Below are 57,671 nucleotides of genomic sequence, written 5' to 3' on the forward strand. Positions count from 1 at the left end.
GACCTAACGCATTTCCTGCGGCGCGTCGGTTCCCGTGAGAGCCAGTCCGGAACGCAATACGGCAGCGACAGAAGATACGAGTCCGAGCTTCGCAATCGTTGATTGTCTGTCACTCTCATTAATAAAGCGTAACTCCTGCTTTTCCTTCCCTTTATTCCAGTGGGAATGGAATTGCGACGCCAGATCATAGAGATAAAACGCCAGCCGATGCGGCTCTCGCATTGTCGCCGCCGATTCGACTACCCGCGGATATTCCGCAAGCTTGGCCACAACTCTAAGTTCTTCCGGTTCATAAGTCGCCTGCTTTACCGCATCTTCCAGTGTTTTTTGTGAAATTTCCAGTCCCGGGAAGTTCTCCTGGGCCTGCCGCAGGACAGACATGCAGCGCGCATGCGCATACTGGACATAGAATACCGGATTGTCTTTCGATTGCTCGGTAACCTTGGCGAAGTCGAAATCGAGCGGCTCGCTGCTCTTGCGGTAAAGCATCATGAAACGCACGGAATCGCGGCCGACCTCGTCGACGACCTCGCGCAGCGTCACGAAATTGCCCGACCGCTTGGACATCTTGAGCTCCTGCCCGCCGCGCATCAGCTTGACCATCTGGCACAACAGCACCGTCAGCTTGGTCTCGCCGCCGGAAACCGCCTTGGCAACCGCCTCCAGCCGTTTCACGTAGCCGCCATGGTCGGCGCCGAGAATATAGACCATCTCGTCGAAGCCGCGCTCGTACTTGTCGCGGAAATAGGCGACGTCGGCGGCGAAATAGGTGTAGCTGCCATCCGACTTGATCAGCGGCCTGTCGATATCGTCGCCCACCTCGGTGGAGCGGAACAGCGTCTGCTCGCGGTCCTCCCAGTCTTCCGGCGTCTGCCCCTTCGGCGGCGGCAGCGTGCCCTTGTAGACATGGCCCTTGAAGGTGAGATCGTTGATCGCGGACCGGATCGCAGCGGCATCGTCGGCATGAAGCTGACGCTCGGAGAAGAACACCTCATGGGTAACGTTGAGGGCGGCGAGATCGGCGCGGATCATCTCCATCATGGCATCAATCGCCCGGTCCTTGACGATCGGCATCCACTGGTCTTCCGGCAGATTGTGCAGCGACGGACCGAATTCCGCCTTCAGCGCCTCGCCGACCGGCACGAGATAGTCGCCCGGATAAAGGCCCTCGGGGATGTCGCCGACCGTCTCGCCGAGCGCCTCGCGATAGCGCAGGAATGCGGAGCGGGCGAGCACGTCGACCTGCGCGCCGGCATCGTTGATGTAATATTCCTTGGTCACCGCAAAGCCGGCGTAATCCAGGATATTGGCGAGCGTATCGCCCACCACCGCGCCGCGGCAATGGCCGACATGCATCGGCCCCGTCGGGTTGGCGGAGACATATTCGACGTTGATCTTGCGGCCCTTGCCGATTTCGCTGCGGCCAAAATCCTCGCCTTCGCGGACCAGCGCGAGCAGCACGCGCTGCCAGTAGCGCGGCGAAAACCGGATATTGATGAAGCCCGGACCGGCGATCGAAAGCTCGGCGATATCCTCATCGGCCTCAAGCGCGGCGACGATCTTTTCGGCAAGGTCGCGCGGCTTGGTCTCAAGCGGTTTGGACAGCACCAGCGCGGCGTTGACGGCAATATCGCCATGGCTCGGGTCGCGCGGCGGCTCCACCACGATGCGGGTGAAATCCAGCGTGTCGCGCTTTTCCGCGATTTCGGCAATCGTCAGCAGTTGTTCGTTCAGTCTGTGTTCGAAATCGGTAAAAAGGTTCATGTCAATTTCCATCCGCCGCCGCGCGGCCGGCGCAAAAGGGCGCAGTTTGCCGGGCTCCTACCGTAAATCGGGGGTATGGTCAAACAACTGGCGGTGCGTGTTGTAGGCATAGGTATCGGTCATGCCGGCGAGATAGTCGGCCACATGCCTGGCAAGCTGCGCCGGCTCCAGCCGCTCGATGCCCTCGCTCCACGAATGCGCGCCCATCAGCTTCGGGTCGGCGATATAGGCGTCGAAGAGGTCAGTCACGATCTGGGCCGCGCCCTTGCGGATCACCATGATATCCGGATTGCGGTAGATGTGGTGGAACAGCAGCTTCTTGATCTGGCGATCGATCTCCGCCATCGCCGGCGAGAAGGTGGCCAGCGTCATGCCGGCGCGGCGAACCTCATCGGCCGATTGCGGCGCGACCGTGCGCAGGTTCTCCTGGGCAACGCCGATCACGTCCTCGACCATGGCGGTGATCTGGCGGCGCATGATCTCGTTGGTGAACCGGCTCGATTCCAGCCCGGGATAGCGATCGCGCACCTCATACATCAGGCCGGCCAAAAACGGCACCTCCTCCAGCATGTCGTAGCTCAGATAGCCGGAGCGCAGCCCGTCATCAATATCGTGCGTGTTGTAAGCGATATCGTCGGCGATCGCGGCCACCTGCGCCTCCATGCTGGCATGGGTCGAAAGCCAGAGATCATGACGGGCGCAATAATCGAGGATCGGCTGCGGAACCGTCCCGCCAATGCCCTTCCTCTCTTCATCCTGCAAGGGACCGTTATGCTTGACGAGCCCCTCCAAAGCCTCCCAGGTCAGGTTGATCCCGTCGAATTCGGCATAGCGGCGCTCCAGCTTGGTCACGATCCTGAGCGATTGCGCATTATGGTCGAAGCCACCATAGGCGGCCATCTTCTCGTGCAGCGCATCCTCGCCGGTATGGCCGAACGGCGTATGGCCGAAATCATGCACCAGCGCCACACCCTCGGCGAGATCCTCGTCAAGCCGCAACGCGCGGGCGAGCGAGCGGGCAACCTGCGCCACCTCGATCGTATGGGTCAGGCGTGTGCGATAATGATCGCCGTCATTGGCGATGAACACCTGGGTCTTGTGCTTCAGACGGCGAAAGGCGGTGGTGTGGATGATGCGGTCGCGGTCGCGCTGAAACGGCGAGCGCGTCAGGCTGTCGGGCTCGGGGTAGAGCCGGCCGCGGCTTTCCCACGGATTGCAGGCATAGGGCGCGAGCGCCACATCGCCGAAACCCAATGCCGATTTGTCGATTGTCATGCTTATTCCTGTCGCGGGAAGTGTTCCTGCTTGCGTCCTGCCGGCCCCCCGGTTGCAGATAGACCGTTGACGGCTGTCACCGCCGTTCTTAACTAAGATCAAAGGCCATTGGAAGGCGTGGATCATTCCGTGCGCCAAAACACCGATTTCAGCCCGTCTGCCGGGCTCAGGAGACTGACAATGGACACCAAGACTGTCACGCTTTCAGAGGCGGCGGCCAAGAGGATCGCCGCAATCATCGCAGCCGAGGACGGCAAGAAGGCCCTGCGCGTTGCCGTGGAAGGCGGCGGTTGCTCCGGTTTCTCCTACAAGTTCGATCTCGCCGAAGACGCGGAAGCCGATGACGTGGTGATTACCCGCGGCGATGCAAAGGTGCTGATCGACGAGATTTCGCTGGTCTACATGGCCGGCTCCGAAATCGACTTCGTCGACAACCTGCTCGGCCAGTCTTTCCAGATCCAGAACCCGAACGCGGTCGCAAGCTGCGGCTGCGGCACCAGTTTCTCGATCTGAACAATGTTGCAAACGGGCGGTGCTGACTGCCGCTCGGGAGCGTTCGGCACTTTCTCCGAACGACGTTCGAAGGCCGGGCCAAGGGGCGTCTGCAGCAATCCTTGTTTTGAGGCTTTGTGGCTTCATAGCCCCTTTCGCCGCACGGCAAGTTATTTTTTAATCATCTGATTGACTAAAGAACAACAAGTGATTACGTTAATTTTATAGCGCTTGGCGTTATGACCAAATTCATCGTGGGTTGGTTAGGTCGGCCGTCTACCGACTTTGGCCTTTCAGGCAGCCGCGTTCGCGATGACCTCCAGGAACACCCCGGCATATCCCTGCGCCGGGGTGTTCTTTTTTGTTCAGGCCGATCCCGTGATCGCGCCATGCGCGAGCAATGCCCGGACAGCCAGCGCTTACAACCGTGCCGATATCCGACACACCAGCAAAACAAAACGCCCCGGACGCGGTGTCCGGGACGCTGCAAAAGCCAGGGACTCCAAGGCAGCCCCCCGCTCAGCTTCAGGCATCGATCGTCTTGCCCGCCCGCTCCGGAATGACGAGCGAGAGCAGGATGGCCGAAATGCCCGACAGGGTGATCGGCGTCGCAAACACCTTCTGGATGATATCCGGCATCTGCTGCATCGACTGGGGCACCAGCGTAACGCCAAGCCCGAGGCCGAACGAGACCGCCATGATATAGACCTTGCGATGGTCGATCGGCTCGGAGGCCAGGATCCGGATTCCGGCGACCGCGATCGATCCGAACAGCACGACGGTGGCCCCGCCAAGAACGGGCTTCGGCACCAGCAGGAACGCCCCGCCGATGATCGGGAAGAAGCCGAGCACCACGAGGATGCCCGCAATATAGAAACCGACATGGCGGCTGGCCACGCCGGTCATCTGGATAACGCCGTTGTTCTGGCTGAAGGTCGTGTTCGGGAAGGTGCAGAACAAGGCCGCAATCCCCGAATTGATACCGTCTGCCAACACGCCGCCCTTGATGCGGTTCAGATAGACATCGCCCTGAACCGGCTCGCCGGATATGACCGAATTGGCCGTCAGGTCCCCGGTCGTCTCGATCGCGGTGATCAGGTAGACGAAAGCGATCGGGATGAACAGGCCGAGGTCGAAATCCAGGCCAAACTTCAGCGGCACGGGAACGGCAAAGACGGGCTGTGTGCCGAGCTGCGAAAAATTCACCATGCCGAAGAAGATCGAGACGATGAAGCCGACCAGCAGGCCGAGCATGATCGCGGCGATCCTGACCATGGGCCGCTTCGAAAACGAGAAGAAGATGATGACCGCAACCACGAGCAGGCCGAGGAAGATATTGACCGGGGCGCCAAGCGCCTCACCGGCGCCGGCGCCGCCGGCAAAATCCGTGAAGCCCGATTTCACCAGGCTGAGGCCGATCACGGTAATGACGATGCCGGTCACCGTCGGCGTGACCACGCGGCCCATCCGGGTGATGAACTGGCTGAGCACGATCTCGACCACGCAACCGACGAGGCAGAGCCCGAAGATCATCGCCAGAATATCCTCCGGCGTGCCGCCCCTGCCCTTGACCGCGAAACCGGCTGCCAGAATGACGCCGAGAAAGGCGAAGCTGGTGCCCTGAACGCTGAGAAGGCCGGAACCGACCGGCCCTATGCGCCGGCACTGAATAAAGGTCGCGACGCCCGAAACGAACATCGACATGGCCAGAAGATACGGCATGTGAACGCCGAGGCCCAGAGCGCCGCCGATGATGAGCGTCGGCGTGACGATGCCGATGATGCTGGCCAGAATGTGCTGTATGGCGGCCAGAAACGAGGCGCCCGGCGAAGGCACGTCGTTGAGTTTGTATATGATGTGATGTTGATCGGACATTAGTTCATCCCCCGCGGCCCTTGCCGCTTGTTATCGCTCGCACTTACACGAATGTCCCAAGCAACATCCGTGCCACAAATGTGTCACACAATGTTTCATGCGCGCAAGAAGTGAAAATGCGACCCACTACACGTTTCGCATACGGCGACGGCGAGAGACAGCTGAAGCGGAACGGCGCGCGGCCCCGGGCATGAGGCGCGAATTCATGCAACGAGAACGCGAACTGCTCATTTCTGTGGCAAATCGCAAGGCAGGCGCGGCCGGCGACGACAACCCCCTGCCGACCTGCCGACCTGCCGCTGGCCCATCAGGTTATCGCCCGGGCAAAGACATGTTGATTATCGCCGGTCGGGGGCTTCCTTGCCCGTGCTTGATCCGGCATGATCGCGCGACCCGGCTGCCGCGACGCACGCGTCGCGAACAATGGCTTTTCCAAAACGCCTGGCACGGGCGAAACGGTTTTCCCAACGCGGTCGCGGATACGGATTTTGACATGAAGATAGCCACTTGGAACATCAACGGCATCAAGGCGCGGCAGGAAAACCTGCTCCGATGGCTGGAAATGGCATCGCCCGACATTGTCTGCCTGCAGGAGATCAAGTCCGTCGACGAGAATTTCCCGGCCGCCCCCTTTCAGGACCTCGGCTATCACGTGGAGACTCACGGCCAGAAAGGCTTCAACGGCGTCGCACTTCTTTCAAGGAAAGCGCCGGAAGACGTCCAGCGCGGCTTTTCGGATGGTCATGATGATGATCAGTCGCGCTATATCGAGGGGGTCTTCAGCGTGAAGGGCGGGGTGATCCGCGTCGCCTCCATTTATCTGCCGAACGGCAACCCCGTCGACACGCCGAAATACCCCTACAAGCTTGCGTGGATGGAGCGTTTGAAGGGTCTTGCCAAAAAGCGGCTCGACCTTGAGGAACCGCTGGTGCTGGCGGGCGATTACAATGTCATTCCGCGCCCCTGTGACTGCCACGATCCCGCCGTGTGGGCGGGCGACGCCCTGTTCCTGCCGCAGACCAGAGAAGCCTTTTCAGAATTGCTTGGACTGGGGCTCCACGATGCCGTCGCCGGCGCCGACGAGGCCGGCGGTCAGTACACCTTCTGGGATTACCAGGCCGGAGCCTGGCAGAAGAACAATGGCATTCGCATCGACCATATGCTGCTTTCCGCCGAGGCCGCCGACAGGCTGGTGGCTACCTCGATAGACAAGTCTGTACGAAGCTGGGAAAAACCATCCGACCATGTGCCGGTGATCTGCCAGCTTGATTTCGACTGGGCCTAGAGCCCGTAAGGTTTAAATGCAATGGATGCAGGCGTGCGCCACACATCCAGACTTGGTCGCGTCAGGGAGAACCGGTGCTCATATTATGCGCGAGCGCGATCGCGCCGCGGCGGTCATTCTCGTCCACCACGGAAAAGCACTTTTCCTGCAGATCACGAATCCAGCTGCAATCACCGATCTCGCAACGATCGGCCGCCATGGTGAGATAGGCGAGACCGAGCACCGGCTGGCCTTCGTTGAAAATCAGGTCGCCGAAAACGGCCATCGCACTGATATTGCCGTTCTTTCTGGCAAGGTTCAGCCATTTCTTGGCGAGGCGCACATTCTTCGCGCCGCCCTCGCCATTCAGGATCATCTGGGCGAGTTGGAACTGCGCCTCGGGATTGCCGAAAACGGAAGCGGCCTGAAAATAAAGCTGGCGGGCCTGTGCGAGGTCCTTCTCTACCGGCGTATCCGGAATGCCGGCCTTGTAATAGCCAGCGAGCGCGAGAAGCGCGTTGACATAAAATCCGGTATCGGGCGAACCAGGCTCGACATCGTGGTTGACGATCTCGGCATAGGCCTTGAAGGCCTCATAGTCGTTTTCCGGCACGCCATCACCGAACGCATACATATTCGCGAGCGCCCAGCGCGAGCCGGTATGGCCCTTCTCGGCAGCGTAGCGATAGGCTTCGACCGCCTTTTGCTTGTCGCCGTTCTTGTAGGCCTTGAAGCCAAAGCGGAACAGATCGAAACGCCCGGAATCCTTGGGTATGTCGTTGGAGATATCAAAGGCCGATACCGGCGCGCCGGCCATGACGAACAAGCCCGCCGCCACCACATACACGCCTGTCTGTCTCAGAATTGCCTTCATCATCAAACGATTTCACCACGTTGTCGAGGGCGCAAAGATCTTGTCGGAAAAACCGCGATCACACGTCCAGCGGACTGCTGCGCGCTCTGTCCCCTTTCACATGCCGCGTGTTTGTGGCGGGAAATAGACGCTAACGCCGAGATCGTTTGTACGAGAGAACTGAAACAATTGCTGTGACACAACAGCCACAGTCACCGGATTCATTGGAAAGCGTTAACATGCTGATATACAGGCAGGCTTCAGCTTTCGCCTCAAACGTCTCGTCCTGCGCCCGCGCGAGCTCTCGACCAAACGCCGCGACCGCGCGTTCAACAGAGGTTGCTCTTTCATCACCCGAACCCGTGTGGAACCATCGGCACAATCGCCTTGCTCTATTGCGGAAGTCTCATTGCCATACTACACATCGCTCACCGCTTCGCCGATTTTGGGGAAGCGGACACAGGTTGCGGCTCAACTTCGCCAAGACGCTCCCGGAAAGGTCGATACCGCCTTTCCGACGCGACCAGGCGGTCGTCGAGCCATTCCCTTGTTCGGGAAAACCTGCTGCGGGCGTGGCGAAACTGGTAGACGCAAGGGACTTAAAATCCCTCGACCGGATGGTCATGCGGGTTCGACCCCCGCCGTCCGCACCAACCGTATTCGAAATCAAGCGCTCCGTTGCCTATTCGAGAGACGTATGACCGGTCTGAAAAACCGGCGCGCCATGGCCGGATGAGATTCGCGTACTTCAGCAGCGCCGTTCCACTCCGGCAACACGTGTTTCGCACTCATCACACGCGTCTGATTGCCTGAAATACCGCAAACTGAATGGCGCTGCAAAAAACGAAAAAGCCCGACCAAACGGCCGGGCCTTTCCTGATCTGTTCAAGCGTCTTCTTAGAAGTCGCGCTGCAGACGGAACCAACCGGCCCAGTACTGATCGTCGTCATAGTACTGCGCAGGCAGGTCGGTGTAACGAACGTTCAGCTTTGCGCTCAGGCCTTCGACAATGGTGTAGTCGAAGAGTACGCCAGCGGACCAGAAGTCCTCATTGTCAGCACCCGGAATGTTAGCCGAGGTCCACTGAGCAGCAGGCGTGATCGCGAAGTTGTCGGATACGTTCAGCTTGTAACCGGCAGCCAGAGCCCATTCGGCATAAACGCCAGGAACAGCCGTCGGAGTCGCGAGCGAGAAGTCCTGAAAGTCATTGCCGCCGTAGGTGACGGCATAAGCGCCCCAGCCGGTGGCATAGATAGCGCCGAGATCAAGAGCGCCCGGGCCAAGCGCCAGCGAGGTCATAGCGCGGAAAGCGGCTTCTTCGTTGTAGGTGTCGTAACCGACATCGAGCTTGGCGCCAACGCCGCCAGCCTGGAAGCCGATACGACCGGAAACGCCGAGATGCGGAACATTGTTGCCCGAATTCATAAGGCCGATCATGTCGGGCTCGAGGAAGTCGAGCGAGATGCCGCCCACGAAGCCTTCACCGGTGTAAACGTAACGGACCGAGTTAAACTTGGTCTGACCGTTCAGATCGTCGATTTCGCCGAGCAGACCCTGATCCCAATAGCTGTTGAAGTAACCAGCCTGGAAACCACCGAGCGAGAGGTAGGTCTCGTCGAGATAAACGTCGGTGGAGGCGTTATCGGAATAATAGTCGGCGTTCAGCGAGATGAAGCCGGTCAGAACGCCGAGCTCGGTTTCGGTCTTCGAGGAAATGTCGATGTGACCGCGGGTATATACGTCCCACGCATCAGCAACATTGCCGCCACGCGAAGCGTCGACCTGGAAACGGACATAACCGCCGATATCGAGGCAGGTGTCGGTGCCCGGGATGTAGAAGTAGCCGGCACCAAAGGCGTCGCAGATTTCTACATAGTTGGCAGCTACAGGCTCGATGACCACAACCGGGTCGGCCGCCTGGGCGCCGGAAGCTGCTGCGACTGCTGCAGCGGAGCCGAGAAGAAGGCTCTTCACGTTCATAATGACCTCCAAAAGGTTTTAAAGCGGAATGGGTTTTTCGCCTGAGCGTTCCCTGCCCCATTCCGGGTTTCAAGAAGATCGGGCTGTCTAGACCCTCGCTTCTGAGTGTGAACATACAAGACCGCCGCCCGATCGCAATCATCAATCGCCCGCATAGCCGCCGCCGAGGCTTCCTTACCGGCTTGCTGTTGCCGATACGCAACAAGTTGGGGCTGCGGGGCGGTCAAATCTTTACAAAAGGTAAAGAAAACAAGCGTCAATGGGGCGCTTCCTTCCAGCCACGGCGGTTCGAACGATATAAAGACAGTCCATATTCCGCGACTTCAACGTGAAAACGCGCACAATATCCGCAAAAGCGAATCGGACCAGCTCTTTGCTCCTCGGACCAGCTCTCTGCTCCGAAGAGAGCTAAACGAGCTCGACGTCGACCACGCCCGATACCGCGCGCATGGCTGACGCCACTTCCGGGGAGAGCCTGTACTTGCCCGGAAGCTCCACCTCCACCTCACGCAGCCCCTCGTTCTGGATGACCACGAAGGACACGATCCCGTCTCCACTGCTGTTCAGGTGCCTGGACAGCGAAGCCAACGGCGAATCATCGCGCAGGTAGACGCGCATCGCGCTTTGCTGGCGCACTGCCTCCTCCTCCAGCGACTGGACCGTCTGTATGCGCATGCCGATTCCCTCGGGACGGACATCGGCCGCCACGGTGATGACAACGGAGGTTCCCGGCTCCAGAAGGTCGCGGTATTGATAAAGCATCTCGGAAAACAGCACCGCCTCGAACTGGCCGGTCGCATCCGAAAGCGTGATGATCCCCATACGGTTGCCCGTGCGGGTCTTACGCTCCTGCTTGGCCACCACCGTGCCGGCCAGGCGTCCGCGACCGGCGCCATTCTTCACCGAGAGCGAGAAATCGGCAAAGCTCTGGACCCGCATGCGCGACAATATATCGGCATAGGCGTCAAGCGGATGCGCGGTCTGATAAAAGCCCAGCATCTGAAATTCCCGCATCAGCCGCTCCGAATCCGGCATCGGGGTATAATCCGGTAGCGTAATCTGAGGCAGGTCGCCGGCGCTGCCAAAAATATCTGTCTGTCCGCTCGTCTTGTCATCCTGGCTGCGCTGCGCCAGACCGATGATGCGATCGAGCCCGGCCAGAAGCGCCGCGCGATCCTTGCCAAAGCAATCGAAGGCGCCGGCGCAGATCAGGCTTTCGAGCACCCTGCGGTTGACGAGTTTCGGATCGATCCGCCGCGCGAAATCCTCCAGGCTATCGAACGCCCGGTCCCCTCTGACCGCAACAATATGGTCGACCGCTGCCTCGCCCACGCCCTTGATCGCCGCGAGCGCATAGAAGATCCGCCCTTCGCCCGGCTCGAAATGCCGGTAACTGGTCTGCACCGAAGGCGCGACAACCTCAATGCCGAGGCGCTTTGCATCATGACGAAAATCGTTCAGCTTTTCGGTATTGGCCATATCGAGCGTCATCGACGCCGCCAGAAACTCGACCGGATAATGCGCTTTCAGGAAGGCCGTGTGATAGGACACGATCGCATAGGCGGCGGCGTGGGACTTGTTGAAGCCGTAGTTCGCGAATTTCGCAAGCAGATCGAAAATCTCGTTGGCCCGCTGCTTCTTGACGCCCTTTTCCACCGCACCATCGACAAAGCGAACCCGCTGCTTGTCCATCTGCTCCTTGATCTTCTTGCCCATGGCGCGGCGCAGAAGGTCCGCTTCGCCCAGCGAATAGCCCGCCAGAACCTGGGCCACCTGCATGACCTGCTCCTGGTAGATGATCACGCCCTGGGTTTCGGCCAGCAGCGGATCGATCAGCGGGTGGATTGATTCGATCTCCTCCTCATTGTGCTTGCGGGCATTATAGACCGGGATGTTTTCCATTGGGCCGGGACGATAGAGCGCCACCAGCGCGATCAAATCCTCGATGCGGTCGGGCCGCATGCCGATCAGCGCCTTGCGCATGCCGGCGCTTTCCACCTGGAACACCCCGACCGTCTCGCCGCGCGCCAACATTTCATAGGATTCAGGATCATCCAGCGGGACGAGCGAGAGATCGACCGCGATACCGCGGCGGGCGATGAAATCGACCGCTGTCTTCAGCACCGTCAACGTCTTCAGTCCCAGGAAGTCGAACTTCACGAGGCCGGCCTGCTCCACCCATTTCATGTTGAACTGGGTGACCGGCATGTCGGAGCGCGGATCGCGATACATCGGCACAAGCTGGGACAATGAACGGTCGCCGATAACGATGCCCGCCGCATGGGTCGAGGCATGGCGATAGAGCCCCTCGATCTTCTGTGCGATCGCCAGCAACCGCCCGACGATCGGCTCCTCTTCCGCGGCCTCCTGGAATTTGGGCTCGTCCTCGATCGCCTTGGCGAGCGTCACGGGATTGGCGGGATTGTTGGGCACCAGCTTACAGATGCGGTCGACCTGGCCATAGGGCATCTCAAGCACGCGGCCGACATCGCGCAGCGCCGCGCGGGCCTGCAGCGATCCGAAAGTGATGATCTGGGCAACCTGCGCGCGGCCGTATTTCTCCTGCACGTAACGGATGACCTCCTCGCGCCGGTCCTGGCAGAAGTCGATATCGAAGTCCGGCATCGACACGCGTTCGGGATTGAGGAAGCGCTCGAACAGCAGCGAGAAACGCAGGGGATCCACATCCGTGATCGTCAAGGCGTAAGCGACCAGCGAGCCCGCGCCGGAGCCGCGGCCGGGCCCGACCGGAATATCGCGTTCCTTCGACCATTTGATGAAGTCGGCAACGATCAGGAAGTAGCCCGGAAACTTCATGCCTTCGATCACGCCGAGCTCATAGTCGAGCCGCTCGAAATAGTCCTCGCGCGTGTGGCCCGGGCTCAGGCCCACATGGGCAAGCCTCGCCTCCAGCCCCTCGCGCGCCTGCCGGCGCAGCTCCGCGGCTTCCGCCCGCTCCGCCTCTTCGGGATCATCTGAGGCGCCGGTGAAGCGCGGCAGAATGGGCATGCGGGTATCGAGCACGAAGCTGCACCGGCGCGCGATCTCCACGGTGTTTTCGATCGCCTCGGGCAGATCGGCAAACAATGCCGCCATTTCATCCTGCGACTTCAAATAGTGATCCGGCGTCAGCTTGAAACGGCGATCGTCGGAAACGATGGCACCATGCGCCACCGCCATCAGCGCATCATGCGCCTCGAAATCGTCGCGGGTCGGGAAGAATGCCTCATTGGTGGCAACCAGCGGAAGATCAAGCTCATAGGCAAGCGCGATGACCCGACGCTCGTGCTGGACATCGAAATTGCCGTGCCGCTGCACTTCCACATATAGCCGATCGCCAAAGGCGGACTTCAGAAATGCGAGCCGCTCGGACGCCTTGGCCTCGAAGCCGGAGATAACGGCCTCATCGATCGGCCCGCCCCGCCCGCCGGTGAGCGCGATCAGCCCGTCCGAATGCGCACCGAGCCATGACTTCGTTGTATAGATGCTGTCATGCCCCTCTCCCCCGAGATAGGCCTCGCTGACAAGATGCATGAGATTGGCATAGCCGGTCGAATCGGCAGCGAGCAGCACGATCGAAGGTTTCTTCGGCGGCAGATGTCCGCCGCTGCGGCGCTCGCCGTCGCCGCCATCCTCCATATCGATCGACAACTGGCAGCCGATGATCGGCTGGAGCCCTTCGCCCACGGCCTTCTGGGAAAACTCCAGCGCGCAGAAGAGATTATTGGTATCCGTCACCGCAATCGCTGGCTGCCTGTCGGCCACGGCAAGCTTCATCACCGTCTTCAGCGGCAGCGCGCCCTCAAGCAGCGAATAGGCCGAGTGAACGCGCAAATGCACGAAACGAACCGCCTGATCTTTGCCTTCAGCCTGCATCTCGAGATCACTCCTTCATCGCCGCCAAATCAGATACGTCACCCGATTTTGGCAGGCGAGCAACGCCGGTGCAATCGCTCGTCTCGCAATGCACAGAAACCTATAGCGAGCTCACGATCAACGCCATGCTGGCCAGAAACAGGCTGACTGAGAAGAAAGCCGCGATGTCGCGCAGAATATCGGTCATGATTGCCTCCGTTTTGCTTATAGTCCTTTTATGTTCTATTTTTGTTCTAATTGCAAGCCGGTTTATTGCCGACGAAGACGAACCACTGCGCACGAAGAGACTCGAAATCCGGGCAAGCATCTGAAAATATGTACTATATTGATAAAAGTCCGTTCCTGAAAAAACCTCGACAGAGGCCGCTCTCCGGCACCTTTATTCAGGTTTCATGCGCAATTCGATCCGCCATGCGAAGGCTCCCGGCGCCGTATTTCGGGTTCGACAAGAGCGAAGACTTCGCCCAAAGCCGTCGGCCGCGAAAGCGCGACAGACGAACCCGATTTTGCCTTTTCGGATAGCCCCGGTCGAAAGCAATCCCAAACTCCATTCGCGACTTGCATCGGGTATAAATTATACTCAAAATACCCATATGCAGACCAAAACCAAACAGGTCCTCGCCGCTATCGGGCGGTGGCTGGAAGACAGGATTGACAGGGCAGCGCCCGGCGAAAGGCTTCCGACCGTTCGCCATCTGATGCGCGAATTCGGAACGGCGCAGCGCACCGTGGAGGCGGCGCTGAAGCCGTTTCTCGAGGACGGCCGTCTGATCGCCCGTCCGGGCGCTGGCATCGTTGTCGCTGGCAAGGCCGAGGAGAAGGAGCCCGACAGCTATGCTGCGGACCTTCTTATACTCTATCGCAATTCCGACAGCAGGCTTGCGCGGGTGACGTTGCAGGAGGTCGCGACGCGGATAAAATCCGCCGGCTTTTCGGTGCTGCAGCTCGGCTTTTCGAGCGACGCCCAGGCGATCGACGTGCTGGAACGGATCGGGCGGTTCCGGACCTGCCTCATCCAGGTGAATTTCGAGATCCTGACGGTCGCGTTCCTGGCCGCGCTCCACAGGCAGGCCGACCATATCGTCATCGACGGGGTTTCGGCGACCGGCATCGATGTCGACGCCATCGGCACCAATTGGCGCGAGGCGCTGTCGATCGCCTTCCGCACCTTCAGGGAAAGCGGCCACGAGAGGATCGCCTTTCTGACATCGGCCCATCATGCCCGCCAGATCGCCATGGCGCGCCGCGAGTTCCACCTGCTCGGCAGCTTCCTTCCCGATCCGGATCAGCGCTTTCTGATCGAACTGAACGCGCTGCCCGGCAGCTATCAGATCGATGATATCGCCGCCGCAGTCGGACGGTATGCTGACGCCGAGGGGCGGCTTCCGTTCACGGCGTTGATCGCCTGGGGCGTTGTCGAAGGTTTCATTCTGGAACGCGCGCTTGCCAAGCTCGGCCTCGAAGCGGGCAGAGACCTCAGCGTCATCATGCTTGGCAGCACGGATTTTCAGTCGGAGCATCTCGGCCGGTTCGATGTGGTGGGCAACAGCCACGACGAAAAGCTTGCGGTGTTCGAACGGATCATCCGCGCGCGGATCGCCGACAGACCGGAGGAGCCGCAGACCCATTATCTCCCCATTTCCTACGTCCGCCATGGTTCGGTGATCGATCTCCACACCAATTGAGTACATCAATTATTGTACACATATATATACTCAAATAGCATCCGATGCCGATAACGAATACAAGTTCAGAGGCGTTGAATGCTCCAGGAGCCGGTCCAGCAGAAAACCACGGGCGTCGCCATTATCGGCGCAGGCGAACGCGGCATTTATTATGTCGGCTCGCGCATGGCCGAAATCGCGGCGGAGACCGGCTTTCGCATCATCGGCGTGTTCGACCGGCTGGAAGACCGCGCCGGCTATGCCGCCGACCATCTGAACGGGCTCTACGGCAGAGCGGGCATCCGCCACGCCGTGCGGATATTTGAAAGCCTGGAAGCCGCCGTCGCGGATCCGGCCGTCGATCTGGTGATCGTCACCACCCATACCAACGCCCATCGCGCGCCGGTCGAGGCGGCGATCGCGGCCGGCAAGCGTGTCTATCTCGACAAGCCGATCTCGGTGACGCTCGACGACGCGGAAGCCATTCAGGCGGCAGAGGCAAAGGCCGGTCAACCGGTGCTGATGGCGTTTACCCGGCGTTACGAAAAGCCTTGGGTCGAGACGGTGAAGCTTGCCCATTCCGGCCGCATTGGCGATCCGCAGATGATCCTGCTGCGCTCGGTCATCCCCTACACCCGCTATCTCCAGCTCTGGCACCGCAAGCAGGCGCTGTCGGGCGGCGCGCTCAACGACAAGTGCTCGCATCATTTCGACGTCTTGAACTGGGTGGCGCGGTCGCGTCCGCTTTCCGTCACCGCTGTCGGCGGCCGCAGCAATGTGTTCCCGCCCGATCCGAACGCGCCGGAACGCTGTTCGCTCTGCGACCGCGACTGTCCCTATCGCCGCCATGAAACGCTGGTCGACCGCTTCGAGGGCGCAGGGGCCATCGCCAACCCGAGCTGGGGCGAGGCGGCGCTGCCGGAGGACCGCAACGATACCTGCGTCTATCGGCCGGGCGCCGACATCGACGACCACGCGATCGTCACCATCCGCTATGACAACGGCGTGTCGGCCTGTCTGTTCTTCGCCATTTTCGGCCCCTGGGCCGAGGATCAGGAAACGCTGGAGATCGTCGGCTCGTCCGGCCGCATAAGGATGGAGCGCCATTCCGGCGAAATCGACATCGTCGAGGATTACGGCCGCACGCACGGCACGCTCGGTTTCACCAGCCCAGACCGTAGCTCCACCCATTTCGGGGCCGATCTCGAGCTCGTGCGCACGCTCCGCCGCTTCATGGACGGGGAAAACCCGCCCGTCGGCATCGATGACGGCGTCGCCTCGCTCAGGATCGTTCTGGCGGCGCAGAAATCCATGAAAAACGGCGGCATGCCCGTCGATCCCGAAACCCAGGAGTTCGCGCAATGACCCGCCGTTTCCCCGAACGCCTGACCCCGCTCGCCAACCGGCTCGGCCTGCAGCCGCTATATGGCGACATTCACAATCACTGCGCCCTCTCCTACGGCCACGGCCGGCTGGAAGATGCGTTGTCCCGCGCCGCACTACAGCTCGACTTCGTCTCCATCACCGGACATGCCGCCTGGCCCGATATGCCGGTCGACGTGCCGGAGGTCGCCCATATCGTCGATTTCCACGTCAAGGGTTTCGCGAAGCTGAAGGCCAACTGGAAGGATCATTTCGCGGTGCTGAAGGCCTTCGAAAGTCCCGGCCGCTTCGCCGTGTTTCCCGGCTACGAGATCCATTCGTCGGAACATGGCGACTACACGATCGTCTATGGCGACCTCGATGTCGCCGAACCGGAACTTGCTGACAGCCCGGCCGAACTGAAGCAGGCGCTTCAGACCACCAAGGGCGAAAATGCCCTCGCCTTCCCGCACCATATCGGCTACCGCCAGGGCGCGCGCGGCATCAACTGGGACACGTTCGATCCGGAACTCTCGCCCTTCGTCGAAATGTTCTCGATGCATGGTTGCGCGGAAGAGTCCGAATCCGAACGCTCCTACCTGCATTCCATGGGTCCGGTGAACGGCGCATCGACCATGCGCGCGGGGCTGAAGCGCGGCGCGGTGTTCGGCGTTGTCGGCAATACCGATCATCATTCCGCCTTCCCCGGCTCCTACGGCCATGGTCGCATGGCGGTCTACGCGGCAGATGACAGTCGGGACGCGATCTTCAAGGCGATGCGCGCGCGCCGCACCAATGCGCTGACCGGCGACAATATTCATCTGCTGACGGCGATCGGCGATGTCGTGCAGGGCGGCATCACAGCGCCCTCGCCCGACGCCGCCTTGGATATCGAGGCCATCGGCGGCGGGTTCATCGATAGCATCGATATCGTCCGAAACGGAGAACTGTTCGAGCGCATCTCGCCCGAACTGAGCCCCGCCCCGATCGAGGCAGAGAGCGAAGCGGAAACCATCCTGTTTGTCGAGCTCGGCTGGGGCGCGCGCGGCAGAAGCCATGATTGGGCCGGCGAACTCCATCTTGAAGGCGGCGAGATTCTTGGCCTTGAGCCCAGGTTCCGCGGCGCGGAGATCGTCTCCCCGCTCGAAGGCGAGGACGAGACCGCCAAGCTGCCGACGCTCGGCCGTGAAGGCGGCAATGTTCAATTCTCGGTCACGGCCGCTGCCAACCCCAACAACGTCACCTCCGCAACCCAGGGCTTTGCCATTCGGCTGAAGGCGAAGCCCGGGGCGCGGCTGAAGGCGACGCTTTCGGGCAAACAGCTCGATATTGCCCTTGATCAGCTTTTCGAGGGCGCGCTCTCGGGCAATCTCGGCCCGATCGACAGCCCCGCTTTTCGCTTCCACGCCCTGCCCCGGCCGCATCAGTGGCAATGGCACGGCACGGTCGCGCTTGGCGCGTTGGCCGACGGCGAGAACATCTATGTGAGGCTGCGCGAGAAGACCGGCCAGATGGCCTGGACCTCGCCGATTTTCTGCAGAAGGGAGGCGTGAGACGAAACAGGCGAAACCGCCGGATCGCAAAATCCGGCCATGCGGGCAAGGGCGGCGACGCCCCGGATTGCCCGGACAACAGGAAAGCGGCCCCCGATGGACCGGCTTTCATACGCGGGAACTTTTTGAAAACCGGACCTTTCAGAGGCCGGAGGGAGAACAGGCAATGAAGCATTTTGGAAAATTCACGAGCGTGTTGCTCAGCGCAAGCGCGCTGATGGCGGTCTCGGCCGGCGCCGTCGAACTCAACATCGTCCATGGCGCGATCGGCAAGGACAACGAGGTTCTGCGCAAGGAGCTCGACCGCTATGAGGAGATGACCGGCAACACGGTCAACATCGTCTCCATGCCGGAATCGACCACCGACCAGTTCGGCCAGTACAAGCTCTGGCTTTCGGCCAAATCGCCGGATATCGACGTCTACCGCATCGATGTCATCGGCGCGCCGCAGCTGGCCGACCATTTCATCGACCTGACGGAGGCGACCGCCGATATCATCGACCAGTTCGTGCCGGCAGCCGTTGAATCGCAGACCGTCGACGGCAAGCTCGTCGCGCTGCCGATGTTCCTCGGCGCGCCGGCGCTCTACTATCGCAGCGACCTTCTGGAAAAATACGATCAACCGGTTCCCGAGACCTGGGACCAGATGACCGAAACCGCGAAGGTCATCATGGATGGCGAGCGGGCCGAAGGCAATGGCGACATGTGGGGCTTCGTCTTCCAGGGCGCGCCCTATGAAGGGCTGACCTGCAACGGCCAGGAATGGATCTACTCCTATGGCGGCGGCCGGATCGTCGAGCTTGACGGCTCGATCGGCATCAACAATCCGGAAGCGGCCGAAGCACTGAACATGGCGAAATCCTGGGTCGGCACCATCGCGCCGCAGGGCGTGCTGAACTACATGGAAGAGGATGCACGCGGCGTGTTCCAGTCCGGCAATGCGGTGTTCATGCGCAACTGGAACTACGCCTATGCGCTGGCCGATGGCGAGGATTCCCCGGTCAAGGGCAAGTTCGATGTGACCACGCTGCCCGTCGGCGGCGAAGGCGACAGCTCGGCGGCCACCCTTGGCGGCTGGCATCTGGCCGTTTCCAAATATTCACCCAATCCGGACGAGGCGATCGAACTGGTGAAGTTCCTCAACAATTTCGAAAACCAGAAGGAACGCGCGATCGAGACCTCGCGCCCGCCGACGGTGACGGCTGTCTACGACGATGCGGAAGTGGCCGAGGCCCAGCCTTTCATTCCGCGCTGGAAGCCGGTGGTGCTCAACGCCCTGCCGCGCCCGTCCGCCGCCACCAAGCGCAAATATAACGAGGTCTCCTCGGAATTCTGGACCGCCGTGCATGATACGCTTTCAGGCGACGGCACCGCCGAGCAGAACCTCGCCAAGCTGGAAGCCAAGCTGAAGCGCCTGCGCGGCAACGGCTGGTAAACATAACGGCGCCGCCCGCACCCCGGCGCGGCGCCGTTTTGCGCAAGAGAAGAAGGGAACGGAACATGGCAGAACCGGTCGAAAAATCGACCCTGTCGCATCAGCGCGTCGTCTCGGCCTGGGTGTTCCTGGCACCGATGCTGGCAGTGCTGGCCGTGGTCGCGGTCTATCCGCTGGTCCGAACGATCTATTTCGGTTTCACCGATGCATCGATCGATTTTCCCGGCCAGGCGCAATGGGTCGGCTTCCGCAACTACCTCGAATATCTCGACTATGGCGACGGCACCGGCGAATTCTACGGGCTGCTGGCAGACCCGGACTGGTGGCGGGCCGTCTGGAACACGCTGCGCTTCACCTTCTTCTCGGTGCTGTTCGAAACCATTTTCGGCATGATCATCGCGCTGGTGCTCAACACCCAATTCCCCGGCCGCGCGCTGGTCCGCGCCGCCGTTCTCATCCCCTGGGCGATCCCCACCATCGTCTCCGCCAAGATGTGGGCCTGGATGATGCATGACCAGTTCGGCATTTTGAACGATATCCTGATGAAACTGCACATCATCGCCGAGCCGGTGGCCTGGACCGCCAATCCCGACACCGCCCTTCTCGCCGTGCTGATCGTCGATATCTGGAAGACCACGCCGTTCATGGCGCTGCTGATCCTCGCCGGCCTGCAGATGGTGCCGAAGGACATGTATGAGGCGGCGAAGCTCGACGGCATTCATCCCGTGCGCGTGTTCCGCAAGGTCACCCTGCCGCTGATCATGCCGGCGGTGCTGGTGGCGATCGTGTTCCGCGCGCTCGATGCGCTGCGCGTCTTCGACATCGTCTATGTGCTGACGCCCAACAATCCCAACACGGCCACCATGTCGGTGTTCGCGCGCGAAAATCTGTTCGATTTCGACCAGTTCGCCTATGGCTCGGCGGCTTCCACCCTGCTGTTCCTGATCATCGCGCTTCTGACGATCGGCTTCATCCGCGCCACCCGCATGAACCTTGGAGGCGACAGATGATCATCCCCGCTCCCGTCAAACGCATCGCGTTCTACGCGCTGGTTCTGGCCATTCTCGTCCAGGCGCTGTTCCCGTTCTATTATGCGATCCTGACCTCGCTGGAAAACGGCCAGGCGCTGTTCGAAGTCAATTATCTGCCGAAGGCGGTGACCTTCGACAATTACCAACACATGCTGACCGACGGCGTTTTCGGCCACCAGATCTTCAACTCGATCTTCGTCGCCACCGTTGTCGTGATCTTCTCGCTGTTTCTCGGCGTCACCGCCGCCTTTGCGTTGAGCCGCATCCGCTTCAGGGGACGCGGACTGCTGTTGTTCACCATCCTGTCGGTGTCGATGTTTCCGCAGATCGCCGTGCTCTCCGGCCTGTTCGAGCTGATCCGCAATTTCGGTCTGTTCAATTCGTTGTGGTCGCTGGTGTTTTCCTACATGATCTTCACCCTGCCCTTCACGGTCTGGGTGCTGACCACCTTCATGCGCGACATGCCGATCGAGATCGAGGAGGCCGCGATCATGGACGGGGCCTCTTCCTTCACCATCATCCGCCGCATCTTCCTGCCGCTGATGTGGCCGGCGATGGTCACGACCGGGCTGCTCGCCTTCATCCACGCCTGGAACGAATTCCTGTTCGCCCTCACCTTCCTGTCCACCGATAGCCAGCGCACCGTGCCGGTGGCGATCGCGATGATCTCGGGCCTTTCCGAATTCGAGGTGCCGTGGGGCAATATCATGGCGGCGTCCGTGATCGTCACCGTGCCGCTGATCGCGCTCGTTCTCGTCTTCCAGCGCAAAATCGTTTCCGGCCTCACCGCCGGCGCCGTGAAAGGATAGTCTCATGGCCTCCATCGAACTGAAGAAAATCTGCAAGTCCTTCGGCCATGTCGAGGTGCTGAAGGATATCGACCTCAACCTCGAAAAGGGCGAGTTCGTCGTCTTCGTCGGACCGTCGGGCTGCGGCAAGTCCACGTTGCTTCGCCTGATCGCCGGTCTGGAGGATATTTCCGGCGGCGACCTGATGATCGACGGCGAGCGCGTCAACAATGTGCTGCCGGCAAAGCGCGGCATCTCCATGGTGTTCCAGTCCTACGCGCTTTACCCGCATATGACGGTCTACGAGAACATGGCCTTCGGGCTGGAACAGGCGAAGCTCGACAAGGCGGAGGCCGACAAGCGCATCCGCGAGGCGGCCGAAATGCTGCAGATCACGCCCTATCTCGACCGCAAGCCGCGCCAGCTTTCCGGCGGCCAGCGCCAGCGCGTCGCCATCGGCCGGGCGATCACCCGCCAGCCGCGCATCTTCCTGTTCGACGAGCCGCTGTCGAACCTCGACGCGGCACTCCGGGTCGACACCCGCATCGAGATTGCCGCGCTTCACAAGCGCATGAAGGGCGTGACCATGATCTACGTGACCCATGACCAGGTCGAGGCGATGACGCTTGCCGACCGGATCGTGGTGCTGAACGCAGGGCACGTGGAACAGGTCGGCACGCCGATGGAACTCTACATGAAGCCCGCCAGCCGTTTCGTCGCGGAATTCATCGGCTCGCCGCGCATGAATGTGATCGAGGGCGAGATCGCGGACGGGTTCGGCGCGGCGGCCTGCGGCATCCGCCCGGAACATCTCGCGATTTCGCGCGAGAGCGGTCGGTGGACCGGGAAAGTCCTGCTTTCGGAAGAACTTGGAAGCGATACTTACATTCATGTGGAAACCGAAAATGCCGGTATGCTGAATGTCCGCGCGCCGGGCGCGCAGGATTTCGAAGCGGGCGAAAGCGTGTTCGTAACGCCGGACGAGACGGCGCTGCATCGCTTCGACGCTGCCGGCGCGGCGATCTAGGGGGCTGGCATGAACAGCAGACCATCCGAACCGCCGCGCCCGATCTGCGTCATCGGCAATGCCAATCTTGACCTCGTCACCGGCAGTATCGACGACTGGCCGGAATGGGGCACGGAGGTGTTTCTGGAACGCTCGGATTTCCGCATCGGCGGATCGGCGGCCAATACCGCGCTCGTGCTCCAGCGTCTCGGCCATCCCGTCGGCCTCGTCTCGGCGACGGGCAGCGATGCGGCCAGCGCGATGATCACCCGCCAGTTCGCCGGCGCGCTGGACAGGATCGCCGCCCGGCCCGGCCCGACATCGATGTCCGTCGGCATCTTGCAGAAAGGCGGCGAGCGCAGCTTCTTTTCCACCAACGGCCATCTCGACGGGCTCGATGCCGCGTTCTTCTCTGCCGCTCTGGAGGACTGGCCGCTTTCCGGCGCGATCGCGCTGGTCTCCGGCGGGTTCGCCCTGCCCGGCCTGATGGCGGAGCACACGGACTTCCTGGAGCGGCTGAAGGCACGGGGCGCGACCATTGCCATCGATCCCGGCTGGCCCGGCGACGGCTGGACCGAGGCCGCCATCGCCAGTGCCCGCGCATGGATCGGCCTTGCCGACCATATCCTGCTGAACGACAAGGAGGCGCTCGGGCTATCCGGCGAGGACGCCGTGCACGCCGCCTGCCGGGCACTCGCGCCACATATGCGCCCCGATGCCACGCTGGTGGTCAAGCGCGGCCCGGAGGGCGCTGCCTGCTACCGGCGCCGCAACTATATCATCGAACAGGCCCGCCCCCTTGACGTGATCGACACGGTGGGCGCCGGAGATGCCTTCAACGCGGGCTATCTGAGCGCCGTCGCGGAAGGTGCCCCCGAGCGCGCGGCGCTGAGGCGCGGCATTGATGTCGCCTCCGCCGTGATCAGCGAATTTCCCCGCAGCGGCGCTGCGATCTTCCCGGAAAAGAGTCTGGCACCATGCCCAACATCCTCCTCCTGATCGCCGACGATCTCGGCCGGATGACGGGTTGCTACGGCGAGACCGCGATCGCGACACCCAATATCGACCGGCTCGCCGAGAGCGGTACGCGTTTCGACATGGCGTTCACCTCCACCGCCTCGTGCTCGGCCAGCCGCTCGGTGATCTATACCGGCCTGCACACGCATGAGACCGGACAGTATGGCCTCAACCACGACCATCACCACTTCATGACCTTCGATCATGTGGAAACCGCCCCGGCGCTTCTGAACGCGGCGGGCATGAAGACCGGGATTATCGGCAAGATCCATGTCGGCCCGGAGGCGGTCTATCCCTGGCAGGTGCGCGAGGAGAGCGCCGAGCGCGATGTGCGCCGGGTCGCCGACCGCGCCGCCGCCTTTTTCCACCACGCAAAGGCCGAGCAAAACCCCTTCTTCCTGACCATCGGCTTCATCGATCCGCATCGCGACGAGACCCGCGGCGGCTTCGGCAATGACCACGCCTATCCCGGCGTCGAGGACCGCATCTTTGCTCCTGAGGACGTCGCCGTGCCGCCCTTCCTCACCGATCTGCCGGAGGTGCGCCAGGAGCTTGCCGATTATTACCGCTCGATCCACCGGCTCGATCAGGGCGTTGGCATGGTGCTTGAGGAACTTGAAAAGGCCGGCCTTGCCGATGACACGCTCATCGTCTTCCTCTCCGACAACGGTTCCCCCTTCCTCAATTCCAAGACCACGCTTTACGATGCCGGCGTGCATCTGCCGCTGATCATCCGCAAGCCCGGCGGCCGCGCGGGCATCGCCAATCCCAATATGGTCTCCTTCACCGATATCCTGCCGACCTTCCTCGACTGGGCAGGCTACGCCCCGCCGTCCGGGCCCCGCAAGGGGCGCTCGCTGCTGCCGATCCTCGAATCCGAAAAGCTTGAGGAAGGCTGGCAGGCCGTGTTCGGCTCGCACACCTTCCACGAGGTCACCAATTACTGGCCGACGCGCTTCATGCGCACCACACGCTACAAATATCACCGCAACGTCGCCTGGCAGCTCGACTTCCCCTTCTCCGGCGATCTTTACGGCTCGCTGACCTGGGAGGGTATCCGCAATCAGACCCCGGCGATGATCGGCAGGCGGACTGTGAAAGACTATGTCCGTCGCCCGCCCGAGGAGCTCTACGACCTGGAAGCCGACCCGCACGAAGTAAACAATCTGGCCGGCGACCCTGCCCACCGCGACCGTCTGTTTGAAATGCGCGCCGCGACGGAAGCCTGGCAGCGCGAGACCCGCGATCCCTGGCTCTATCGCGACGGCGTATCGCTGCGCGCCATCGAAAAGCACATCGAAAGCGGGCTTGCCGTGCCGGACCGCTTCGATTTCGACCCGGACAATCCCGGCTCGCGATAGATTACACGCCGTGTACGAAGCGAAACGTTCAGGAAGGGGTTGCGCTTCATCCACGTTTCGGTAAAAATTTACTAGACGTGCCAGACCATTGTGGTCCCGGCTGCTTCGGGGGAGATGATGGTCACAATCCGTGAAATTGCGAAGGCGGTCGGCGTTTCGGCAGGCACGGTTTCCCGTGTGCTGAACTACGATCCCACCCTTTCGGTGAGCGAGACCAAGCGCAAGGCGATCATCGAGACCGCCGAGGCGCTGGATTACGCAACGCCGCGAAACCGCAATCGCCGCAAGCCCGCGCCGTTCCGCCAACCGCAACCGACCGCCGCCATGCCCCGCATCGCCACGGTTCACTTCCTGGAGCGTGACGAGGAACTGATCGACCCCTATTATATCGGGGTGAGGCTGGGCATAGAACGGCGCTCACAGCATTACCAGAGCGAGATCGTGAAGGTGTTCCACGCCGATCTTTTCAACGAGGCCAGTCTGTTGCAGGGGGTTGCCGGCATCATCGCCATCGGCAAGCACAGGCCGGCGGAAATCGCCTTTCTCGAGGAGTGTTGCGACCATCTGGTGTTCGCCGATTTCCAGCCTTCGGACGAGCACTATGACTGTGTTTACAGCGATCTCGCGGTGGCAACCACGAAAATTCTCGATGGCCTCGCCGCTGCCGGCTATCGGCGCATCGCCTTCATCGGCGCGGAGGACAGGATCAGCTTTGGCGATGTGCCCTACAGCGAGGCGCGCTGCCGGGCTTATGTCGACTGGCAGAAGGCGCGCGGCACCTTCGACCCCACCCTGATCGCCCTCAACAATGACTGCAATGACGGGCAGAATCTGCGGCTTGAGGTCGGTTACGAGCATGCCCGCGACCTGCTCGACCGGCCCGAACGCCCGGATGTCATCCTCACCGCGAATGACAATATCGCCATCGGAACCGGGCGGGCACTGGCCGAAGCAGGGCTTTCGGTGCCCGACGATATCGCCATCGCCTCCTTCAACGACATACCGGTCGCCCAGTTTCTCAATCCCGCGCTTTCCACCATGAAGATACCAGGCGAGGCCATCGGCGAATGCGCGGTCGACCTGCTGGTCGAGCGCATCAACGGTCGCGAATACACAAAGCGCGTAACCATCCCCGGCGAGATGATCTGGCGCGACAGTTGTCGCCATCCGCCCGCCGCGTAAATTTATTTACTGATTTTTACTAAAAATTTTATTGTCAAGTTTTCCAAATTGTAGTTAGCTTCCTCCGGGGCGGCATGGAGAGCCGTCGGGCAATTTGTCCAAACGGGAGGAACCAATGGATAAGCAGAAAGTGCTGGGCCGCATCACGGGTGTGGCTCTGTCGGGAGCATGTGTCTTCGGCGCGACCGCCGCCTTCGCGGGTGAGATCACCATCTGGTGCTGGGACCCCAATTTCAACGTCGCGATCATGAAGGAAGCGGGCGAGATCTACACCAAGTCTCACCCCGACACGACCTTCAATGTCGTCGACTTCGCCAAGGCCGATGTCGAGCAGAAGCTGCAGACCGCTCTCGCCTCCGGCGCGACCAGCGCGCTGCCGGATATCGTGCTGATCGAGGATTACGGCGCGCAGAAATATCTCCAGTCCTTCCCCGGCGCGTTTGCGGCCATGGATGGCGTTGTCGATTACTCTGCCTTCGCGCCCTACAAGGTGCAGCTCATGACGGTCGACGGCAAGGTCTACGGCATGCCCTTCGACACCGGCGTCACCGGCATGTATTACCGCCGCGACTATCTGGAGGAAGCCGGCTTCAAACCGGAGGACATGCAGGACATCACCTGGGACCGGTTCATCGAGATCGGCAGGCAAGTCGAGGCCAAGACCGGCCACAAGATGACCACGCTCGACCTCAATGACGGCGGCATAACCCGAATCATGATGCAGTCGGCCGGAAGCTGGTATTTCGACGAAAACGGCGACCTCAATGTCCTCGACAACGCCGCGCTGAAGGCAGCCCTCGAAACCCAGGCGAAGATCGCCGAGGAAGGCCTGATCTATCCGGCGACCGGCTGGTCGGATTATGTCAACGCGTTCACCTCCGGCAATGTCGCCTCGGTCATCACCGGCGTCTGGATCACCGGCACCATCAAGGCGCAGGAAGACCAGTCCGGCAAATGGGGCGTCGCACCGATTCCCAAGCTCGACGGCGTCGAGGGCGCAGGCAACGCCTCCAACCTTGGCGGCTCGAGCTGGTATGTGCTCGACAGCTCCGACGTTAAGGACGAAGCGATCGATTTCCTCAACGAGATCTACGCCAAGGACACGGAATTCTACCAGAAGATCCTGATCGAGCGCGGCGCGGTCGGCTCGTTGCTCGCCGCGCGCGAGGGCGAAGCCTATCAGGAGGCCGATCCGTTCTTCGGCGGCGAGAAGGTCTGGCAGAAATTCTCCGACTGGCTGAACCAGATTCCGGCGGTCGACTACGGCATCTTCACCAACGAGCTCGATGTCGCGGTCACCTCCAACCTGCAGTCGCTGATCGACGGCAAGCCGGTCGACGAGGTGCTGAAGGCGATCAACGATCAGGCCAAGTTCCAGATCCAGTAAAGGCGCTTTGCCGGGGCGGGCCCGCCTGCCCCGGCTTTCGCCATCACGATTGTTGGAAAGCCGGCCCGCCGGCAACTGGGACCGACCATGGCTAATGCAAGACCCGGCAATCTGAAGCGGTTTTACGACGTCAACGGCTGGCTGTTCGTGGCGCCGGCCCTCATTCTCGTCGCCGCCTTCATGTTCTATCCGATCATCCGCTCGCTGGTGCTGTCGTTCTATTCCGGCCGCGGCATGATGATGAATTTCGTCGGTTTCGGGAATATCGAGCGTCTCTGGTATGACGCCATTTTCTGGCAGGCGCTGACCAACACGCTGACCTTCCTTGTCATCCAGGTGCCGGTCATGATCGTGCTGGCGCTGATCCTCGCCAACGCGCTCAACAATCCGCGGCTCAGATTTTCCGGCCTGTTCCGCACCGCCATCTTCCTGCCCTGCGTATCCTCGCTGGTTGCCTATTCGATCCTGTTCAAGAGCATGTTCGCCACCGACGGCATCATCAACAGCACGCTGATGGCGGTGGGGCTTGCCGACAGCCCGATCGAGTGGTTCACCGATCCGTTCTGGGCCAAGGTGCTGGTCATTCTCGCCATCACCTGGCGCTGGACCGGCTACAACATGATCTTCTATCTGGCCGCGCTGCAAAATATCGACAGGTCGATCTACGAGGCCGCCCGCATCGATGGCGTGCCCTCATGGCGGCGCTTCCTGCACATCACGATCCCGATGCTGAAGCCGGTGATCCTGTTCACCACGATCACCTCCACCATCGGCACGCTGCAGCTCTTCGACGAGGTCTACAACCTGACCGAGGGCAAAGGCGGTCCGGCGAACGCGACGCTGACCCTGTCGCTCTATATCTACAACCTGACCTTCCGCTTCATGCCCAATTTCGGCTACGCGGCCACGGTCTCCTACGTCATCGTGCTGATCGTCGCGGTGCTCTCCTTCCTGCAATTCTACGCCGCGAGGGAACGCACATGACGAGCCGCCGCCTCATCCGCCTCGCCGCCGGTTCGCTGACCTATATCCTGCTCGGGCTTGCCGCCTTCATCTCGGTGTTCCCCTTCATCTGGATGGTGATCGGCGCGACCAACACCACCGCCGATATCGTCATCGGCAAGGTCACCTTCGGCAACGCGCTGACGACGAATATCAATGCCTTCGTCACGCAGGTCGACGTGCCGTTGATCATGTGGAACTCGATCAAGATCGCGGGCCTCGGCACCTTCCTCACGCTCACGGTCACCTCGCTTGCCGGCTATGGTTTCGAGATATTCCGCTCGAAGCTGCGCGACCGGGTCTATGCCATCGTGCTCTTGACGCTGATGGTGCCGTTTGCGGCGATCATGATCCCGCTGTTCATGATGACCGCCAAGGCCGGGCTGATCGACACCCATATCGCCATCATCCTGCCCTTCATCGCCTGGGCCTTCGTGATCTTCTATTTCCGCCAGGCCACCAAGGCCTTCCCGTCCGAACTGCGCGATGCCGCCAAGGTCGACGGGCTGAAGGAGTGGCAAATCTTCCTGCATATCTATTTCCCGGTGATGCGCTCCACCTATGCGGCGGCCTTCGTCATCGTGTTCATGCTCTACTGGAACAACTATCTGTGGCCGCTGATCGTGCTGCAATCGAACGAGACCAAGACGATCACGCTGGTCGTCTCCTCGCTCGCCTCCGCCTATTATCCCGATTACGGCACGGTGATGATTGGCACGATCCTCGCCACCCTTCCCACGCTTCTCATCTTCTTCGCCATGCAACGCCAGTTCGTCCAGGGCATGCTCGGTTCCGTCAAATAGGTCATACACATGCGTAAAGTTCAGAATTTCAATGCCGGCTGGGTGTTCTCCGAAGGGTTCGACAATGCGGCGATCAGCACCCTGCGCGATGGCGAAAGCGTGCGCCTGCCGCATACCGCCGTCGAACTGCCCTTCAACTATTTCGACGAGAAGCGCTATCAGCGCGCTTTCACCTACCAGAAGGTTTTTGCCAACGAGCCCGGTTTCGCCGGCAAGCGGGTTTCGCTGGTCTTCGACGCGGCGATGGCCGACAGCGTCGTTTTCCTCAACGGCAAGGAAATCGCCGCCCACAAGGATGGCTATACCCCCTTCGAGGTCGAGATCGGCCCGCATCTGAAGGACGGCGACAATCTGCTGACGGTGAAGATCGACGGATCGGAGAACCCGGACATCCCGCCCTTCGGCAATGTCATCGACTATCTGACCTTTGCCGGCATCTATCGCGACGTCTGGCTGAAGATCACGACCCCGGTCGCGATCGACAACGTCAAGATCGAAACGCCCGACGCGCTCGCCGACGCCAAGAGCGTGACCGCCGACGTGTTCCTGACCGACGAGACCACCGGCAGGCTCAGCGCGACGCTGAGCGACGCCGAGGGCAAAATGATCGCCGCCACCGAAGCTTCCGTTTCGGGCCGGCAGACGCGGCTTGCGCTTTCCGATCTGAAAGGCCTCCGGCTTTGGGATATCGATGACCCGGCGCTCTATACTCTCACCGTGACGCTCGAAACCGAGGCGGGCACGGACGATTTTTCCAACCGTTTCGGCTTCCGCACCGCGTCCTTCGCCAGCGATGGCTTCCGACTCAATGGCAGGCTCTTGAAACTGCGGGGCCTCAACCGCCACCAGAGCTGGCCGCATCTTGGCTACGCCATGGGCAGGCGCGGGCAGGAAAAGGATGCCGATATCCTTAAATTCGAACTGGCCTGCAATATCGCCCGGACCTCGCATTATCCGCAGTCGAAATATTTCCTCGACCGCTGCGACGAGATCGGCCTGCTGGTTTTCGAGGAAATCCCGGGCTGGCAGCATATCGGCGGCGATGCATGGAAGCGGGAATCGGTCGAGAACGTCCGCCGGATGATCACCCGCGACTGGAACCATCCGTCGATCATCATCTGGGGCGTGCGCATCAACGAATCCGCCGACGACCACGATTTCTACGCCGAGACCAACCGGGTCGCCCGCGCACTCGACGCCACCCGCCAGACCGGCGGCGTGCGCTGCATCGAAAACAGCGAGATGCTGGAAGACGTCTATACCATGAACGACTTCGTCCTCGGCGACGAGGAACAGCCGGGCCGCAACCATGCGCGGATCTGCACCCGCGACCAGAGGCAGGTGACCGGGCTTTCGAAGACGGTGCCCTACATGATCACCGAATATAACGGCCACATGTATCCCACCAAGCGCTTCGACCAGGAAAGTCGGCAGGCCGAGCACGTCACCCGCCACCTGCAGATGCTGAACGCGGTCGCCGGCGACCCGACGATCGCGGGCAGCACGGGCTGGTGCATGTTCGACTACAACACCCACAGCGATTTCGGCTCCGGCGACCGGATCTGCTATCACGGCGTGATGGACATGTATCGCGAGCCGAAATTCGCGGCCTATGCCTATGCCTCGCAGGGCGATCCCGAGAATGGCGTGGTGCTTCAGCCGGTCACCTTCTGGGCGCGCGGCGAGCGCAACATCGGCGGCGTGCTGCCGCTGATCATCCTGACCAATTGCGACTATATCGAACTCACCGTCGGCGACAGCGCGCCCAAGCGGGTGGAGCCTGCACGTTCGACATACCCGCACCTCCCTCATCCGCCGGTCATTCTCGACAGCCACAATGTCTCCGCCGAAGAATTCGGCGATTGGGGCCGCCAGTGGTTCGACGGCACGCTGACGGGCTATATCGACGGAAAACCCGTCAGGACCATGAAGCTTGCCGGCAACCCCGTGCCGACGACGCTTGAGATCGCGCCGGATGCGACCGAATTGAGGGCGGGCGAAAAGGATTGCGTGCGGGTGATTCTGCGCGCGCTCGACCAGTGCGGCAACATCATGCCGTTCTTCGACGAGCCGGTCGCGCTTTCGCTCGATGGGCCCGGCCGCATCGTCGGGCCGGAGATCACGAGCTTCCGGGGCGGCACGGCGGGGCTTTATATCGAGGCGGGGGATGAGACCGGGACGCTGACGCTGTCGGTCCGCTGCGCCGCCTTTGCCGATGATACTATCGCCTTCACGATCAGCTGAGGTTTGCCATGGCAGATGTTTCCCTCAACCAAATCCGCAAGTCCTTCGGCGCGATCGAGGTCATCAAGGGCGTCGATCTCGACATAAGGTCCGGCGAGTTCGTGGTCTTTGTCGGTCCCTCCGGCTGCGGCAAGTCGACCCTGTTGCGGATGATCGCGGGGCTTGAGGACATTACATCCGGCTCGCTGTCGATCGGCGGGACGGACATGACCGACGAGGACCCGGCAAAGCGCGGGATCGCCATGGTGTTCCAGACCTATGCGCTCTACCCGCATATGACGGTGCGCGAGAATATGGGCTTCGCACTGCGCTTCGCCGGCATGAAAAAACAGGAGATCGAGACCCGGGTGATGGAAGCCGCCCGGATGCTGGAGCTCGAATCCTATCTCGACCGCAAACCGAAGGCGCTTTCGGGCGGCCAGCGACAGCGCGTCGCGATCGGCCGCGCCATCGTGCGCCACCCGGACGTGTTCCTGTTCGACGAGCCGCTCTCCAACCTTGATGCGGAGTTGCGCGTGCATATGCGCGCGGAGCTTTCCGCCCTTCACGACCGGCTGAAGACCACCATGGTCTATGTGACCCATGACCAGGTGGAGGCAATGACGCTTGCGGACCGGATCGTGGTGCTGCGCGCCGGCAAGGTTGAGCAGATCGGAACGCCGCTGGAGCTGTTCAACACCCCGGCCAACCTGTTCGTCGCGGGCTTCATCGGCTCGCCGGCGATGAATTTCCTGCCGGCAAGCGTTGTCGATGCCGATGAGGCCGGACTGAAGATCAGCCTCCTCGACGCCGAGACGCTCGATCTGGCGATCGCGGGGACGCGGCCGGCCGCCGGCGCCAGGGTAACGCTCGGCGTGCGCCCGCAGCACATCAGGCTGGCGGCGGAGGACCAGACGGGCTTCGAGATCGCCATCACCCTGGTCGAGGCGCTGGGAACGGAAACCGTGATCTACGGAGAAGCCGGAAACGGCGAGCGTGTGATGGCCGTGCTTGCCGGCCAGCACGCGCTCAAAACCGGCACCACCATCCGCGTCACCTTCGATGTCGCGGATGTTCATCTCTTCGATGAAACCGACCAGCGCATCGCGCGTTGACGCCATTAACCGGCGGTGGGGGTGGATGCGGCGACATGGCATCACCCTGCCACAGCGCGGCGAGACAGCCTCTTAGAATTCGGCCTCAGGCGGCTATCGCCCAAAACCCGGTCCGAACAACGAGCCGATGGCAATTGTGCCGTCTTCGATCAGCAGGTCGATGCGATCGCCGCGCCGGCGGTAGAGGTCGGGATGGGCGGCGAGGAGGCGGGCCTTTTCGAGATCGTCATAACCCTGCAGACCGCCGCCGAAATGGTGGCCGTTGCGCTCCACATCGCGACAGCCGAGTGTTGCCGCCACGAGCGTATCCTGCTGCCAGCAAAGACCTGGTTGACAGGTCAAATCCTCGGCCGAGATGAACAGGCGTTTTCCGTGCGCGCGGCCATCGACCATCCGGGCATAGTTCAAAAGCGCGCGCAACACGCCCTTGCAGCTCTTGATCGAGGTTCCCGACCAGCCATGGGCAATCGCGGTGGCGAAGGCGTCGTCATGGTCGTCGCTCTCGTCGATGATCAGCGGAAAAGCGGAAAGCGTCGGCGTGATCTCAAGCGTCAGCGCGGTCTCGCGGGCGAAGGGCTGCTCGATGAAGGCGATAGCGCCGCGCAGTCGCGAAAGCCTGGGATCGCCCTGAAGGCTTTCGAGAAAGGTTGCGAAACGGTCGGGCAGATATTGCTCGTTGGCGTCGAGCGTGACGCGGTAATGGTCCATGCCATCGACAAGCGTCGCGATATGCGCCAACCGGTCAATATCGGCCTCCGGGTCGCCCTTCAACTTGATCTTGAAGGCGCGGATGCCGGTGGCGCGGATGATCGCTTCGAGGCTGACCGGCAGGCCGTCATCGGCCCTCTCCGGGTCCGCCTCGCTTTCGAAAATCGGCGCATCGAAGCCGACGGTCTGGCGCGGCGCAATCGCGGGAAGCGGCGTGACGCCGGAAAGCGCCCCTGTGATCGCGGCAGGCGAAATATCGGGAGCGCCAAGCGCGCTGACGCCGAACAGGTCGGCCTTTGCGGCCTGCGGAAAATTGAGGCCATGCGCGCGACAGACCGCGTCGATCAACGCCATCTCGACAAGCGCCGGGCCGAAATGGGCGGCGAGCCTTGGCGTGCCCTCCGGCATGGCGGCCTCGACGTCCCGGCGCATGCGCGTTGTGGCGGCGGCGATGGTTTCGGAGGCGATGTCTTCGGCTGACTGACAGGCAAGCGCGAGCGAGCGCTTCAGGTCGGCGACGGTGTCATCATTCGTCCGGCTGCCGCGCTTGTCGAACCAGCGCGGCACCATGAGCTGGGCCGCATGGCCCTCCGCGATCTGTCCATCGACTTCGACAGTTACCGAAACGAAGCCCTGATCGGTCTCGGTGACCACGGTATTGCCGAAATGGAACGGCAGGCGGAACCGGACGGGCCGGGTGCGAAACGCAATCGCCTTGAGCGAAATCCGTGCGGCACTCATGGCATCGCCCTCCCATGGGTTTGCAGATGGGCCCGCGTGGTGGCCGACGCGATGGCAAGCGTCACCTCCGCGCTGACGCAGGTGGTGAACGGCTCGACCGAAAGATCGCCGCCGTATCCGCTTGCTATGATCGCGGCAATGATGGCCGAAAAATCGTCGGCTCCTGTGCCCGGCGCGCCGCGATTGCTGTCGTTGAGATGCACATGGGCAATCAGGCCGGTCGGCATCCATTTTTCGATCAGCGCGGGCACGCTTTCCTCCTCGGCAAGGGCCGCAGAGGAACAGTCGAGCATGGTCTTGAACGCCGGCGATCCGACCATCTCGACAAGCCGGCGGGCATCCGCCAGCGTGTTGATGAACGGCGTCTGGTCGCGCGAGAGCGGCTCGATGCAATAGGTCAGGCCGGCATCGAGACAGGCGCTGGCGACGGGCGTAAACAGCTCCGCCGCATGGTCATAGGTCGCCGCATCCGGCGTGCCGGAAAGCGGGCGGCGCTGCTGGGGCGAGCCGTGGATGAGCACATGGCCGCCCAGCCCGGCGCAGATGTCGATGAGTTTCAGCAGGTAGTCCGTTGTCTCCCCGGCCGCCGCGGGATCGGTGATCGAAAGCGCCGGGGCGGAGGACAGCAGCCAGTGCAGGCCGGCAATCTCCATGCCCTCATCGGCCGCCGTCTGCCGCATCGCCCTCACCTGCCCGTCTGTAAGCGCGCGCGGATCAGCCGGAAAACTCTCGACCGCAAGCTCCAGCGCATCATAGCCGACGGCCTTGGCGAACCGGCATTGCGCCCGAAGATCGTGCCCCTGACGGCTCAGCAATTCATTGCAACTGACAAGGCGGGGCATCAACTCGCGTCTTTCTGCTTGAGCCAGCCGACGACGGCCTCCGTGGCGCGGCGGGCATGGGCGTTGAGGCCTTCTTCGCTGGCGTCGAAGCCGAAGACCTCGGCCAGCGTGAAGCGGTTGGAGACCGGGAAATAGCAGAGCGAGGCGATCATCAGATAGACGTCCACCGGCTCGGCCTTCCGCAGGAAAACGCCGTCTTTCCAACCCCTTTTGAGCACTTCCTCAAGCTTGATCAGAAGCTTCGACTGGATCTCGCGCCGGTCGCCGATCTTGCCGACGGAGGAGCCCTGCCGCAGGTTCTCGGTGTTCAGCATGGTGATGAACCAGGGCCGCGTGCGGAAATGGGTCATGGTGAACATCACCAGCGCCCCGACCGCATCCTCCGGTGACAGCGCCTCGAGCGCCAGCTTCTCCTCGCCCGCGCGGATCTGCACATAGGCCTCGCGCAGCGCCGCCTTGTAGAGCTCGTCCTTGTCGCCGAAATAGTCGTAAAGCAGCGGTTTCGACAGGCCGGCCTCGGCGGCGATGCGGTCGACGCGGGCGCCGTCATAGCCGACGGAGGAAAACTCATCGAGCGCCGCCTGGAGGATGGCCGCGCGCGAGGCCTCCGCATCGCGCGTTGCCCGTTTCGTCTTTACCGCTGTCCGCCTTGCCACGCCCGTTTCTCCCTATTTCGTCTTCGCGTCTTCCCCGTTAGCATCGCCGCGCCAGCGTTTGAAGCTTGCAAACCGGCGGAAGGCGGGAATCGAGAACAGGATGGTGAGCGCGATCAGCACCGCGAAGCCGGCCGAAACGGGCCGCGTGAAGAAGGCGGTGATGTCGCCATTCGACAGGATCAACCCGCGTCGCAAGCTCTTGTCCAGCAGGGCGCCGAGGATGATGCCGAGCACCAGCGGCGCCATCGGGTAGTTCAGGCGGCGCAGAATATAGCCGCCGACACCGAAGGCGAACATCACCCAGATATCGAAAATCCGCTGGGACAGCGCATAGGGACCGATGACGCAGAGGGTGAACACCATCGGCATCAGGATCGTTCGGGGGATCTGAAGCACTCGCACGAACAGCGGCGTCAGCGCCATGCCGAACACGCCCATGGCAATGGTGGCGAAGATCAGCATCACGGCGATGGTGTAGATCATGTCGGGCTGGTCGAACATGATCATCGGCCCGGGGCGCACGCCATGCAGGAACAGCGCCGCGATCAGCACGGCCGCCGATGCCGAACCCGGCACGCCGAGCGTCAGCGTCGGGATCAGCGAACCGGGCACGACGGCCGAGTTGCCGGTTTCGGCAGCGATCAGCCCTTCCTGGCTGCCCTTGCCGAATTCGTCGCGCTCCTTCGAATGGCGCTTGGCGGCGGCATAGGACCCCCATGCGCCGATATCCTCGCCGACGCCCGGAATGATGCCGACCAGCGTGCCGATGACGCCGGATTCGAGCACGGTACGCTTGTAGCGCCAGACACTTCCGAAAAGCTCCTTCAGCGGTGCCGGCACGGATTTACTGCGGGCGAGTTCGGCCGCCGGCAGCGTCATGGCAAAGAGTACTTCGGCGAAACCGAAGGCGCCGACCATGGCCGGAATCAGCTCGATCCCGCCATTCATCTGCTGGATGCCGAAATTGAAGCGGACATAGGAATGAATTCCTTCCGAGCCGATCATCGCCACCGACAGGCCGATCAGGCCGGCCATATAGCCCTTCAGCGGCTCGCCGGAATGGGTGAGCTGGCCGGAGATGATGATGCCGAACAGCGCCAGCCAGAAGAATTCATAGGAGCCGAAGCCGAAGGCGGCTTCCGCCAGCGGCGGCGCGATCAGCACCAGCATGGCGATGCCGACCAGCGTGCCGAGCATCGAGCCGAAGGTGGCGATTGCCATGGCGAGCGAGCCCTTGCCCTTGCGCACCAGCGGAAAGCCGTCCAGTGCGGTCGCGGCGCTCGCCGGCGTGCCGGGAATATTGAGCAGGATGGCGCTGCGCGAGCCGCCATAAATCGCGCCGACATACATGCAGATCAGCACCATGATCGCGGTATTGCGGTCCAGCGAATAGGTGAGCGTCGTCAGGAGCGCCACGCCCATCGTCGCCGTCAGGCCGGGCAGCGCGCCGACGAAGATGCCGAGCAGCGTCGCCCACACGACGTTGAACAGCATCATCGGCGTTGTGAGTTCGGAAAAGGCGCTGGCGAGCGCGTCGATCACGGGGGTCATGGCAGGCGCACCAGAAACAGATCTTCAAAAAGGTATGACACAGCGCCGCCGAAGACGATCGCAATCACCAGCGCGCGGGCGATGGTGATGATCATGGCGCGCCGCGGCATGCCGGGCGAAAACTCGAAGGCCAGAATGAAGGTGGCGACGAACAGGCTGCTCGCCACCCAGAAATGCACGCGACCGACCAGCACGATCGCGTAGATCGCGCAAAGGGCAATGAGCCCGGAAAGCCGCACCAGTTCCTCGCGGGTCACCATGCCGCTCGCCCGGCGCTCGTCGTCGCCATCCCGGCTGCGCAGGAGGCCGATGAGCTGAAGGCCGGCAACGATGGTCATGGCGATGCCAAGCACGATCGGCAGCAGGCCCGGGAAGCTTGCCGGCGGAATGTGTCGGACTTCCAGCCGGTCCATGGTGTAGCCGCCAATGAGCTGGGCAATCCCGACGGCAAGCAGGATGGTCGAGACGGCAATGTCGACGGAGCGGATTTTCAGCATGAAGCCTCCGAGGAAACGGGATGAGGCGGCGGCACCGCCGCCCCGGTTTGTTTTGACGTTTCGCGAGGCCGGATTGCTCCCTCCGCACAGCCCCCCAATCTTCTCGCCCCGGAGGGGAGAGATGTCGCGAAAGCGACAGTGAGGGGGGAACTTATCCTTACGGACGCCCTCACGAACGGAAATGCTGCATCACCCTCACTGCCCCTTTCGGGGCATCTCTCCCGCAAGCGGGAGAGAATATTGGGAGCGAGACCGAAGGCCATCTGCGATTGCTCTCCCCCTCAAGGGGGAGATCGGGTATTGCTGCGCCAGCCGCCCTTATTCCGGGCAGGTCAGGCCGACTTCGGACGGGTCCTTCACCGCCTCGCCGCGGGCCTTCATGGCGCAGGCCTCGTTGGTCGCAACCGGAATGGCGCGGGCGCGGGCCTCGTCGCCATAGCTCGGCGCAAAGCTCGCGCCGCGCTCATTGGCATATTTCTTCAGCGCCTCGGAGTTCATCACCTTGTCAGCCCAGACCTGATCGACCGTGTCGTAGACTTCCTGCGGCGCGCCCTTCGGGATGAAGACGCCGAAATAGTCCGGGGCGACATCGATATCGAGCCATTCGGTGACCGGCGGAACCGGGTCGATGCCTTCGATTTCGAGCGGCGTGTCGGAAAGCACGGCCAGCGGACGCAGGCGACCGGCCTTGATCATTTCGGTCTGCTCCACGGCAAGCTGGGTCGTCATGTCGACCTCGCCCGAAGCCGCGGCGATAACGGCCGGATTGCCGCCGTCATAGGCGACCATGCGGGCCGACAAGTTGCCGCCCATCGCATCCTGTAGCGTGGCAAAGGCCGTACCGCCCGAGGAGGTGACGCCGGCGGTCCCGACGGTCACATCGCCGGTCTTCATGGCTTCCATCAGCTCGCCGAAATCCTTGTAGGGCGCATCGGCGTTGACCGAGATCAGCGGCGCGTTGGCAACGTGCAGGTAGATCCGGTAATCGTCGATGTTGGACTCTTCGAGCAGGCCGGAAACGGCATAGGTGGCATTGTTGGCGATCGCGTTCGCGGTCCAGGTATAACCGTCACGCGGGGCGTCCATCGCCGCCTTGGTGCCGATCGATCCGGATGCGCCCGGCTGGTTGACCACGACGACTTCCGTTCCAAGAGCCTCGGACAGGATCGGAGCAACGACGCGGGTGACCTGATCGGTCGAACCGCCCGCCGACCACGGCACGATGATGTTGATCGGCCGGTCGGGCTGCCAGGTTTCGGCAGACGCTGCGCCGGCGGCGAAAAGAGCGATTGCGGCTGCGGAAACAGCCAGTTTCGAAAGCATGGACATGATAGTCTCCTCCCTTGACTACTGGATAGTAGGTTACGGGCACCTGACCTCGTGTCAAGTGACCGGTATCCGCAGTTTCCGGCCGATCCGCCGGGGAAGCGCTCCTCTTGCTCCTCCCCCGGCCTTCCGACCGCCTGCCTGCGCAAGCAGGTAATTCAAGCTCAGCAGCAATTGGCCGCGCGCTCGATGATGATCTCCATCACCTCGTCCGGATCGCGCTTCCACCAGTTCTCCGCTGAAAAAATCTCGACCTCGTTCAGTCCTGAAAAACCCTCGGCCTCCACGGCTGCGCGCAGGTCCGGGATATCGATGACGCCATCGCCCATCATGCCGCGGTCGTTCAGCATGTCGGTGGTCGGCACCAGCCAGTCGCAAAGGTGAAACGCCATCAGACGCTCCTTCCCCGCGCGGCTGATCTCAGCCTTCACCGCCGGGTCCCACCAGATGTGGTAGACGTCGGCGGCAACGCCGATGCCGTCGCCGAGCCGGTCGCAGATGTCGAGCGCCTGCGCCATCGTGTTCACCGCGGCGCGGTCGGCCGCATACATCGGATGCAGCGGCTCTATGGCGATCTTCACATTCACGGTGCGGGCATAGTCGAGCGTCTTCGCCAGCCCTTCCTCGATCATGGCGCGGGCGCCGTCGAGATCGCGGCGGCCCTTCGGCAAACCACCGACGACCATGACAAGGCATTCAGAGCCGATGGTCGCGGCCTCGTCGACAGCGCGCCGATTGTCCTCCAGAACGGCGTCCGTCAGCGCGCCTTCGGCCGTGTACCATCCGCCGCGGCAAAGGCCCGAGACGCCGAGACCGGCATCGCGGATCTGGCGGGCGGCCTTGTCGGCGCCAAGCGCCTGCAACTGGTCGCGCCATGGCGACAGGCCGCCGAAACCGTGGCGGGCGCAGCCTTCGATCGCCTGATCGAGCTTCCATTGCGCCCGCGTGGTCGCGGTGTTCAGCGAAAGCCTTTCGGGGGTGATCACCGCCATGCCGTCAGACCCCGATGCCGTGGGTTGCCATCGCCCGCGCGGTGCGGGCTGCGGCCATCTCGGTATCTGCGATCAGCCCCGCCGCATCGGCAAGCCGGACGATCTCGGCCAGGTGCTGCGCCGAGCGGGCGCTCTGCTGACCGCCGAGCATGGTGAAATGGTCCTGATGGCCCATCAGATAGGCCAGGAACACGACGCCGGTCTTGTAGTAGCGCGTCGGCGCCTTGAAGATATGGCGCGACAGCGGCACGGTCGGCTCCATCACCGCGCTCCAGCGCTGCATGTCGCCCTTGGCAAGGGCCGCAAGCCCGGTGGCGGCAACGGGGGCGATCGGATCGAAAATGCCGAGCAGCGCGTGGCTGTAACCCTGGTCGTCGCCGGCGATCAGCTCCGGATAGTTGAAGTCGTCGCCGGTATACATCTTCACGCCTTCCGGCAGCCGGCGGCGCATGGCGATTTCCTTTTCGGCCGAAAGCAGCGAGATCTTGATGCCGTCGACCTTGGCGGCATTGTCCTCGATGATCTTGAGGCAGGTATCCATCGCCGTCATGTGATCGGCGCTCGCCCAATAGCCTTCCAGCGCCGGGTCGAACATCTCGCCAAGCCAATGCAGCACGGCCGGCTGCTTCAGGCCCGAAAGAATGCGGCCATAGACGCGGGCGTAGTCATCGGCGCTTTTTGCGACCTTGCAGAGCGCGCGCGAGGCCATCAGGATCACCTGACCGCCGGTCGCCTCGACGGCTTCACACTGCATTTCGTAAGCTGCAATCACATCATCGATGGTCTTGGCATCGGCGGGGTCGAGATGGTCGGTGCCCGCGCCGCAGGCGATCGAATGACCGCCGGCCTTTGCTTCGGCCACCGAGCGCTGGATCAGCTCCAGCGAGGTCGGCCAGTCCATGCCCATACCGCGCTGGGCGGTGTCCATGGCTTCGGCCACGCCGAAGCCGAGCGACCAGAGATGGCGGCGAAACGCCATCGTCTTGTCCCAGTCGACATTGCAGTCCGACCACGGATTGTTGTCGGCAAGCGGATCGACGACGACATGGGCGGCGGCAAATACCTTGCGGTTCCATTCGCCCCGATCGGGCGTCACGCCAGCGCCGGAAAAGGAGAAGGTCTCGATGCCGCCGGAGGCGGTCGGAAGCTTGATAGCTGTCATACTCATATCCCCAGATCTTCGAGGTCGACCCAGCGGCGTTCACGGGCGCTCTTATATCCGGCTTCGGCAAGCTGCACGCCCTTGGCGCCCTCGGTCAGCGTATAGGCCCAGGGGCCGTCTTCCAGCACGTGGCGCAGGAACTGTTCCCACTGCACCTTGAAGCCGTTGTCGAATACCGTGTTGTCCGGCACGTCCTGCCAGTCCTCGAAGAAGTTCATCTTCTGCGGTTCGTCCGGGTTCCATACCGGCTTCGGCGTATTGGCGCGGTGCTGACTGTAGCATTTGTGCAACCCGGCAACGGCGGAGCCGTGGGTGCCGTCGATCTGGAACGTCACCAGATCATCGCGACGCACGCGGGTGCACCAGCTTGAATTAATGTGGGCGACGATATCGCCTTCCAGCATGAAGGTCGCATAGGCCGCATCATCGGCGGTTGCCTTGTATTCCCTGCCCTGCTCATCAATGCGGGTCGGGATATGGGTCGCGGTGGTGCAGGATACCGACTTGACCGGGGCGACGACATTATCCAGCACATAACGCCAGTGGCAGAGCATGTCCGAGACCATACCGCCGCCATCCTCGGCGCGGTAGTTCCAGCTCGGGCGCTGCGCCGGCTGGTCCTCGCCGGTGAAGACCCAATAGCCGAATTCGCCCTTCACCGACAGAATCTTGCCGAAGAAGCCGTTATCGCGCAGCCGCTTCAGCTTGACGAGGCCGGGCAAGTCGAGCTTGTCGTGAACGATGCCGTTCTTGACGCCTTTTTCCTTGGCATAGCGGGCGATCTCGACAGCCTCTTCCAGACCTTCGGAAACCGGCTTTTCGGAATAGACATGCTTGCCGGCATCAATCGCTTTCCTCAGCAGCGTCGGACGCAGCTTGGTGGAGGCGGCATCGAAGAAGATCACGTTGTAGGGATCGGCAAGCGCCGCATCGAGATCCGTGGTGACGCGCTGAACGCCGTGGCGCTTCGCCAGTTCCTCGATCTTGGCTGCGTTGCGGCCAACGATGATCGGATCCGGCATCACAAGCGAGCCGTCACTCAAACGCAGACCGCCCTGATCGCGGATCGCGAGCACCGAACGGATAAGATGCTGGTTCATTCCCATGCGGCCGGTGACGCCGTGCATGATGATCCCGATACGATTGGTATCAGCCATAGAATTCCTCCCTGAACTTGCTTATTACCTACCAGTTAGTAATAAACGCGTCAAACGGTTTTATTCGTGACCTTTGGTGAAACAGGATGAACGATCCACTGGAGACGATGTCGTCGGTCGTAAAGCCCTCTTGGCACCGCCAGACACAAACATGAGTTATTTAGTCTTGATTTAACGCCGCACCAATCCTAAAGAGCGATCCAACGACACAAATGCACGGAGTCAGAGATGGAATCGCACAAGAAACTTGGTATTGCCGCCGGCCTGATGGTGGCCCTGACGTCTGTGCCGACGCTGGCCGCTTCAACCTCCTACCCGCTCACGATCGAAAACTGCGGCGCAACCGTGGTCTTCGAAAAGGCGCCGGAACATGCCGTTGCGCTTGGCCAGAACAGCGCCGAAATCATGCTGTTGCTGGGCCTGGAAGACAGGATGGCGGCCACCGCCTTCTGGCCCAATGAGGTTCTGCCCGAACTGGCGGAGGCCAATGCAAAGGTCAAGCTTTTGAGCGTCGAGTTCCCCACGCTGGAGTCCGTCCTGGAGCAGCAGCCCGATTTCGTCGCGGCGATGCTGCCGATCCTGATGGGACCGGACAGCAAACTGGCCAAGCGCGACGACTTTGAAAGCCTGGGCATTCCCACCTACCTCTCTCCGAGCGCCTGCTCGACCACGCTGGACACGGGCGATGCCTATGGAAGCCGCGACCAGCTCTGGAACATGGATCTCCTCTACAAGGAGATCGACGATCTTGCCCGCATATTCGATGTCGAGGACCGCGGACAGGTTCTCATCGCCGACTTCAAGGCGCGCGAACAGGCGCTGCGCGATCGGTTCTCCAAAAACGAGAACCTGACATTTCTGTTCTGGTTCTCGAGCCCGTCGCCCGCCGACGACGCCTATCTGGGCGGCGGCAACGGCCCTTCCGGCTTCATCGCCGACCTTCTCGGCGGTCGCAACGCGCTCGACACCAAGGCGGAGTGGCCGACTTCCAACTGGGAAGGCATCATGGCGGCCGACCCCACCGTCATCGTCGCCGCGCAGGTTGACCGCAACCGATGGGACCTCGACACCGCCGAACACAAGATCGAATTTCTGCAAACCGATCCGACCGTCAGCCAGATGGACGCCGTCAGCAAGGGGCGCATCGTGGTCATGAGCGGGGCGGCCATGAACCCCAGCATCCGCACGCTCTACGGCGCCGAGGAAATCGCCGCACAGCTCGAGGCGATCGACCTTTCGAAATGAACACCGCGGATGACACGCGGGCCGGCCTCAGGCTGGCCCTGCTGCTGGCCGGTTCGGCCGTTGTCCTGATCGGCGTGATCGCCCTGGCGACCGCGATCGGCGACTACAACATACCTGTGAGATCCGTCTTTCTGGCGGTCACCAATCATTTCGGCCTGACGACCGCCGATATTCCCAGGATCGAACAGAGCGTTGTCTGGAATCTCCGGCTGAGCCGGAGCCTCGTTGCAGCGCTCTGCGGCGCGGGTCTGGCGATCTGCGGGGCCATCCTGCAGGCGCTGTTGCGCAATGCGCTGGCGGAGCCGTTCGTGCTCGGCGTGTCGGCGGGAGCCTCAACCGGCGCCGTCTGCGTCATCGTGCTGGGCATCGGCGCGGGCGCCGTGTCGCTGTCGCTCGGCGCCTTCGTTGGCGCCTTTGCCGCCTTCGCGCTGGTGGCCCTGCTCTCGAATGGCGCGACCAGCGGCCCGAGCCATACGATCCTCGCCGGCGTCGCGGCCTCGCAGCTCTTCAATGCGCTCACCGCCTATATCGTCACCACCTCGGCCAATGCCCAGCAGGCGCGCAATGTCATGTTCTGGCTGCTCGGCAGTTTCGGCGGCGTTCGCTGGCCCGAATTTCAGTTGCTGGCCGTCGTTCTGTGCATCTGCCTTGCGATCTGCATCTGGATGGCCCGCACGCTCGACGCGTTCACCTTCGGCGACGAGGATGCCGCAGCCCTCGGCATTCCCGTGGCCCGCACGCGGCTGATCCTGTTTGGCGTCACGGCGCTGATGACGGCGACGATTGTCAGCCAGGTCGGCGCGATCGGCTTTGTCGGGCTGGTGGTGCCGCATGCCGCGCGTTATGTCGTCGGGCCGGTGCATATGCGCCTCCTGCCCGCCTCGGCGATCCTCGGCGCCGTCTTCATGGTCATCGCCGACATCGCCTCCCGCGTGCTGGTGCCGCAGCAGACCATTCCGATCGGGGTTGTCACCGCGCTGGTCGGCGTACCGTTCTTCGCCATCATCCTCTATCGCGCGAGGCCCCGGACATGAGCGTCGTTGCAGACCAGTTAAGCTGGGGCGTCCGGCGAAAGGTCATCGTCAAGAATGTCAGCCTCGACGTGCGGGAGGGCGAAACCCTCGGACTGATCGGGCCTAACGGCTCCGGCAAGTCCTCGCTGCTGAGGCTCCTTGCCGGCCTGAAGCGGCCGGATCGCGGCCATGTCGAGATCCATGGCCGCAACATCGCCCACGTGCCCAGACGCCTGCTGGCGCGAGAGGTGGCCTTCGTTCAGCAAAATGCGGCGACCGATACCAATGTCACGGTCCGCGACGTCGTCCGCCTGGGACGCACGCCCCATCGCTCGGCGCTTTCCGGCTGGAGTTCGGCCGATCAGGAAGCAGTATCCGGCGCACTCCGGCGCGTCGGCATGGAGCCGCTTCAAAACCAGTCCTGGCAGACGCTTTCGGGCGGCGAGCGGCAACGCGTGCACATCGCCCGCGCGCTTGCCCAGAGCCCGCGGGTTCTGTTTCTCGACGAGCCGACCAACCATCTCGACATCCACCATCAGATCGAGATCCTGCATACCGTGCGGCAACTGGACCTGACGAGCATCGTTGCGCTGCACGATCTCAATCTCGCCGCGATGTTCTGTGACCGGATCATCGTGCTGAAGGATGGCGCCATCGTCGCCTCGGGCGCGCCGAATGCTGTTTTGACCGAAGAGATGATCGGCAGCGTTTTCCGCGTTTCGGCGACCATAAGCCCCTCCCCGCATCACGGCCGCCCGCAAATCCACTTCCGACCCCGATGAACCCGTCGAAAGCATCGTGCGGGAAGTGAAGGCGATAGAGGCTTCCGCCGCGTTGCCGACGGTTTGGAAGAGCCAGGCAGCCTTGCAGTCTGTTCAGACGAGAGGGTATTTTGCAGCTTAGATCTCGGCGAATAGCTGATCGGCAAACGGCGTCTGCCGGAGATGGTTCCGACTTGCCTTTTCGCGACAAAAAGCCAGGCGGGCTTTTCATGACGGCGACAACGTCGTCTTATGCAGCCGATGTGACTCCGAATGGCTTCAAACCAGGATAGACCGATCATGAAAATAGCAATTCTCGGAACCGGACTGATGGGCGCGCCCATGGCGCTCAACCTGATCAAGGAGGGCTTCACGGTAACAGTCTGGAACCGCAGTCCCGGCAAAACCGCAGCGCTTGAAGCGGCAGGCGCTGTCAGGGCAGAAACGCCCGCCTTGGCCGCGGCCGACAAGGATGTCGTGATCATCATGGTCACGGACGGTTCCGCCGTTCGCGACGTTTTGTTCTCGCAGGGAGCGGCCGAACACATGTCGCGCGGAGCGACCGTGATCGACATGAGCTCGATCCGGCCCGCCGAGGCGCGCGATCACGCCCGCCGTCTGGCGGAGATGGGCATCGGCCACATCGATGCGCCCGTCAGCGGCGGGACCCGGGGTGCAGAGACTGGCAGCCTGGCGATCATGGCCGGCGGCGAGGAAGCGGTTTTCGCCGGGGTCGGAAAGATTTTCGACGCGATGGGGCACGCAATTCTGCTCGGCCCGCCTGGCAGCGGCCAGTTCGCCAAGCTTGCCAATCAGGCCATTGTCGCCATCACCGTCGGGGCGGTTGCCGAAGCGACGCTCATGGTGCGCGAGGCCGGCATCGATCCCGAGCGCTTTCGGGCCGTTCTGAAGGGCGGTTTTGCCGATTCCGTCATCCTGCAGCAGCATGGCGCCCGCATGCAGGCAGGCGATTTCGCGCCCGGCGGGCGCTCCTCGCTGCAACTGAAGGACCTGGAGAATGTCCTGGCGGAATGCGAGGCGATGGGCCTTTCCCTGCCGCTGACCACCCTGCAGCGCGACCGCTTTTCCGAGCTGGTGAACCGGCTTGGCGGCGGCGATCTGGATCACGCAGCCCTGTTTCTGGAACTGCTCAACCGCAACAAACTGGCCCAGTAACACTGGCAGCCGCAGGAAGAACGGAATCTGTGCGATTTAATCCAGCCGAAGACGGACGACCCTCTGACCGTCCGTCTGTCGATCCGGCCTCAATGCTGCACGGACCGGCTCCTTGTCATCCAGCGTGCGGTCAATCTCTTTCCACGCACATGGCGACGCCCATGCCGCCGCCGATGCAGAGCGTTGCAAGGCCCTTGCGGGCGTCGCGGCGCTGCATTTCGTGGAGCAACGTCACAAGCACGCGCGCGCCCGATGCGCCGATCGGATGGCCAAGCGCGATCGCGCCGCCGTTGACATTGACCTTGTCGGGGTCAAGGCCGAGCGCGCCATTGACCGCGCAGGCCTGGGCGGCGAAGGCTTCATTGGCTTCGACAAGGTCGAGATCGTTCACCGACCAGCCGGCGCGCTCCAGCGCCTTTTGCGAGGCATTCACCGGACCGATCCCCATAATCGCCGGATCGACGCCTGCCGTCGCAAACGCCTTGATGCGCGCCATCGGCTGGATACCGCGCTTCTCGGCCTCCGAGGCAGACATCAGCACCATGGCGGCGGCCCCGTCATTCAGGCCCGAGGCGTTGCCGGCGGTGACCGTGCCGTTTTTGTCGAAGGCCGGGCGAAGTTTTGCGAGGCTTGCCTCGTCCGCGTCCGGGCGGATCTGCTCGTCGCGATCGACCACCGTTTCGCTGCGCCGGTCCTTGACCGTGATCGGCAATATTTCGTCAGCAAAGCGCCCTTGCTCCTGCGCGGCGGCTGCCTTGCGGTGGCTGGCAAGCGCGAAGGCATCCTGCTGATCGCGGCTGATCGCATAGCGGTTGGCAACGTTTTCCGCCGTGATACCCATGTGATAGTCGCCGAACGCATCCATCAGTCCGTCGCTGATCATGGTATCAACCAGCGAGATCGGCCCCATCTTGGTGCCGGTGCGCGCATTCTGGCAGTGGGGCGACAGCGACATGTTCTCCTGACCGCCAGCCACCACAAGGCGGGACTCGCCGGTCAAAATCTGCTGCGCGCCAAGCGCCACGGCCCGAAGCCCGGAGCCGCAGACCTGGTTGACGATAAACGCGGTCGCGGCTTCGGGAACGCCTGCCTTCATGGCGGCCTGGCGCGCCGGGTTCTGCCTCTGGCCCGCCGTCAGCACTTGACCGAGAATGACCTCGTCCACCTCGTCGCCGGAAACGCCTGCGCGGACAAGCGCCTCGCGGATCACGGCCGCGCCCAGATCATGGGCGGGCACGGTCGCGAGCGACTTCATGAAGGCGCCGACGGCGGTACGGCAGGCGCCGGCGATGACGATATCGCTCATGCCTTTTCTCCCGCCGTGAGCGCGACATCGAAGTCGGCTTCCGTCTTCGCGCGAATCTCATCCACACTGACTCCGTCGGCAAGCTCGATCAGCGTCAGTTTTGCCGGCCCGGTGCGCGCGACGGTGAAGACGCCGAGATCGGTGATCACCAGATCGGTGACGCGGCTGCCGGTCAAAGGCAGGTCGCACTGTTTCAGCAGCTTCGACTTGCCCTTGGCCTCGTGCTCCATCACCACCACGACGCGCTTGACGCCGGCGACGAGATCCATCGCGCCGCCCATGCCCTTGACCATCTTGCCCGGGATCATCCAGTTGGCGAGATCGCCGTTTTCGGCAACCTGCATCGCGCCCAGGATCGACAGGTCGATATGACCGCCGCGGATCATGGCGAAGCTGTCGGCGCTCGAAAAATAGCTCGTTTCCGGCAGTTCGGTCACCGTCTGCTTGCCGGCATTGATGAGGTCGGCGTCCTCCTCGCCCTCAAACGGGAAAGGCCCCATGGACATCATGCCGTTCTCGCTCTGCAGGCGCACATCCATGCCATCGGGGATGTAATTGGCCACCAGTGTGGGAATGCCGATGCCGAGATTGACGTAGAAACCGTCCTGCAATTCGCGGGCCGCGCGGGCCGCCATCTGTTCGCGTGTCCAGGCCATCAGACGGTCTCCTCTGCGCGTTTGCGTGTGGTGCGCTGCTCGATGTGCTTTTTCGGGTTCTTCACCTCGACGATGCGCGAGACAAAGATGCCGGGCGTATGGATGTGATCCGGATCGATCTCGCCGGCGGGCACCAGATGCTCGACCTCGGCCACCGTCAGCTTCGCCGCCGTCGCCATCATCGGATTGAAGTTGCGCGCGGTCTTGCGATAAACGAGATTGCCCTCGGTATCGCCCCTGAAGGCATGAACCAGCGCGACATCGGCAACAAGCGCGCTTTCCATGACGTAGTCTTCGCCATCGAAGCTGCGCACCTCCTTGCCCTCGGCGATCATGGTGCCGACGCCGGTCTTGGTGAAGAAGGCCGGAATGCCCGCCCCGCCGGCGCGAATGCGCTCGGCCAGCGTGCCCTGCGGATTGAACTCCAGTTCCAGTTCGCCGGAGAGATACTGCTCGGCAAACAGCTTGTTCTCGCCGACATAGGACGAGATCATCTTGGCGATCTGTTTGGTTGCCAGCAGCCGGCCAAGGCCGATGCCGTCGACGCCGGCATTGTTGGAAATAACCGTCAGATTGCGCGCGCCCGATGCCTCGACCGCCTCGATCAGGGCTTCGGGAATGCCGCAAAGGCCGAACCCGCCCGACATGATCACCATACCGTCCTTCAACTGGCCCGCAAGCGCTTCCGCCGCGGATGAAAATTGCTTCTTCATGATGTCTCCTCCCGGTTCTGAACCGTTCTGGAGGCGTAGGTTAAGCTTGATATTCTGCGGGTGTTAGTCGTATTTCTACTATATGCCTGCACCGTCATCCGCACCGCTCCGTTTCCCGCTCGCCGATATTCCGGTGCCCATGGTCTATGCCACGCACCGCATCATCCGCGATTGCAATGACGAGTTCGCCGCCGTCTTCGGCTATGAGCGGGAGAGCCTGATCGACCGCAGTTTCTCGCGCCTTTATCCGGGACTGGAGGACTTCGTCCGCACCGGCGAAATGTGGCGGTTCAACCTGCCGGAACACGCGATCTATTATGACGAGCGCATCATGGCCGACAGCGCCGGGCGGCGTTTCTGGTGCCAGGTGCGCGGTCGCTCCTATGACCTTTCCGATCCGTTCGCCGCAGCGCTCTACTGCTTCGAACCGATGACCCGGCCGGTGACCGGCGCGACGATGAAGCTCACCGGACGCCAACGTCAGATCCTGACGCTGGTGTCCCAGGGCAAGACCAACGCCGCGATTGCCGCCGAGATCGGCCTGTCGCCCCGCACCGTCGAGGCCCACCGGCTGCGGCTCACCCGCACGCTCGGCCTTGCCAACAGCGCCGAGCTTCTGGCCTGGTTTCTCAACAGCGAGCAGTAGTTGCCGGAAGAAGGCTGAAAGGCCTCCTCTTGAACTGTCCGAAATTCATACACTACAGAACGCGCTTAATTGATATTATCGATGCATTCGCTCTAATGGTTTCATGGAGGTCGCGATCAGAGTGTAAGCCTCAATGGTTACAGCTCTCTGGCGGGCTGTCTTTTCGGGAGGAGAAGATGGAGCGCATTGCACGGAAGAAGGAATGGGAAGACTTCATGTCCACGGGACAGGCGCCCGCGGCCATGCGTCATGACGTTCTGGAAAGCTGGAGGCGCTCTCTGCGCCACGCGGTGGGCGAGCGCACGCGCGCGCCGGTGCTCGATGAGGAACGCCTTGAGGGTCGCCGCGCCCGGGCGCGCAGACTTGAGCTTGCCGCGCAAAAAGCGATAAGCCGGGCCGGAAGCCTGCTGATCGGCACGCGCGACATTCTTCTGCTCAGCGATGATTCCGGCGTCGTTATCGAAGCGGCCGGCGACCCGCATACGCTTGCCGAGGCGCAGGAAAATCATCTCTATACGGGCGGCCAGTGGGTCGAGGAAGCGATCGGAACCAACGCGATCGGAACCGCGCTTTATCTCGGTGTGCCGACGCTCATTCGCGATGCCGAGCATTTCTGCGAGGCGATCCAGCGCTGGAACTGCGCGGCGACGCCGATCATCGAACCGGGAACCGGTCGGGTCATGGGCGTGCTCGACATTTCCTGGCCCGGCGGCATTATGCAGCCCAATGCCGTCGCCCTTTCATCCGCGCTCGCCTTGCAGGTGGAAACCGAACTCACACAGATGCTCGGCCGCGAGCGCGAACGGCTGCTGGAATATTCTCATATTCGCCGTCTCAGGCGCGGCACTGATCAAACGCTTGTCATGGATCGCAATGGCTCGAGCGTGTTCTCCACCGAGGACTTCGCCCGGTTCTGCTTGGATGACGACGCCCTTCGACAATTGCCGAAGCTCCTGCCCGCGCTGATAGACCAGCCTGCCGAACAGATTGGAGAGGTTCTGGGCGAATGCCTGAACGGCGCCGATTTCGAGGTGATCGAAAATCAGGGCGAGGCGATCGGCGTCATGGTCTCTCTGCGCCGTTCGCGTCCGCAGGCCCGCAGTTGGACCGGAATGGAGTTACGGCAGATCGCGCGCGCCGGACAGGTCTCCGCCGAACTCTGCGCGCAGGCCGAGAGACTGGCAGAGACGCCGATCCCGATCCTGATCGAAGGCGAGACCGGAACGGGAAAGAGTTCTCTGGCCAAGGCGATCCATAATGCCAGCAGGCAATCGCAAGACCCCTTTGAGGTGATCGACTGCGCCCAGTTGACCGAGGAAAGCTTGCGCGCGCTGATCGCGTCTGCCCGCGACGCCGAGGGCGGCGGCATTCTGTGTCTTTCCAGTCCGGGCGCGGTTTCGCCATCGCTGCAAAAGCTGCTGTTCACGCTCGTGGAACAGGTGTCCGAAGGCGGTGGCAGGATCATCGCCCTGTCGGCCCGCTCGCTTTATGACGAGATGCGCGCCAACAATTTCCGCAGCGATCTCTACTACAGGATCGCCGGCGCGCGTCTCCACATCCCCCCGCTTCGCGAACGCCCGGAAGAAATCGGGCCGCTGCTACGATGGCTCATCCAGTGCCATGCGACGGAGACCGGCAGACGCGAGCTGCGTTTTACATCCGGCGCCATGACCGCCTTGCAGAACTATGCCTGGCCGGGCAACCTGATCGAAATGCGCAATCTGATCGCCGCACTCGATGCTCTCTCGCCAAGCGGGCTGATCTCCGAGCGCACGCTCCCCCGCGAGTTTCATCAGCGCGCTCAGATCAATCGCACGGAAACGCTCCGCGATGTCGAACGAGCCGAAATCCTCGGCGCGGTGAAGGCGGAAGACGGCAATCTCTCCCGCGCGGCAAAACGGCTCGGCATTGCGCGCTCGACGCTCTATCTCAAGCTCGACAGCTACGGCATCTCGCGCGAGCGAAAGGATTGATTACGCGTCCGCAACATGTCCGTCCGGACGGATGAAAACCGGACACTTTCGGCATCCATAAAAGGTGCATCCTCTCCATCGCGGCCGTCCCCTCTCGGGATGGCCGGAACAATGGGAGGAGTTTTTCGTGACAATCATCGAGAAAAACAGCCGTTCCGTGCAGGTGCTTGGCATCGATGCGGGCGGAACGATGACCGATACGTTCTTCGTCGATTCCGACGGGGATTTTGTGGTCGGCAAGGCGCAGTCCACGCCGGACAACGAGGCGCGCGGCCTGCTCGAATCAAGCCGTGAGGGGCTGGAACACTGGGGTCTGTCGCTTGAGGAGGCGCTCGGCTCGATCCAGACCGGGGTCTATTCCGGCACGGCAATGCTCAACCGCGTGGTCCAGCGCAAGGGCCTGCGCACCGGTCTGATCGTCAATGCGGGGATGGAGGACTTCCACCGCATGGGACGCGCCTGCCAGGCCTATCTGGGCATGGCCTATGAAGACCGCATCCATCTCAACACCCACTATTATGACGAGCCGCTGGTGCCGCGCCACCTGACGCGCGGCGTGATGGAGCGGGTCGACATGTTCGGCACGGTTGTCATTCCGCTGCGCGAGGAAACCGCGCGCCAGGCGGCGAAGGAGCTCATCGCGCAGAATGTCGAAGGCATCGTGATTTCGCTTCTGCACAGCTACAAGAATCCCGGACATGAACGCCGGGTCCGCGACATCGTGGCCGAGGAGATCGAAAAGGCCGGCAAGACCATCCCGGTTTTCGCCTCGACCGATTATTACCCGGTGCGCAAGGAAACCCACCGCACCAATACCACCATCCTTGAAGCCTTCGCCGCCGAGCCTTCGCGCCAGACGCTCAGGAAGATCTCGACGGAATTCAAGGAAAACGGTTCGAAATTCGACTTCCGGGTGATGGCGACCCATGGCGGCACGATCTCCTGGAAGGCCAAGGAACTGGCGCGCACCATCGTCTCCGGCCCGATCGGCGGCGTGATCGGCGCCAAATATCTGGGTGAGGTTCTGGGCTACAAGAACATCGCCTGCTCGGATATCGGCGGAACGTCGTTCGACGTGGCTCTGATCACACAGGGCGAACTGACGATCCAGAACGACCCGGACATGGCCCGCCTCGTGCTGTCGCTTCCCCTTGTCGGCCTCGATTCGGTCGGCGCGGGCGCAGGCTCCTTCATCCGTCTCGACCCCTATACCAAGGCGATCAAGCTGGGGCCGGATTCAGCTGGCTACCGCGTCGGTGTCTGCTGGGCGGAATCCGGCATAGAGACGGTGACGATCTCCGACTGCCACGTCATTCTCGGCTATCTAAACCCGGACAACTTCCTCGGCGGTCAGGTCAAGCTCGACCGGCAGCGCGCCTATGACGCGATGAAGGAGCAGATCGCCGATCCGCTCGGTCTGACCGTGGAAGAGGCCGCGGCGGGCGTGATCGAACTGCTGGACAGCGAGCTGCGCGACTATCTGCGCTCGATGATTTCCGGCAAGGGCTATTCGCCGTCCTCCTTCACATGCTTCAGCTATGGCGGCGCGGGTCCGGTCCATACCTACGGCTATACCGAAGGGCTGGGCTTCGAGGATGTGATCGTGCCGGCCTGGGCCGCAGGCTTCTCCGCCTTCGGCTGCGCGGCGGCGGATTTCGAATATCGCTACGACAAGTCGCTCGACGTCAATATCGAGGAGACGGCGTCCGACGATGCCAAGGTGATCGAGGCGAAAACCTTGAACGATGCCTGGCGCGAACTGGCCGAGCGGGTGCTCGAGGAATTCGAGCTGAACGGCTATTCGCGCGATCAGGTGCGCCTGCAGCCCGGCTACCGGATGCAGTATCGCGGCCAGCTCAACGATCTGGAGATCGACAGCCCGATCGAGACGGCCAAAACCGCCGCGGACTGGGACAGGCTGGTCGACGCCTTTAACGACACCTACGGCCGGGTCTATGCCGCCTCGGCACGCTCGCCCGAGCTCGGCTTTTCCGTAACGGGCGCGATCATGCGTGGAACGGTGCCCATTCCCAAACCCCGCATCCCGAAAGAAGAAGAAGGCAGCCCGACGCCATCTGAAGACGCGAAGATCGGGACCCGCCAATTCTACCGCAAGGGAAAATGGGTCGATGCGCAGCTCTACCACATGGAAAGCCTGAAGCCGGGAAACCGGGTCACCGGACCTGCGATCATCGAATCCGACGCCACCACCTTTGTCGTGCCGGGCGGATTTGAAACCTGGCTCGACGGTCACCGGCTGTTCCACCTGAAAGAAGTGTAACGGCCAAGGGAGGAGAAATACGATGAATATGCAAACCAAAGTCAAAGGGATCGTGCGTGGCGGCCAGACGCTCAAGCAGCACCGCGACGAGATCATGACCAGGACAAAACAGACGGGCCATTATGCCGGTCTGACGGAACGGACCCTGCACAAGGAAAGCCCGATCCTCTACAACAAGCTGTTCTCGCGCCTGCGGGCCGGCGTCGTGGATGCGCGCGAAACCGCGAAGAAGATCGCGGCGAGCCCGATCGTCGAGCAGGAGGGCGAGCTGTGCTTCACCCTCTACAATGCGGCGGGCGACGCCATCCTGACCTCGACTGGCATCATCATCCATGTCGGCACCATGGGCGCGGCGATCAAATACATGATCGAGAACGACTGGGAGGGTAACCCGGGGATCAATGACAAGGATATCTTCTGCAACAATGATTCCCTGATCGGGAACGTGCATCCCTGCGATATCCATACCATCGTCCCGATCTTCCATGAGGGCTCGCTGATCGGCTGGGTCGGCGGCGTCACCCACGTCATCGATACCGGCTCCGTGGGGCCGGGTTCGATGTCCACGGGACAGATCCAGCGCTTCGGTGACGGCTACTCCATCACCTGCCGCAAGATCGGCGAGAACGACGAACTGAAGCGTGACTGGCTGCATGAAAGCCAGCGCGCGGTGCGCACCACCCGCTACTGGATGCTGGACGAGCGCACCCGCGTCGCCGGCTGCCACATGATCCGCAAGCTGGTCGAGGAGGTGATTGCCGAAGAAGGCATCGATGCCTACTGGAAGTTCGCCTATGAATCGGTCGAGCATGGCCGGGTCGGGCTGCAGAACCGCATCAAGGCGATGACCATTCCAGGCGTTTACCGTCAGGTCGGTTTCGTCGACGTTCCCTACGACCACGAAGATGTGCGCGTGCCGTCGGACTTCGCCAAGGTCGACACCATCATGCACACGCCGTCGGAAATGACGATCCGGCCGGATGGCACGTGGCGTCTGGATTTCGAGGGATCGAGCCGCTGGGGCTGGCACACCTATAATGCGCATTCCGTCAGCTTCACCTCCGGCATCTGGGTGATGATGACCCAGACGCTGATCCCGACCGAGATGATCAATGACGGGGCCGCCTACGGCACGGAATTCCGCCTGCCAAAGGGCACCTGGATGAACCCGGACGACCGGCGCGTGGCGTTTTCCTATAGCTGGCACTTCCTTGTCAGTTCATGGACGGCGCTGTGGCGCGGCCTGTCGCGATCCTATTTCGGACGCGGCTATCTGGAAGAGGTCAATGCCGGCAATGCCAACACCTCGAACTGGCTGCAGGGCGGCGGGTTCAACCAGTATGACGAAATCCATGCGGTGAACTCGTTCGAATGCGCGGCCAACGGGGTGGGCGCCTCGGCTATTGCCGACGGCATCAGCCATGCCGCCGCGATCTGGAACCCGGAAGGCGACATGGGCGATATGGAGATATGGGAACTGGCGGAGCCGCTGGTCTATCTCGGACGCCAGATCAAGGCGTCGTCGGGCGGCGCGGGCAAATATCGCGGCGGCTGCGGCTTTGAATCGCTGCGCATGGTCTGGAATGCCAAGGACTGGACGATGTTCTTCATGGGCAACGGTCATATCAGCTCCGACTGGGGGCTGATGGGCGGCTATCCGGCGGCGTCCGGCTATCGCTTCGCGGCCCATGATACCGGGCTGAAGGAGAAGATCGCCAATGGCGACCCGATCCCCTTCGGCGGCGATACCGACCCGGAACACCCGACCTATGACGCGCTCGTCAATCCCGACGGCATCAAGCGCGACAAGCAGGCGATCACCACCGAGGAGATGTTCAAGGATTACGATCTCTACCTCAACTACATGCGCGGCGGGCCGGGCTTCGGCGATCCGCTGGATCGCGAGCCGCAGTCCGTGGCCACCGATGTCAATGGCGGCTACCTGCTCGAGCGTTTCGCCGAAACGGTCTATGGCGTCGTGCTGAAGAAGGGGGATGACGGGTTGTTTACCGCCGATGAGGCGGGCTCTGAAGCCTTGCGCGCGAAGATCCGCAAGGACCGCCTCGCCAATGCCCAGCCGACCCGCGAATGGATGGCGAAGGAGCGCAAGCGCATTCTCGCCAAGGATGCCGGCACCCATGTGCAGCAGATGTTCGCGGCGAGCTTCAAGCTTGGCCCGACATGGGAGCAGGGCTTCCGCAAGTTTTGGGATCTTCCCGACGATTGGCAGCTGAAGGAGGCGGATCTCCCGATCCCGTCCTATGGCCGCGAATACTCGATGGATATTTCCGAACTGCCGGATGTGAAGACGGTCCAGTTCGTCGAGGAGTGATCCCTCAGGGCGCCGCGCAACACCCCGCCTTTATCCGCGGCGCCCCTTTTTATTCAGGAGAAAGACAATGGCTTACACCAAGGCAAAGATCAAAGACCTCGTCGATGGCAAGATCGACCGCGATACGCTGCAGACGATGCTCTCGACGCCCAAGGATGCCGACCGCTTCGTCAAATATATCGAAATCCTGCAGGAGCAGGTTCCATGGGACGATAAGATCATCCTGCCGCTGGGCCCGAAACTCTATATCGTGCAGCGACCCTCGGACAAGAAATGGGTGGTCAAATCCCAGGCCGGTCACGAATTCTGCGACTGGCGCGAGAACTGGAAGCTGCATGCCGTGATGCGCGTGCGCGAAACGGCCGCTGAGATGGAGGAACTCTATCCGAAGCTGATGGCGCCCACGTCCGACTGGCAGGTGATCCGGGAATATTACTGCCCGAAATCCGGCGACCTGCTGGATGTCGAGGCGCCGACGCCCTGGTATCCGGTGATCCATGATTTCGAGCCGGATATCGATGCCTTCTACACCGAGTGGCTGGGGCTTGAGGTGCCGGAGCGCGCTGCCTGACCGACGAGGTTGCAAACCAATAAACAAGCACGCCGCGCGTCAGCCTCCGCGCGGCGTTTTGTCGCTTGCACTATCCGGAACTGTCCGAAATTCGGACATGTCCAGCCCGCTTTCGGAGAGTAGACTCCCGTTCGAGGGTTGCTTCGCAACCGTTTAGAAAAATAAGGGAGGCATTCCGATGAAAGCACTCGTCTATAACGGACCTGGACAGAAGGACTGGGTCGAAAAGGAAAAACCCGGCATCCAGAAGCCCACCGACGTCATCGTCAAGATCACCAAAACGACCATTTGCGGCACCGATCTTCACATCCTCAAGGGCGATGTGCCGGCGGTGACGCCGGGCCGCACGCTCGGACATGAGGGCGTCGGCATTGTCGAGGAAGTCGGCAATGCCGTGGTCAACTTCAAGCCCGGCGACCCGGTGCTGATTTCCTGCGTGACCTCCTGCGGCAAATGCGCCAACTGCAAGCGCCAGCTCTACGCCCATTGCTCCGATGGCGGCTGGATTCTGGGGCACCTGATCGATGGCACCCAGGCCGAATATGTGCGCATTCCCCATGGCGACAACTCGCTCTACCCGATCCCCGAGGGCGCCGACGAGGAAGCACTAGTCATGCTCTCCGACATCATGCCGACCGGCCTTGAGATCGGTGTCCAGTATGGCCGCGTAAAACCGGGCGATACGATCGCGATCGTCGGCGCAGGGCCTGTGGGCATGTCGGTTCTCTTGACGGCGCAGTTCTATTCGCCGGGGCGGATCATCATGGTCGACATGGACCTGGCCCGTCTTGAACTGGCGAAACAGTTCGGCGCGACGGATACCGTTCAGGTCGGCTCCGAGGATGCGGTCGAGAAAATCATGGCGATGACCGACGGAAATGGCGTCGATGTCGCGATCGAGGCGGTCGGCGTGCCGGCAACCTTCGACATCTGCCAGAAGATCGTGTCGGCCGGCGGCAATGTCGCCAATGTCGGCGTCCATGGCACGCCGGTGGAATTGCATATCGAGGAATTGTGGATCAAGAACATCAATATCTCGATGGGGCTGGTCAGCACCA

At 62.1% G+C, this 57,671-nt stretch carries 45 protein-coding genes and 1 tRNA gene (1 of these 46 cut by a window edge); 28 read left to right on the forward strand and 18 right to left on the reverse strand.

Going from position 1 to position 57,671, the window contains the following annotated elements:
- Positions 1 to 3: 3 nt before the first annotated feature.
- Together argS and K7H91_RS00835 are read right to left on the reverse strand one after the other, a co-directional pair.
- Entirely contained in the window at positions 4 to 1,764 is a 1,761-nt protein-coding gene (argS, locus tag K7H91_RS00830; protein ID WP_230718280.1) for an arginine--tRNA ligase, read from the reverse strand.
- Between the two features lie 57 nt (positions 1,765 to 1,821).
- Positions 1,822 to 3,039, reverse strand: coding sequence for a deoxyguanosinetriphosphate triphosphohydrolase (locus K7H91_RS00835; protein WP_230718282.1), 1,218 nt, complete (start codon positions 3,037 to 3,039; stop codon positions 1,822 to 1,824).
- A gap of 180 nt (positions 3,040 to 3,219) precedes the next feature.
- Between K7H91_RS00835 and erpA the strand changes: the two genes are divergently transcribed.
- Complete coding sequence (gene erpA / locus K7H91_RS00840) at positions 3,220 to 3,552, forward strand: iron-sulfur cluster insertion protein ErpA (protein WP_230718284.1); 333 nt, start codon at positions 3,220 to 3,222, stop codon at positions 3,550 to 3,552.
- Between the two features lie 504 nt (positions 3,553 to 4,056).
- Here erpA and K7H91_RS00845 read toward each other — a convergent pair.
- Positions 4,057 to 5,406, reverse strand: coding sequence for a uracil-xanthine permease family protein (locus K7H91_RS00845; RefSeq protein ID WP_230718286.1), 1,350 nt, complete (start codon positions 5,404 to 5,406; stop codon positions 4,057 to 4,059).
- A 493-nt stretch (positions 5,407 to 5,899) separates the two neighbouring features.
- Between K7H91_RS00845 and xth the strand changes: the two genes are divergently transcribed.
- Positions 5,900 to 6,691 carry an exodeoxyribonuclease III gene (xth, locus tag K7H91_RS00850; protein WP_230718288.1) on the forward strand — a complete coding sequence of 264 codons (792 nt, stop codon included), beginning with the start codon at positions 5,900 to 5,902 and terminating at the stop codon, positions 6,689 to 6,691.
- Positions 6,692 to 6,752: 61 nt separating this feature from the next.
- Here the strand turns inward: xth and K7H91_RS00855 are convergent, their stop codons facing one another.
- Positions 6,753 to 7,487: a tetratricopeptide repeat protein gene (locus tag K7H91_RS00855; RefSeq protein WP_230718451.1), complete on the reverse strand. Its 735-nt coding sequence runs from the start codon at positions 7,485 to 7,487 to the stop codon at positions 6,753 to 6,755.
- Positions 7,488 to 8,089: 602 nt separating this feature from the next.
- Here K7H91_RS00855 and K7H91_RS00860 point away from each other — a divergent pair.
- Positions 8,090 to 8,176: transfer RNA gene (locus K7H91_RS00860), tRNA-Leu, on the forward strand.
- A gap of 244 nt (positions 8,177 to 8,420) precedes the next feature.
- On the opposite strand, the gene K7H91_RS00865 is transcribed toward K7H91_RS00860, so the two are convergent.
- Both K7H91_RS00865 and dnaE read right to left on the reverse strand, forming a co-directional pair.
- The gene (locus K7H91_RS00865) at positions 8,421 to 9,503 is read right to left on the reverse strand and encodes a porin (protein WP_230718290.1); all 1,083 of its coding nucleotides are present in this window, start codon (positions 9,501 to 9,503) and stop codon (positions 8,421 to 8,423) included.
- Positions 9,504 to 9,911: 408 nt separating this feature from the next.
- Positions 9,912 to 13,379 carry a DNA polymerase III subunit alpha gene (dnaE, locus tag K7H91_RS00870; RefSeq protein WP_230718292.1) on the reverse strand — a complete coding sequence of 1,156 codons (3,468 nt, stop codon included), beginning with the start codon at positions 13,377 to 13,379 and terminating at the stop codon, positions 9,912 to 9,914.
- Between the two features lie 593 nt (positions 13,380 to 13,972).
- On the opposite strand from dnaE, the gene K7H91_RS00875 reads away from it, so the two are divergent.
- From K7H91_RS00875 to K7H91_RS00945, 15 genes are all read left to right on the forward strand, one after another.
- Positions 13,973 to 15,064 (forward strand): GntR family transcriptional regulator, encoded by a 1,092-nt coding sequence (locus K7H91_RS00875; RefSeq protein ID WP_230718294.1) that lies wholly within the window; start codon positions 13,973 to 13,975, stop codon positions 15,062 to 15,064.
- A 78-nt stretch (positions 15,065 to 15,142) separates the two neighbouring features.
- The gene (locus K7H91_RS00880) at positions 15,143 to 16,408 is read left to right on the forward strand and encodes a Gfo/Idh/MocA family protein (RefSeq protein WP_230718296.1); all 1,266 of its coding nucleotides are present in this window, start codon (positions 15,143 to 15,145) and stop codon (positions 16,406 to 16,408) included.
- Positions 16,405 to 17,958, forward strand: a complete 1,554-nt coding sequence (locus tag K7H91_RS00885; protein WP_230718297.1) for a hypothetical protein — start codon at positions 16,405 to 16,407, stop codon at positions 17,956 to 17,958. The genes K7H91_RS00880 and K7H91_RS00885 overlap by 4 nt, the downstream gene beginning before the upstream one ends.
- Before the next feature lie 166 nt (positions 17,959 to 18,124).
- Positions 18,125 to 19,393 (forward strand): ABC transporter substrate-binding protein, encoded by a 1,269-nt coding sequence (locus tag K7H91_RS00890; RefSeq protein ID WP_230718298.1) that lies wholly within the window; start codon positions 18,125 to 18,127, stop codon positions 19,391 to 19,393.
- Between the two features lie 65 nt (positions 19,394 to 19,458).
- Positions 19,459 to 20,403: a carbohydrate ABC transporter permease gene (locus tag K7H91_RS00895; RefSeq protein ID WP_230718299.1), complete on the forward strand. Its 945-nt coding sequence runs from the start codon at positions 19,459 to 19,461 to the stop codon at positions 20,401 to 20,403.
- Positions 20,400 to 21,233 carry a carbohydrate ABC transporter permease gene (locus K7H91_RS00900; protein ID WP_269065829.1) on the forward strand — a complete coding sequence of 278 codons (834 nt, stop codon included), beginning with the start codon at positions 20,400 to 20,402 and terminating at the stop codon, positions 21,231 to 21,233. The genes K7H91_RS00895 and K7H91_RS00900 overlap by 4 nt, the downstream gene beginning before the upstream one ends.
- A 4-nt stretch (positions 21,234 to 21,237) precedes the next feature.
- On the forward strand, positions 21,238 to 22,239 hold the full coding sequence (locus tag K7H91_RS00905) for an ABC transporter ATP-binding protein (RefSeq protein ID WP_230718300.1): 1,002 nt from the start codon (positions 21,238 to 21,240) through the stop codon (positions 22,237 to 22,239).
- Positions 22,240 to 22,248: 9 nt separating this feature from the next.
- The gene (locus tag K7H91_RS00910) at positions 22,249 to 23,217 is read left to right on the forward strand and encodes a carbohydrate kinase family protein (RefSeq protein WP_230718301.1); all 969 of its coding nucleotides are present in this window, start codon (positions 22,249 to 22,251) and stop codon (positions 23,215 to 23,217) included.
- Positions 23,196 to 24,596, forward strand: coding sequence for a sulfatase (locus tag K7H91_RS00915; protein ID WP_230718302.1), 1,401 nt, complete (start codon positions 23,196 to 23,198; stop codon positions 24,594 to 24,596). The genes K7H91_RS00910 and K7H91_RS00915 overlap by 22 nt, the downstream gene beginning before the upstream one ends.
- 117 nt (positions 24,597 to 24,713) lie before the next feature.
- Positions 24,714 to 25,778 carry a LacI family DNA-binding transcriptional regulator gene (locus K7H91_RS00920; RefSeq protein WP_230718303.1) on the forward strand — a complete coding sequence of 355 codons (1,065 nt, stop codon included), beginning with the start codon at positions 24,714 to 24,716 and terminating at the stop codon, positions 25,776 to 25,778.
- Positions 25,779 to 25,893: 115 nt separating this feature from the next.
- On the forward strand, positions 25,894 to 27,165 hold the full coding sequence (locus K7H91_RS00925) for an ABC transporter substrate-binding protein (RefSeq protein WP_230718304.1): 1,272 nt from the start codon (positions 25,894 to 25,896) through the stop codon (positions 27,163 to 27,165).
- Positions 27,166 to 27,252: 87 nt separating this feature from the next.
- The gene (locus K7H91_RS00930) at positions 27,253 to 28,149 is read left to right on the forward strand and encodes a carbohydrate ABC transporter permease (RefSeq protein WP_230718305.1); all 897 of its coding nucleotides are present in this window, start codon (positions 27,253 to 27,255) and stop codon (positions 28,147 to 28,149) included.
- Positions 28,146 to 28,970 carry a carbohydrate ABC transporter permease gene (locus K7H91_RS00935; RefSeq protein WP_230718306.1) on the forward strand — a complete coding sequence of 275 codons (825 nt, stop codon included), beginning with the start codon at positions 28,146 to 28,148 and terminating at the stop codon, positions 28,968 to 28,970. The genes K7H91_RS00930 and K7H91_RS00935 overlap by 4 nt, the downstream gene beginning before the upstream one ends.
- A 9-nt stretch (positions 28,971 to 28,979) precedes the next feature.
- Positions 28,980 to 31,214 carry a glycoside hydrolase family 2 protein gene (locus tag K7H91_RS00940; protein WP_230718307.1) on the forward strand — a complete coding sequence of 745 codons (2,235 nt, stop codon included), beginning with the start codon at positions 28,980 to 28,982 and terminating at the stop codon, positions 31,212 to 31,214.
- A gap of 8 nt (positions 31,215 to 31,222) precedes the next feature.
- Positions 31,223 to 32,308, forward strand: a complete 1,086-nt coding sequence (locus K7H91_RS00945; RefSeq protein WP_230718308.1) for an ABC transporter ATP-binding protein — start codon at positions 31,223 to 31,225, stop codon at positions 32,306 to 32,308.
- Between the two features lie 93 nt (positions 32,309 to 32,401).
- Here the strand turns inward: K7H91_RS00945 and K7H91_RS00950 are convergent, their stop codons facing one another.
- The 9 genes from K7H91_RS00950 to K7H91_RS00990 all read right to left on the reverse strand — a co-directional run bounded on the left by K7H91_RS00950 (position 32,402) and on the right by K7H91_RS00990 (position 41,940).
- Complete coding sequence (locus tag K7H91_RS00950; RefSeq protein WP_230718309.1) at positions 32,402 to 33,757, reverse strand: enolase C-terminal domain-like protein; 1,356 nt, start codon at positions 33,755 to 33,757, stop codon at positions 32,402 to 32,404.
- On the reverse strand, positions 33,754 to 34,599 hold the full coding sequence (locus K7H91_RS00955; protein ID WP_230718310.1) for a sugar phosphate isomerase/epimerase family protein: 846 nt from the start codon (positions 34,597 to 34,599) through the stop codon (positions 33,754 to 33,756). Before K7H91_RS00955 ends, K7H91_RS00950 begins: the two co-directional genes overlap by 4 nt.
- Positions 34,599 to 35,255, reverse strand: coding sequence for a TetR/AcrR family transcriptional regulator (locus K7H91_RS25665; RefSeq protein WP_230718311.1), 657 nt, complete (start codon positions 35,253 to 35,255; stop codon positions 34,599 to 34,601). Before K7H91_RS25665 ends, K7H91_RS00955 begins: the two co-directional genes overlap by 1 nt.
- A gap of 12 nt (positions 35,256 to 35,267) precedes the next feature.
- A complete protein-coding gene (locus K7H91_RS00965) occupies positions 35,268 to 36,806 on the reverse strand; it encodes a tripartite tricarboxylate transporter permease (RefSeq protein WP_230718312.1) in 1,539 nt (512 codons plus the stop codon).
- On the reverse strand, positions 36,803 to 37,303 hold the full coding sequence (locus K7H91_RS00970; protein WP_230718313.1) for a tripartite tricarboxylate transporter TctB family protein: 501 nt from the start codon (positions 37,301 to 37,303) through the stop codon (positions 36,803 to 36,805). Before K7H91_RS00970 ends, K7H91_RS00965 begins: the two co-directional genes overlap by 4 nt.
- Before the next feature lie 318 nt (positions 37,304 to 37,621).
- Positions 37,622 to 38,632 (reverse strand): tripartite tricarboxylate transporter substrate binding protein, encoded by a 1,011-nt coding sequence (locus K7H91_RS00975; protein WP_230718314.1) that lies wholly within the window; start codon positions 38,630 to 38,632, stop codon positions 37,622 to 37,624.
- A 161-nt stretch (positions 38,633 to 38,793) separates the two neighbouring features.
- Positions 38,794 to 39,621, reverse strand: a complete 828-nt coding sequence (locus tag K7H91_RS00980; protein ID WP_230718315.1) for a sugar phosphate isomerase/epimerase family protein — start codon at positions 39,619 to 39,621, stop codon at positions 38,794 to 38,796.
- 4 nt (positions 39,622 to 39,625) lie between these two features.
- Positions 39,626 to 40,783 carry a dihydrodipicolinate synthase family protein gene (locus tag K7H91_RS00985; RefSeq protein WP_230718316.1) on the reverse strand — a complete coding sequence of 386 codons (1,158 nt, stop codon included), beginning with the start codon at positions 40,781 to 40,783 and terminating at the stop codon, positions 39,626 to 39,628.
- A gap of 2 nt (positions 40,784 to 40,785) precedes the next feature.
- Positions 40,786 to 41,940, reverse strand: a complete 1,155-nt coding sequence (locus K7H91_RS00990) for a Gfo/Idh/MocA family protein (protein ID WP_230718317.1) — start codon at positions 41,938 to 41,940, stop codon at positions 40,786 to 40,788.
- Positions 41,941 to 42,168: 228 nt separating this feature from the next.
- Here K7H91_RS00990 and K7H91_RS00995 point away from each other — a divergent pair, with 228 nt between their 5' ends.
- The 4 genes from K7H91_RS00995 to K7H91_RS01010 all read left to right on the forward strand — a co-directional run bounded on the left by K7H91_RS00995 (position 42,169) and on the right by K7H91_RS01010 (position 46,135).
- Positions 42,169 to 43,185 (forward strand): ABC transporter substrate-binding protein, encoded by a 1,017-nt coding sequence (locus K7H91_RS00995; protein WP_230718318.1) that lies wholly within the window; start codon positions 42,169 to 42,171, stop codon positions 43,183 to 43,185.
- Positions 43,182 to 44,219 (forward strand): FecCD family ABC transporter permease, encoded by a 1,038-nt coding sequence (locus tag K7H91_RS01000; protein ID WP_230718319.1) that lies wholly within the window; start codon positions 43,182 to 43,184, stop codon positions 44,217 to 44,219. The genes K7H91_RS00995 and K7H91_RS01000 overlap by 4 nt, the downstream gene beginning before the upstream one ends.
- The gene (locus K7H91_RS01005) at positions 44,216 to 44,980 is read left to right on the forward strand and encodes an ABC transporter ATP-binding protein (RefSeq protein WP_230718320.1); all 765 of its coding nucleotides are present in this window, start codon (positions 44,216 to 44,218) and stop codon (positions 44,978 to 44,980) included. The genes K7H91_RS01000 and K7H91_RS01005 overlap by 4 nt, the downstream gene beginning before the upstream one ends.
- Positions 44,981 to 45,259: 279 nt before the next feature.
- The gene (locus tag K7H91_RS01010; RefSeq protein WP_230718321.1) at positions 45,260 to 46,135 is read left to right on the forward strand and encodes an NAD(P)-dependent oxidoreductase; all 876 of its coding nucleotides are present in this window, start codon (positions 45,260 to 45,262) and stop codon (positions 46,133 to 46,135) included.
- A gap of 130 nt (positions 46,136 to 46,265) precedes the next feature.
- Here the strand turns inward: K7H91_RS01010 and K7H91_RS01015 are convergent, their stop codons facing one another.
- From K7H91_RS01015 to K7H91_RS01025, 3 genes are read right to left on the reverse strand one after another with little or no spacing between them, the layout of a single operon-like run.
- A complete protein-coding gene (locus tag K7H91_RS01015) occupies positions 46,266 to 47,441 on the reverse strand; it encodes an acetyl-CoA C-acetyltransferase (protein WP_230718322.1) in 1,176 nt (391 codons plus the stop codon).
- Positions 47,438 to 48,097: a 3-oxoacid CoA-transferase subunit B gene (locus K7H91_RS01020; protein WP_230718323.1), complete on the reverse strand. Its 660-nt coding sequence runs from the start codon at positions 48,095 to 48,097 to the stop codon at positions 47,438 to 47,440. The genes K7H91_RS01015 and K7H91_RS01020 overlap by 4 nt, the downstream gene beginning before the upstream one ends.
- Positions 48,097 to 48,810: a CoA transferase subunit A gene (locus tag K7H91_RS01025; RefSeq protein WP_230718324.1), complete on the reverse strand. Its 714-nt coding sequence runs from the start codon at positions 48,808 to 48,810 to the stop codon at positions 48,097 to 48,099. The genes K7H91_RS01020 and K7H91_RS01025 overlap by 1 nt, the downstream gene beginning before the upstream one ends.
- Before the next feature lie 82 nt (positions 48,811 to 48,892).
- Here K7H91_RS01025 and K7H91_RS01030 point away from each other — a divergent pair, with 82 nt between their 5' ends.
- The 6 genes from K7H91_RS01030 to K7H91_RS01055 form a co-directional block, all read left to right on the forward strand.
- Positions 48,893 to 49,456, forward strand: coding sequence for a LuxR C-terminal-related transcriptional regulator (locus K7H91_RS01030; protein WP_230718325.1), 564 nt, complete (start codon positions 48,893 to 48,895; stop codon positions 49,454 to 49,456).
- Between the two features lie 176 nt (positions 49,457 to 49,632).
- On the forward strand, positions 49,633 to 51,429 hold the full coding sequence (locus tag K7H91_RS01035; protein ID WP_230718326.1) for a sigma-54-dependent Fis family transcriptional regulator: 1,797 nt from the start codon (positions 49,633 to 49,635) through the stop codon (positions 51,427 to 51,429).
- A 127-nt stretch (positions 51,430 to 51,556) separates the two neighbouring features.
- Positions 51,557 to 53,710 (forward strand): hydantoinase/oxoprolinase family protein, encoded by a 2,154-nt coding sequence (locus K7H91_RS01040; RefSeq protein ID WP_230718327.1) that lies wholly within the window; start codon positions 51,557 to 51,559, stop codon positions 53,708 to 53,710.
- Between the two features lie 22 nt (positions 53,711 to 53,732).
- Positions 53,733 to 56,042, forward strand: coding sequence for a hydantoinase B/oxoprolinase family protein (locus K7H91_RS01045; RefSeq protein WP_230718328.1), 2,310 nt, complete (start codon positions 53,733 to 53,735; stop codon positions 56,040 to 56,042).
- A gap of 67 nt (positions 56,043 to 56,109) precedes the next feature.
- Positions 56,110 to 56,613 carry an acetone carboxylase subunit gamma gene (locus K7H91_RS01050; protein WP_018067526.1) on the forward strand — a complete coding sequence of 168 codons (504 nt, stop codon included), beginning with the start codon at positions 56,110 to 56,112 and terminating at the stop codon, positions 56,611 to 56,613.
- Between the two features lie 178 nt (positions 56,614 to 56,791).
- Positions 56,792 to 57,671, forward strand: the 5' portion of a protein-coding gene (locus tag K7H91_RS01055) for a zinc-dependent alcohol dehydrogenase family protein (protein ID WP_230718329.1). Its footprint extends 158 nt past the window's final position; only the first 880 of its 1,038 coding nucleotides appear in the window; its start codon is at positions 56,792 to 56,794; its stop codon lies beyond the right edge, outside the window.

Origin of the sequence: Martelella mediterranea, assembly GCF_021021415.1 — a bacterium.
Lineage (GTDB): Bacteria > Pseudomonadota > Alphaproteobacteria > Rhizobiales > Rhizobiaceae > Martelella > Martelella mediterranea_C.

Excerpts from the sequence above, each read along its gene's own strand:
- argS (WP_230718280.1), bottom strand. The coding sequence starts at position 1,764 with ATGAACCTTTTTACCGATTTCGAACACAGACTGAACGAACAACTGCTG.
- K7H91_RS00835 (WP_230718282.1), bottom strand. The coding sequence starts at position 3,039 with ATGACAATCGACAAATCGGCATTGGGTTTCGGCGATGTGGCGCTCGCG.
- erpA (WP_230718284.1), top strand. The coding sequence starts at position 3,220 with ATGGACACCAAGACTGTCACGCTTTCAGAGGCGGCGGCCAAGAGGATC.
- K7H91_RS00845 (WP_230718286.1), bottom strand. The coding sequence starts at position 5,406 with ATGTCCGATCAACATCACATCATATACAAACTCAACGACGTGCCTTCG.
- xth (WP_230718288.1), top strand. The coding sequence starts at position 5,900 with ATGAAGATAGCCACTTGGAACATCAACGGCATCAAGGCGCGGCAGGAA.
- K7H91_RS00855 (WP_230718451.1), bottom strand. The coding sequence starts at position 7,487 with ATGGCCGGCGCGCCGGTATCGGCCTTTGATATCTCCAACGACATACCC.
- K7H91_RS00865 (WP_230718290.1), bottom strand. The coding sequence starts at position 9,503 with ATGAACGTGAAGAGCCTTCTTCTCGGCTCCGCTGCAGCAGTCGCAGCA.
- dnaE (WP_230718292.1), bottom strand. The coding sequence starts at position 13,379 with ATGCAGGCTGAAGGCAAAGATCAGGCGGTTCGTTTCGTGCATTTGCGC.
- K7H91_RS00875 (WP_230718294.1), top strand. The coding sequence starts at position 13,973 with ATGCAGACCAAAACCAAACAGGTCCTCGCCGCTATCGGGCGGTGGCTG.
- K7H91_RS00880 (WP_230718296.1), top strand. The coding sequence starts at position 15,143 with ATGCTCCAGGAGCCGGTCCAGCAGAAAACCACGGGCGTCGCCATTATC.
- K7H91_RS00885 (WP_230718297.1), top strand. The coding sequence starts at position 16,405 with ATGACCCGCCGTTTCCCCGAACGCCTGACCCCGCTCGCCAACCGGCTC.
- K7H91_RS00890 (WP_230718298.1), top strand. The coding sequence starts at position 18,125 with ATGAAGCATTTTGGAAAATTCACGAGCGTGTTGCTCAGCGCAAGCGCG.
- K7H91_RS00895 (WP_230718299.1), top strand. The coding sequence starts at position 19,459 with ATGGCAGAACCGGTCGAAAAATCGACCCTGTCGCATCAGCGCGTCGTC.
- K7H91_RS00900 (WP_269065829.1), top strand. The coding sequence starts at position 20,400 with ATGATCATCCCCGCTCCCGTCAAACGCATCGCGTTCTACGCGCTGGTT.
- K7H91_RS00905 (WP_230718300.1), top strand. The coding sequence starts at position 21,238 with ATGGCCTCCATCGAACTGAAGAAAATCTGCAAGTCCTTCGGCCATGTC.
- K7H91_RS00910 (WP_230718301.1), top strand. The coding sequence starts at position 22,249 with ATGAACAGCAGACCATCCGAACCGCCGCGCCCGATCTGCGTCATCGGC.
- K7H91_RS00915 (WP_230718302.1), top strand. The coding sequence starts at position 23,196 with ATGCCCAACATCCTCCTCCTGATCGCCGACGATCTCGGCCGGATGACG.
- K7H91_RS00920 (WP_230718303.1), top strand. The coding sequence starts at position 24,714 with ATGGTCACAATCCGTGAAATTGCGAAGGCGGTCGGCGTTTCGGCAGGC.
- K7H91_RS00925 (WP_230718304.1), top strand. The coding sequence starts at position 25,894 with ATGGATAAGCAGAAAGTGCTGGGCCGCATCACGGGTGTGGCTCTGTCG.
- K7H91_RS00930 (WP_230718305.1), top strand. The coding sequence starts at position 27,253 with ATGGCTAATGCAAGACCCGGCAATCTGAAGCGGTTTTACGACGTCAAC.
- K7H91_RS00935 (WP_230718306.1), top strand. The coding sequence starts at position 28,146 with ATGACGAGCCGCCGCCTCATCCGCCTCGCCGCCGGTTCGCTGACCTAT.
- K7H91_RS00940 (WP_230718307.1), top strand. The coding sequence starts at position 28,980 with ATGCGTAAAGTTCAGAATTTCAATGCCGGCTGGGTGTTCTCCGAAGGG.
- K7H91_RS00945 (WP_230718308.1), top strand. The coding sequence starts at position 31,223 with ATGGCAGATGTTTCCCTCAACCAAATCCGCAAGTCCTTCGGCGCGATC.
- K7H91_RS00950 (WP_230718309.1), bottom strand. The coding sequence starts at position 33,757 with ATGAGTGCCGCACGGATTTCGCTCAAGGCGATTGCGTTTCGCACCCGG.
- K7H91_RS00955 (WP_230718310.1), bottom strand. The coding sequence starts at position 34,599 with ATGCCCCGCCTTGTCAGTTGCAATGAATTGCTGAGCCGTCAGGGGCAC.
- K7H91_RS00965 (WP_230718312.1), bottom strand. The coding sequence starts at position 36,806 with ATGACCCCCGTGATCGACGCGCTCGCCAGCGCCTTTTCCGAACTCACA.
- K7H91_RS00970 (WP_230718313.1), bottom strand. The coding sequence starts at position 37,303 with ATGCTGAAAATCCGCTCCGTCGACATTGCCGTCTCGACCATCCTGCTT.
- K7H91_RS00975 (WP_230718314.1), bottom strand. The coding sequence starts at position 38,632 with ATGTCCATGCTTTCGAAACTGGCTGTTTCCGCAGCCGCAATCGCTCTT.
- K7H91_RS00980 (WP_230718315.1), bottom strand. The coding sequence starts at position 39,621 with ATGGCGGTGATCACCCCCGAAAGGCTTTCGCTGAACACCGCGACCACG.
- K7H91_RS00985 (WP_230718316.1), bottom strand. The coding sequence starts at position 40,783 with ATGACAGCTATCAAGCTTCCGACCGCCTCCGGCGGCATCGAGACCTTC.
- K7H91_RS00990 (WP_230718317.1), bottom strand. The coding sequence starts at position 41,940 with ATGGCTGATACCAATCGTATCGGGATCATCATGCACGGCGTCACCGGC.
- K7H91_RS00995 (WP_230718318.1), top strand. The coding sequence starts at position 42,169 with ATGGAATCGCACAAGAAACTTGGTATTGCCGCCGGCCTGATGGTGGCC.
- K7H91_RS01000 (WP_230718319.1), top strand. The coding sequence starts at position 43,182 with ATGAACACCGCGGATGACACGCGGGCCGGCCTCAGGCTGGCCCTGCTG.
- K7H91_RS01005 (WP_230718320.1), top strand. The coding sequence starts at position 44,216 with ATGAGCGTCGTTGCAGACCAGTTAAGCTGGGGCGTCCGGCGAAAGGTC.
- K7H91_RS01010 (WP_230718321.1), top strand. The coding sequence starts at position 45,260 with ATGAAAATAGCAATTCTCGGAACCGGACTGATGGGCGCGCCCATGGCG.
- K7H91_RS01015 (WP_230718322.1), bottom strand. The coding sequence starts at position 47,441 with ATGAGCGATATCGTCATCGCCGGCGCCTGCCGTACCGCCGTCGGCGCC.
- K7H91_RS01020 (WP_230718323.1), bottom strand. The coding sequence starts at position 48,097 with ATGGCCTGGACACGCGAACAGATGGCGGCCCGCGCGGCCCGCGAATTG.
- K7H91_RS01025 (WP_230718324.1), bottom strand. The coding sequence starts at position 48,810 with ATGAAGAAGCAATTTTCATCCGCGGCGGAAGCGCTTGCGGGCCAGTTG.
- K7H91_RS01030 (WP_230718325.1), top strand. The coding sequence starts at position 48,893 with ATGCCTGCACCGTCATCCGCACCGCTCCGTTTCCCGCTCGCCGATATT.
- K7H91_RS01035 (WP_230718326.1), top strand. The coding sequence starts at position 49,633 with ATGGAGCGCATTGCACGGAAGAAGGAATGGGAAGACTTCATGTCCACG.
- K7H91_RS01045 (WP_230718328.1), top strand. The coding sequence starts at position 53,733 with ATGAATATGCAAACCAAAGTCAAAGGGATCGTGCGTGGCGGCCAGACG.
- K7H91_RS01050 (WP_018067526.1), top strand. The coding sequence starts at position 56,110 with ATGGCTTACACCAAGGCAAAGATCAAAGACCTCGTCGATGGCAAGATC.